We start from the raw sequence: 54435 nt of genomic DNA on the forward strand, positions 1-54435 counted from the left end.
CGCCGGGCGCGGCGGGCCGGGCATGACCCCCGCCCTTGCGGTCGCGCTGATGCTTGTGGTGGGCTGGGTGCTGCCGCTCTTCGGCGGCCGCCTGCTGGGCGGGCGCAGGGGCGTGTGGCTCGGCGGCGCGCTGGCGCTGGCCGCCACCGTCGGCGTCGCCTGGGTCGTGGGCGAGGGCGTGGCCGCCCTGCGCGACGGCGACCCGCGGGCCGAGTTCGACAAGGCGTTCAACGCCTGGAAGCTGATGATCCTCTACATCCCCGCCGTCTGCCTGCACCTGGGCCGCGCCTCGGGCGGGCGCGACGCCTCGGGCGACGGGACCGGGCTGGGCGATCCGGCCTCGCGCAGCTTTCGCCGCCACGGCGGAGACGGCGGCGACGGGGGCGGCGACTGATGCGCGCGCGGCCGCCTGCACGCCCCGAGCGGGGCGACGGTCGCCGGGGCGCGGGCGCGCCCCGGCGGGCGGCTTCACTCGGGCAGCGGCAGCGGGGGCAGGGTGCGCAGGTAGGCGACGATCGCCTGCGCGTCCTCGTCCGTCATCTTGGCGTAGTAGGGATAGCCCATCGGCGGCAGCATCGGCTTGCCGTCGCGGATCCCCAGCCGGATCATGTCGATCAGCTCCTCGTCGCTGCGCCCGGCGATGCCGTCCGCATGCGGCGTCAGGTTCGCGGTGATCGAGATGCCCCAGGGCCCGTGGAACTCGTTCCCGCCCGAACCGAGATGGGTCGAGAGCATCGGGCCGGCGGGGCCGAACTTGCTGTGGCACTCCATGCAGTGAGCCACGGGACCGGCGAGGTATTCGCCGTATTCCGCGGTCGGCCCGCGCGCGGGCGCGGTCACGCTCTCCACCGGCGGCCCGTAGTCGGGGGGCAGGGGGAAGTTGTAGACCGAGGCCGGGGTCTCGCTCTTCACCGCCGGCAAGGTGCGCAGGAAGGCCACGATCGCGTCGAGGTCCGCGTCGCCCAGGTCGCGGTAGAAGACGAAGGGCATCGGCGGGCCGATCAGCGAGCCGTCGGGGCGGATCCCCTCGCGGATCGCGCGCTTCAGCTCGGCGTCGGACCAGGCGCCGACGCCGGTCTCCGGGTCCGGGGTGATGTTGGGGGCCCAGGCCTCGAAGGCCGGGTTCTTCTCGACCAGCCGTCCCGCGAGCTCCTGGCTCATGTCCGGGCCGGTCGGTCCGAAGGGCGTGTGGCAGTTGCCGCAGGCGGCCACCACGCGCACCAGGTATTCGCCGCGCTCCAGCTGGGTCTCGGCCTGCGCCGCCCCTCCGACGGCGGCCGCGCCGACGAGCAGCAGCGCCGCGCGCGCCGATGCCTTGCGAAGAATCACGATGGCGTCCTCTCTCCCTCTGCGGCGCGCCCCACGCGCGCCGGCGCGCAGACGGTAGCGCCACGTAAACCGGGCGGTCCAGCGCCATCGCGCGTCCTCCGACCGCCGTTCCCATCCCCCCGGGCCGCCGCCCGGGCCCCCTCTCGCAGACCGGAGGCCTGACCATGCCCGCCCGCATTTCCCGCGCCGCCTACGCCGGCATGTTCGGTCCGACCACCGGCGACCGCCTGCGGCTCGCCGACACCGAGCTGGTGATCGAGGTCGAGCGCGACCTGACCGTCTATGGCGAGGAGGTGAAGTTCGGCGGCGGCAAGGTGATCCGCGACGGCATGGGCCAGAGCCAGGTCACCCGCGCCGAGGGCGCCGTGGACACGGTGATCACCAATGCGCTGATCGTGGACCACACCGGCATCTACAAGGCCGACGTCGGCCTGAAGGACGGTCGGATCTGCGCCATCGGCAAGGCCGGCAACCCCGACGTGCAGCCGGGCGTCGACATCATCGTCGGCCCCGGCACCGAGGTCATCGCCGGCGAGGGCCGGATCCTGACCGCCGGCGGCTTCGACAGCCACATCCACTTCATCTGCCCCCAGCAGGTCGAGGATGCGCTGCACTCGGGCGTCACCACCCTGCTGGGCGGCGGCACCGGGCCCTCGCACGGCACCATGGCCACCACCTGCACGCCGGGGCCCTGGCACATCGGGCGGATGCTTCAGGCCCTCGACGGGCTGCCGATCAATTTCGGGCTGTCGGGGAAGGGCAACGCCTCCCGCCCCGCGGCGCTGGAGGAGATGGTCAAGGCCGGCGCCTGCGCGCTGAAGCTGCATGAGGACTGGGGCACCACGCCGGCCGCCATCGACTGCTGCCTGTCGGTCGCCGACGCCATGGACGTGCAGGTGATGATCCACACCGACACGCTCAACGAAAGCGGCTTCGTCGAGAACACGCTCGCCGCCATCAAGGGCCGCACCATCCACGCCTTCCACACCGAGGGCGCGGGCGGCGGCCACGCCCCCGACATCATCAAGGTCTGCGGGGAGGCGCATGTCATCCCCTCCTCGACCAACCCCACGCGGCCGTTCACGCGCAACACCATCGACGAGCATCTCGACATGCTGATGGTGTGCCACCACCTCGACGCCGACATCCCCGAGGACGTGGCCTTCGCCGAAAGCCGGATCCGGCGCGAGACCATCGCCGCCGAGGACATCCTCCACGACATCGGCGCCTTCTCGATCATCGCCTCGGACAGCCAGGCGATGGGGCGGGTGGGCGAGGTGATCATCCGCACCTGGCAGACCGCGCACAAGATGAAGGTCCAGCGCGGCCGGCTCTCGGACGAGACCGGCGCCAACGACAACGTCCGCGTGAAGCGCTACATCGCCAAGTACACGATCAACCCCGCCATCGCCCACGGAATCAGCCGCGAGATCGGCTCGATCGAGGTCGGCAAGCGCGCCGACCTCGCGCTCTGGTCCCCCGCCTTCTTCGGCGTGAAGCCCGAGCTGGTGGTGGTCGGCGGAACCATCGCCATGGCCCAGATGGGCGATCCCAACGCCTCGATCCCCACGCCGCAGCCGGTCTATTCGCGCCCGATGTTCGGGGCGCTGGGGCGCAGCCAGGAGATGGGCTCGGTCACCTTCGTCTCGGAGGCCGCGATCGCCGAGGGGATCGGCGCCCAGCTGGGCCTGCGCAAGGGGCTGGTGGCGGTGAAGGGCACCCGCGACATCGGCAAGGCCGACATGCGCCTGAACGCCCACACCCCCCACATCGAGGTGCACCCGGAGACCTACGAGGTGCGAGCAGACGGCGAGCTTCTGACCTGCGAGCCCGCGACCGAGCTGCCGATGGCCCAGCGCTATTTCATGTTCTGAGCGCCGCCCCGCCCCGGGCCGCGCCCGCGCGGCGCGGGGTCGGCGGCCCGGTCAGGATCGTCGAGACCGCGGCGCCGAGCCCCGGATCAGGACCGCAGCGCCGGAGCGCGGGCCTGCAGACGGGCGCAGAGGCGCCGCCAGCCGTCGCGGGACTCGGGCGAGGAGGCCGCGGCGAGGCCGGTGCGGTGGCTGCGCACCACCAGGTCGATGAAGTCGTCCGGGGCGGTCATCCGCCGCTCGTCGTGGTCGTAGGCCGCGTGGAAGGTCACGTCGGCGATCTCGCCCACGCCGCAATCGTAGACATAGGTCAGATGCAGCGCCCACACGCCCACGCCGCGGGGGGCGGGCGCGACCTCGGCGTCGAGCTCGGGCAGGGTGTCCAGCCGCGCGTCGAAGTCGCCCTGCACCCGGGTCGAGACCAGCACATGGCGGCCGTCGTCGTCCAGATAGGCCTGGTCGAGCGCCACGAGGATCTCGAGACCGCGCAGACGGCCGACGTTGGTCCACGTCTCCAACCCCGACCCGCCGACCACGGGAACGGTCGTCGCGAGCACCGCGGCCGTCGCGCAGCGCAACAGGATCGTCATGGTCAGCTTATCCTCGGAGGGCCCTACGAACTCGTTCTAGGGCGGCGCGGGTTGGCGCCAAGGGCGCGGATCCTTCATGCATGCATCGTCGCATGTCGGGCGGGGTCTTCGGGGTCGTCGGGGCCGGAGCGACGCTCCGGCGCGGGCCGCGCGCGCCCTCAGGCGCTGCGCATCGCTCCGCGGTCGCGGCACGCCTGCCGGATGGCGTCGCGCACGGCGGGCGTGGAGACCGCGCGCGCGTCGGCCCGGGCGCTCTGCGCCACCAGGGCCGCGAGACCGGGGCGCACCGCGACCCGTCTCCCCTCGCCGTCGTAACCGGCGTGCACCTGGACCTCCTCCACCGTGCCGAGACGGCAGTCGTGGACGAAGGCCAGCTCCATCCGGCGGATGCCCGCGGAATGGAGATGCGGCGGCTCGGCCTCGGCCCCGGGAACGCTCGACAGCATCAGGTCGAAGTCCCCGTCGAGGCGCGTCGCCACCGACAGTCTTTCAGCCGCCTCGTCGAAGACGTAGCGGTCGGGCGCGACCCAGACGTTCAAAGCGCCGATCCGCCCGACTTCGGTCCACTCGGCGTCGTCGCTCGCGACCCACAGCGGCACCGTTGCAGAGATAAGCGAAACGGAGGTCAGCAGCAATGCTCTCGCCATTTTTCAGCCACCAGAGCCCGGAGTTCTGAAATCGTTTTTAGAGTGGGATCCGGTCCTGCCAAGATCGTTAACTCTGATATTTTATCGTGCAACCGCAGGGGGTTGGTTCGGTCGATCCGAGGCGACCTGGACCCGACGCAAGGGTCAAGTGCTTGCGCGCGGCCGATTTTTCGCCCAAAAGCCGGCCGATTTCTTAACAAGACCCTCATATGCGTCGAACGCTTTTTCACTGCGTGGGTTCGAGCGCCGGACGGCGACATCCTTGAGGGTTGCGCGCGCAGGTCGGATCGGGCGGGATGGCGGGGCCGAAACCGGAAGGATTCCATGAGCCAGCCCCCCGCTCCGCGAGCCCTGACGCTCGATCCGCTGACCGGCCCCGCCGCCGACAGCCTGTCGCTGCCCTACGAGGGGCGCTGGCGCCGCCGGGGGCTGCTGACCACCGACGCGGGCGAGGAGATCCTGCTCGACCTGCCCGAAGCCGCAGAACTGGCCGAGGGCCTGGCCCTGACGCTCGCCGACGGCCGCCGCGTGGCCCTGCGCGCCGCCCCCGAGCCGCTGGCCGAGGCGCGCGCCCCCGACGCCGCCGGCCTCGCCCGGCTCGCCTGGCACGTCGGCAACCGCCACACCCCCTGCGAGGTGCAGGCGGACCGCCTGCTGATCCGCCGCGACCACGTGCTCGAGCACATGCTCGAGCATCTCGGCGCCCGGGTCGCCCATGTCGAGGAACCCTTCCGCCCCGAGGGGGGCGCCTACGGCCACGGCCGCACCCACGGCCACTCGCACGGGCACGACCCCCACCACGACCCCGACGCGCATATGAGAGACCCCGCATGATGCTGTTCGATCCCGGCGCCAAGCACCGCTCCGACCGCACGGGCCGGCTCTTCGCGATCTACGAGATCGTCTACACCTGCGTGGATTTCGGCGCGGCGCTGACCTTCGTCGTCGGCTCGGTGATGTTCTTCTCCGAGGCGTGGATGGAGGCGGGCACCTGGATGTTCCTGGTCGGCTCGATCCTGTTCGCGGTGAAGCCCACCATCCGCCTGGTGCGCGAGGTGCACATGTATCGCCAGGGCGACTCCCAGAAGGTCGCCGCCCGCCTGCGGGGCGAGGCATGAGCCAGGCTTCGGAGGGTGTCAGCCGGGCCTTGGAGGGCGAGGCATGAGCCAGGTTCCGGAGGGCGAGGCATGAGCCTCGACGCACGCGGCGCCCTGCTGCTGGCGAGCTGGCTCTCGCCCGCCTATCCCGTCGGCGCCTTCGCCTATTCCCACGGGCTGGAGCAGGCGGCCGAGGCGGGCCTGCTGCCCGACGCCGCCGCCCTGCAGGCCTGGCTGGAGGCGATCCTGCGCCACGGGGCCGGGCGCTCGGACGCGGTGCTGCTCGCCGCCGCCTGGCGCGATCCCGACGACCCCGCGCCGGCCGAGCTCGCCGCCGCCCTCCAGCCCTCCGCCGAGCGCGCGCTGGAAGCGACGGCGCAGGGGGAGGCCTTCGCGCGCACCACCCTCGCCGTGCGCGGCCATTCCGGCGCGCCCGCGCCCCTGCCGGTGGCGCTCGGCCGCGCCGCCCGGCGCGAGGATCTGCCGCTGGCCGAGACCGCGGCGGCCTACCTGCACGCCTTCGCCTCGAACCTCGTCTCCGCCGCGATCCGCCTCTCGGTGCTGGGCCAGACCGAGGCGCAGGCGGTGATCGCCGCCCTCGCGCCCGTGTGCGAGGCCGTGGCGGCCGAGGCGCTGGCGGCGGATCCGGAGGACGTCGGCGGGGCCTGCCTCGCCGTCGACCTCTCCAGCATCTTCCACGAAACCCAGACCACGAGGCTGTTCCGATCGTGACCTTGCAGAAGTCTCCCCACGGGCCCCTCCGGGTCGGCATCGGCGGCCCGGTCGGGGCGGGCAAGACCTCGCTCACCGCGGCGCTGTGCCGGGCGCTGGCGCATCGGCTGTCGATGGCGGTGATCACCAACGACATCTACACGCGCGAGGACGCCGACGCCCTGACCCGGATGCAGGTGCTGAGCGCCGAGCGCATCCGCGGCGTCGAGACCGGCGGCTGCCCCCATACCGCGATCCGCGAGGACGCCTCGATCAACCTCGCCGCGGTGGCGGAGCTGCGGGGCGCCTTCCCCGACCTCGACCTGGTGGTGATCGAGAGCGGGGGCGACAACCTCGCCGCCACCTTCTCGCCGGAGCTCGCGGACCTGACGATCTACGTCATCGACACCTGCGCGGGCGAGGAGATCCCCCGCAAGGGCGGACCCGCCATCACCCGCTCGGACCTGCTGGTGATCAACAAGGTGGAGCTCGCGCCCTACGTGGGCGTGAACCTCGAGGTGATGCGCGCCGACGCCGAGCGGATGCGCCGCGGGCTGCCCTTCGTGATGGGCAACGTCGCCAAGGGCGACGGGGTGGACGAGATCGTGGCCTTCCTCGCCCGCCAGGGCGGCCTGAGCCTGGCCGCGGCATGACCGTCGCGCCGGCCTGGCAGGGCGAGCTGCTGCACATCCACGTCTCCCCCGCCGCCTCCCAGCCGATGGTCGAACTGGCGGAGGCGCGCCTGATCGCGGGGCAGGGGATCGAGGGCGATCGGTACTTCCTCGGGACGGGGACCTACCCCTCCAAGCCCCACGCGCGCGAGGCGACGCTGATCGAGATGGAGGTGCTCGAGGCGATCGCGATCGGCGAGCCGCGCGTGCCCGGCCTGAAGGCCGAGATCGCGCCGGGCGACCACCGCCGCAACCTCACGGTGCGGGGCGTGCCGGTCAATCACCTCGTCGGCCGCCGGTTCCGCATCGGCGAGACGGTTCTGTTCGGGGCGCGGTTCAACTTCCCCTGCGCCTACCTGGAGAAGCTTCTGGGCATCAAGGGGCTGCGGGAGGGGCTGCTGAACCGCTCCGGCCTCAACTGCACCATCGAGCGCGGCGGGCCGATCCGCCCGGGCGACCCGATCACGCCGCTGGACTGAGCCCCGCAGACGCGAAAGGGCGGCCCCGGGGGGCCGCCCTTCGCAAAGGCGATGGAGGAGGGCTCAGAGCCGGTCCGCCACCACTTCCTCGCCGCGGAGCAGTTCCTTCACCCGGACGTCGCCGGCCGAGAAGGCCTCGCGCAGGACGTCGACCGCCTTCCAGGGCTGCGCGTCGCCGCACATGAAGACGTCGAAGGCGCCGTAGCCGATCTCGGGCCAGGTGTGGACAGAGATGTGGCTCTCGGCCAGCACCGCGACCCCGCTCACGCCCTGGGGCGAGAACTTGTGCGTGTGGATGTGCAGCAGCGTGGCGCCGCAGGTGTCCACGCAGTCGCGGAACGCCTTTTCGATCCGGGCCTGGTCGTCCAGCCCCTCGCCGTCCACGACCTCGATGATGAGGTGCGTGCCGGCGAAGACCTTCCCGTCCCGGCGGATGAAATGATCGTCGCGCGTCTCGTCGAAAACGTCCCGAACGGGAACGTCGGCGTAAACGTCGGCCTCGCGGCCGCTCATGTCGTGAGCTTCCTCATGGGTGGCGCCTGTCTCCAGGTCGATCCCCAGTCGGAAGAGGCTGCCGTCATGCATGACGTAGTCTCCCCTACCAGCAGGTCTAACCCAGCGGCCCCTTAGCGCCCCCCCTGTGACTCGGCGCCGGTCTGTCTCCGGCGGCGGCCCTGGTCGAGGTTGGGATCGGCGACCCTGTTGGCGGGGGACATACTGATTCATGCCCCCCCGATCAAGGACGGATTTAAGGATTCGGACATCCTGGGGCGGTTCCGTGCGCGGCGCCTTTGTCATTGGCGCCCTTGCGCAATTTCCAGCCAGTGCAGAGGGCTTGCGCGCAACTTCCTACAGACGTGCCGCGGCGCCGCAGGGGCGCGGGGCGTTCAGTCAGCTCTCGTCGCGGATCGCGGCCACGGCCCGACGCTCGCGCGCCACCGCCCGCTCGCGATAGGCGATGTAGAGGGTCGAGGCGATGATCACCCCGCCCCCCAGCAGGGTGGGGCCGTCGGGCACCTCGTCGAAGATCGCCCAGGCGGCGGCGGCGATCAGCACCAGCCGCCCGTAGGTGATCACCCCCATCACCGAGGCGTCCCCGTGCCGGTAGGCCTGCAGGTCGCCCACGTTGCGCGCGGCCGAGGTCGCGACCAGCAGGGCCAGCAGGCTCCAGCCGCCGACGCCCGTGGGCAGCTCCCACACCGGCAGGGCGATGGGCAGGGCGAGGATCAGCATCATCGCGTTGGCCGAGACGAACGCGGCCGCGGGGCCGTCCGCCGCCGCCACCCCGCGCGACAGCGCCAGCGCCAGCGCGAAAAGCACCGCGGCGAGCAGCGCCGAGAGCATCGCCCAGTCCAGCCCCTCGGGCGTCGGACGCAGGATGATCAGGCAGCCCGCGAATCCAACCGCCACCGCCGCCCAGCGGCGGGGGCCCACCCGCTCGCCGTTCAGGGGGACGGCCAGCAGGGTGGCGAAGATCGGGGCGGTGAAGCTGAGCACCGTCGCGGTCGAGAGGTTGAGGGTCGAGATCGCGTAGAACCCGAACTGGGTCGAGACCGCGATCAGCCCGCCGCGCACCAGGTGCAGCCTGGGGTTCGAGAATCGCAGGCTGGCCCGGAACCGGGGCGAGAGCATCATCACCGCCACGCAGGCCATGATCCCGGCCGAGCGCAGCAGCACGGTCATGCGGCTGTCCACGCCCTCGGCCATGCCGCGCACGGCCAGCACCATCGCCGAGGCGGTGACCACCGACATCGCCATCCAGGCCGCGCCCAGCGCGTTGTCCGGGCGCTCGGGCGCGGGTCCTCCGCCCTTGGGGGTGGCGGAGCCGACGGGGGGCGCGGCGGCGATCTCGCGGGAGTCGAAAGGGGCCTGGGGCACTCAGGAAAGGATCCGGGACGGGAAAGGGAGGGGGCAGGCGATGCGCCCGTATCGACAGCCTGACGGCCGACAGGCTGCGGATCAACCCTTCGCGAGGTCGCAAGGCGCGCGGCCCGGGCTCGCGGAGGGGGGCGCGGAGGGCCCCCGCTCGGCCATTTTTGCGCCTTGGTGCTCGGGCATCGTCGCCGCATGATGAAGATGCGTTCCATTCCCGACGCGGGCCGCGCCCGCGCCGGTTCGTCTGGCCGACGCCCCGGCCCGCGCGTCCCGCGCGGGACCGCCGGCGGGGCGCGGCTCGTGGTCCTGATGGCGCTGGCCGGCGTGCTGGCGGCGCCGGGGGCTGCGCGGGCCAACCCGTTCCTCGACAAGTGCCTGAAGGCGGACGCGGAGTCGGCCGAGCTGGCGGGCGCCTGCCAGACCGCGCTGAACCAGGGCGGGATCAGCGGGCGCACCGCGGCCGCGGCCTGGACGAACTACGGCGTGGCGCTCTCGGAGATGGGGCGCGACGGCGACGCCATCGGCGCCTACGACCGCGCCCAGCAGGCCGACGCCTCGCTGCCGGCGATCTACGTGAACCGGGCGCTGGCCTATTCCCGGCGCGGGCGCACGCCCGAGGCGCTGGCCGACTGGGGCCGGGCGATCCAGCTCGAGCCGACCTCGGCCGAGCCGCTGGTGGGGCGCGCCACGCTGCAGCTCCAGCGGGGCGACGCCTCCGGCGCGCTGACCGACCTCGACCGGGCGGCGCAGATCGCGCCTTCCGACCCGGACGTGCACTACAACCGCGGCGTGGCGCTGGCGGCGCTGGGGCGGCTGAGCGAGGCGGCCTCGGCTTTCGGGCGGGTGCTGCATTTCGATCCCTCCGACGCCGCCGCCCACCTGCAGCGCGGCGTGGCGCTGGCGCGGGCGGGGGATGCGGCGGCGGGGATCGCGGATCTCGACGCGGCGGTCAGGCTCTCGCCCGGCTGGGCCGCGGCCTGGGCCACCCGCGGCCAGATCCGCGAAAGCGCGGGCCAGACCGAGCAGGCCGCCCAGGACTACCGCCGCGCCTTCGAGCTCGGCTACCAGGCCCCCTGGCTGAACCAGAAGATCGAGGCGCTGGGAGGCTGACGCCCCTCCGCCCGCCGCAGGCCCAGGCCCGCCGCAGGGCGCCTCCGGGCCGGAGCGCCTTCCCCTGGCCGGAGCGCGCCGGCTCCCGGGCCCGGAGGCGCCCTGCGGGCGGGCCTGGGCGCGCCGCGGACGGATCGCCCTGACGGGTTGTGCATGGAAAAGGGGCCCGGGCGTCGCCGCCCGGGCCCCGTTCGCTCTGCGGGCGGGTCGGCTCAGCTCGGCAGCTCGCCGTCCACGCCCTCGACGTAGAAGTTCATGCCCAGCAGGGTGCCGTCGTCGGCGGTCTCGCCCGCGGCGAGCCAGTCGGAGCCGTCCTGCTTCTTGATCGGGCCGGTGAACGGGTGGTGCGTGCCGGCGACGATGCCGTCCTTGATCGCGTCGGCCTGCGCGGCCACGTCCTCGGGCACGTTGTTGTAGTCGCCGATCTTCACCATGCCCGAGGCGATGCCCTTCCAGGTGTCGGTCGCCTCCCAGGTCCCGTCCATCACCATGCCCACGCGCTCGATGTAGTAGGGCGCCCAGTCGTCGATGATCGAGCTCAGCCGCGCGGTCGGGGCGTATTCCTTCATGTCCGCGGCCTGGCCGAACGCGTAGATGCCCTTCTCCTCGGCGATGGTCAGGGGGGCGGGGCTGTCGGTGTGCTGCATGATCACGTCGCAGCCCTGCTCGATCAGGGCGTTGGCGGCGTCGGCCTCCTTGCCCGGGTCGATCCAGGTGTTCACCCAGACGATCTTGATCTTCACGTCGGGGTTCACGGCCCTGGCGGCCAGGAACGCCGAGTTGATGCCGCGCACGACCTCGGGGATCGGGAACGAGGCGATGTAGCCGATGGTGTTGGTCTTGGTCATCCGCCCGGCGATGGTGCCGATCACCGCCCGCCCCTCGTAGAAGCGCGAGCCGTAGGTGGCGACGTTCGCATCGCGCTTGTAGCCGGTGGCGTGCTCGAACTTCACCTGCGGGAACTGCTTGGCGACCTTCAGCGTCGGGTTCATGTAGCCGAAGGAGGTGGTGAAGATCAGGCTGTGCCCCGACTGCGCCATCTGGCGCAGCGCGCGCTCGGCGTCCGGCCCCTCGGGCACCGACTCGAGGTAGGAGGTCTGGACCTTGTCGCCATATTCCTCCTCGACCGCGAGCCGGCCCTGGTCATGCTGGTAGGACCAGCCGAAGTCGCCGATCGGGCCCACGTAGATGAACCCGACCTTCACCGGATCCTGCGCGCGGGCCCGCCCGAGGCCGAGCGTCGTGGCCGCGGTGGTCGCGCCGAGGCCGGCGAGAAACGTTCTTCTTTCCATGGTGCTGCAACTCCCTGGGGGTTGGTCGGTCATTCCCTGAGCGCGACGATAGCGGGGCTTTCCGGGCGCGTCACGGGTTCATCTTGCGGCGCCGCAGCGTACGCAGCCGGTCAAGACTGCGCCGCGTTCCAGGCCGTCAGAGCGCGCAGCGAGTCGGCGCCGGGCCGCTCGTCCTCGAGCAGGCGGACAGTGAATCGCCTGAAGGCGGCGCAGACCTGTGCGTCGGAGCCCTCGTTCTTCAACGCGGCCATCTCGGCGGTGGAGAAGTCGGCGAAGATCGCCTTTGCCGCCGCCGCGACGCCGGCGTCCTCTTCCATGCGGCGACCGACCGGCGCGCGTTCGCCCTGGGCCATCGCGGAGGTCTGGGCTCGCAGCGTCTCCGCATAGAGGGGATCCACACGCTCTTTCGCCTCCGGAGTCAGAGCGCCGAATCCTCCGAACAGATACCGGCGGCAGGTGGCGGGATCATCGGCGAGCGCCTCAATGACCGCCTGTTGAGAGGTCAGGTAGGCCCGCAGGCTCTCGTCGTTCGCCTGCAGCAAGCCATCGGCATGGCGCAGGCGATACTCGCGTCCAAGTTCTGCCGCAACGGCGCGTTTCTCGGCGTCGGTGCGATCCGAGCGTTCGATCGCGATCATATCGCGGGTCAGGGCCTCCGCTTCGGCGGGATACTCCTCACGCATTACGCGCATCATCGCGCCCGTGGAATTGGGAGCGAGAAGCAGTTGACCCAGGACATTGCGCTCTGCTGTCGTCAGGGGGGTGGGGGTGGGGGTGGGAGCTGGGGCCGTGCAGGCGACGAGCGCAAGGGCGAGCAGCAGGGCCGAAGCCATGCGGGCGGATCTGAACAAGGCGAGGCCTCCTGGAATTCTCTTCTGAAATACGGTCGCGGCGGTCTGCAACGTCGAGCGCTCACCCCGCCGCGAAGAACGGCCGCCCGAGGCACGCCGGCGCGTTCATCCGCGCCCGCCGCTTGTCGGCCGAGATGATCACCAGCACCACGATGGTCACCAGGTAGGGGGTCATCGAGAGATACTGGCTCTCGATCGCCACCCCCAGCGCCTGCAGGTTCAGCTGCGCGATGGTCACGCCGCCGAAGATGTAGGCCCCCAGCACCGCCCGCCACGGCTTCCACGAGGCGAAGACCACGATGGCGAGCGCGATCCACCCCCGCCCGGCCGTCATCCCCTCGACCCAGAGCGGCGAGGCGACCAGGCTGAGATAAGCGCCGCCTACCCCCGCGCAGGCGCCCCCGAACAGGATCGCCCCGGTGCGGATGAGGACGACCTTGTAGCCGATGGCATGGGCCGCGTCGTGGTTCTCCCCCACCGCCCGCAGCACCAGGCCCGCGCGGGTGCGCGTCAGCACCCAGGCCGTCGTCCCGGCCAGCAGCAGCGAGACGTAGACCAGCCAGTCATGGGAGAACAGCAGCCGCCCGACGACCGGGAGATCGGACAGGACGGGCAGCCACACCCGCGGGAAGTCCGGCGCGGGGATGCCGGAGTAGGGCTGCCCCAGCATCGCCGCCAGCCCCAGCCCGAACAGCGTCAGCGCAAGGCCCGTCGCCACCTGGTTGGACATCAGCACCTGCGTCATGAAGGCGAAGACCCCCGACAGGGCCGCCCCCGCCAGCAGCGCGCAGAGCACGCCGAAGGTGGTCGAGCCCGTCACGTTCGCGCCGGCGAAGCCCGCTATGGCGCCGACGATCATCATGCCCTCGACGCCCAGGTTCAGGACGCCGGACTTCTCGACCACCAGTTCTCCGATGGCCGCGAACACGAGGGGCGTGGCGGCCACGATCAGCGACACCGCGATGGCCACCGGATTGAGCGCGGAAAGATCCATCACGCCGCCCCCTTGCGCAGGCCCCGCGTCGGCACGAGCCGATAGCGCGAGAACACGTCCATCCCCAGCAGGAAGAACAGCAGCATCCCCTGGAACACCGAGATCGCCGCCGCCGGCAGCTGCATGGCCAGCTGCGCGCCCTCGCCCCCGATGTAGGTCAGCGCCATCAGCAGCCCCGCGAGCAGGATCCCCGCCGGATGCAGCCGGCCCAGGAAGGCCACGATGATCGCCGTGAACCCGTAGCCCGCCGGCAGGCCGGGCACGAGCTGGCCGACGGGGCCCGCGGCCTCGAAAGTCCCCGCAAGGCCCGCGAGACCGCCCGAGACCGCCATCGCCAGGAGGACGGTGCGCGGCTGCGAAAATCCTGCGAAACGCGCCGCCCGCGGCGCCTGGCCGAAGAGCTTGAGCGAGAAGCCGTATTCGTGCCGCTCCATCAGCGCCCAGCCGATCAGCACCGCGGCCAGCGCGGCCAGCGCGCCGACATGGGCGCGCGTGCCCTCCAGCAGGATGGGCAGGGTGGCGGAGTCGTGGAACAGCCGGCTCTCGGGGAAATTGAACCCGTCGGGATCGCGCAGCGGCCCGGTGACCAGCGCCGACAGCCACAGGCCCGCGACATAGACCAGCATCAGCGAGACCAGGATCTCGTTGGCGTTGAACTTCACCTTCAGGATCGCCGGGATCAGCGCCCAGGCCGCCCCCGCCGCTGCGCCGGCCAGGCACATCAGCGGCAGCACCCAGACCCCCTGCACGTCGTAGAAGGCGAGGCCCATGGCCCCCCCGGCGATGGCGCCGACGATGAACTGGCCCTCGGCTCCGATGTTCCAGATCCCCGCCCGGAAGCCCATCGCGAGGCCCACCGCGATCAGCACCAGCGGCGTGCCCTTCACCAGCAGCTCGGAGCGCGAGAAGTCGTTCGTGAGGGGTTCCCAAAAGATAGTGACGATGGCGCGCACCGGATCCTTGCCCAGCAGGGCGAAGAGGATCATGCCGAAGATCATGGTCAGGGCGACGGCGATCAGCGGCGCGGCCAGCGCCATGGCGCGGCTGCGCTCCTTTCGCGGTTCAAGCCGCAGCATGGGCCCCTCCTCCCATCAGCAGTCCGATCTCCTCGATCGAGGTCTCGCCCGCCGGCCGGGGCGCCGAGAGCCGCCCTCCGGCGATGACGGCGAAGCGGTTGGAGATCTCCATCAGCTCGTCGAGGTCCTGCGAGATCACCAGCACCGCGCAGCCTTCCTGCGCCAGGTCCCGGATCGCCTGCCGGATCGCCTGCGCCGCGCCCGCATCCACGCCCCAGGTGGGCTGCGAGATCACCAGCACCTCGGGGCGCTGAAGCATCTCCCGCCCGATCACGTATTTCTGGAGGTTCCCGCCGGAGAGCGAGCCCGCCGCGGCCCCCACCCCGGGGGTGCGGACGTCGAAATCCTCGACGATCCTGCGCGCGTAGCCCCGCGCGGCGCCGAGCTTCAAGAGCCCCTTCAGCGACAGCTTCAGCCGGGTGCGGGCGGAGACGAAGGTGTTGTCGGTCAACGACATCTCCGGCGCGGCGGCGTGGCCCAGCCGCTCCTCCGGCGCCACGTTCAGCCCCAGACGGCGGCGCCGCGTGGGGCCGAGGTGGCCGATGGGCTGGCCCTCCAGCCGGATCATGCCGGGGGCGACGCGGGTCTCTCCCGAGAGGGCCGCGGTCAGCTCGTCCTGGCCGTTGCCCGCGACGCCGGCGATGCCCAGCACCTCGCCGGCCTTGAGCTCCAGCGAGATCGAGCGCAGCGAGACGCCGAACTGCGCCTCGGAGATCACGGTCAGGTCGTCGAGCTCCAGCCGCGTCTCTCCGCCCGTGCCCGCGGGGGCGCCGGGGGCGGCGAGCTCGCGCCCGATCATCATCTCGGCGAGGCCGCGGGCCGTCTCCTGGCGCGGGTCGCAGGCGCCCACGACCTTGCCGCCGCGCAGGACCGTGGCCGCGGTGCACAGCGCCCGGATCTCCTCGAGCTTGTGGGAGATGTAGAGGATCGCCACCCCCTCGTCGCGCAGCTTGCGCAGGGTGAGGAACAGCGTCTCCACCTCCTGCGGGGTCAGGACCGAGGTCGGCTCGTCCATGATCAGCAGGCGAGGGGACTGCAGCAGGCAGCGCACGATCTCGACGCGCTGGCGCTCTCCAACGGATAGCTCGCCGACCTGGCGGTCCGGGTCCAGCGGCAGGCCGTATTCGGCCGATACCTTTCGGATACGGTCCGGCAGATCGCGCCCCGCCTGCTCCGCCGGCAGGCCCAGGGCCACGTTCTCGCCCACCGTCAGCGCCTCGAACAGGGAGAAGTGCTGGAAGACCAGGCCCACGCCCGTGTCGCGCGCCTCGCCCGGGGCGTGGGGGGCGTAGGGGCGGCCCTGCCACAGCATCTCGCCCTCGTCGGGGCGCATCACGCCGTAGATCATCTTCACCAGCGTCGACTTGCCGGCGCCGTTCTCGCCCAGCAGGGCGTGGATCTCGCCCGGCTGGATGTCGAAGCTGACGTCGGCGTTGGCGATCACGCCCGGGAACCGCTTCCACAGACCCCGGATCGACAGAAGCGCTGTCATTCGGCCCCCCCTCCCGCGCGAAGCGCCACCCCGCGCGAGGCCCGCCAGCGCAGGTGATCGGCGGCGACCGAGACCGCGATCTCCGCCGGCGCCTTGCCCCCCTTCAACCCCTCCGGCCCTGCGAGGCCGATGGGACAGTCCATGCGCGCGATCGCCTGCCGGTCGTGTCCGAGCGCCGCGAGCCGCCCGCCGAACCGCGCCGCCTTCGAGGCCGAGCCGATCACCCCCAGCCGCGCGAACGCCCCGCGCGCGAGCAGCGCGTGCACGATCTCGAGGTCCATGGCGTGGCTGTAGGTCATCACCAGATGCGCCGCGTCCGCGGGCGCCAGCGCGGCAGCCGCAGCCATGTCGGGCGCGGGCAGGACGCGGACATGGGGGGCGATATCTGCCGGATAGCGCCCCGGCGCGTCGTCGATCCAGGTGACCGCGAAGGGCAACCCCTCGAACACCCGCACCACCGCGCGGCCGACATGCCCCGCGCCCCAGACCCATAGCGGAGTGAGGGCGGGGGTCAGCGGCTCCGCCAGCCAGGGCGGGTCGCCGGGCAGGAACAGGAACTCCGCCCCCTTCCCGGACCGCGCGGCCTTCTGCAGCGCGCGCATGGCGAGCGGTATCTGGGAGGTAGCGCCCAGCGGGCGGGCATGAAGCGGGGTCGCCTGCGGATCGGGCAGCGCGGCGAGCGTCGCCGCGTCCCACCGCTCGAACGCCAGCGTCGCCGCGCCCCCGCAGCACTGCGCCAGCGCGGGGCCGAGCGGGTAGCGCGCCACGCCGTCCGGCGCGCCGGACGCCAGCCGGCGGCGGGCCTCGGCCAGCGCCTCGAACTCCAGCGCGCCGCCGCCGATGGTGCCCTCGAACGTATCGGGGTGGACCAGCATCGCCGCCCCCGGCTCGCGGGGCGCCGAGCCCTGGGCGGCCGCGACGACGACGCGGACCAGCGGGCCATGACGCGCGACCGCGTCGCGAAGGCCGGCGAGGTCGAGGCTCACCGCCCGCTCTCCCGCGTCGTCTCCCAGGCGCGGCCGCGCACCCGGTCGACCGCGCGCAGCACGCGCTCGGGCGTGGCGGGGGCGTCGAGGTCGGGGTAGACCGTGCCGTCGCCGCAGGCGGCCACCGCGTCGGACAGCGCCATCAGCGCGGAAATGCCAAGCATCAGAGGCGGTTCGCCGACGGCCTTCGAGCGGAAGATCGTCTCCTCCCGGTTCTCGTTGTCGAAGAGCGCGATCGACATCTCCGGCCGGTCGGAGGCGGTGGGGATCTTGTAGGTCGAGGGCGCATGGGTGCGCAGGCGGCCCGCGTCGTCCCAGAACAGCTCCTCCATCGTCAGCCAGCCGAGGCCCTGGATGTAGCCGCCCTCGATCTGGCCGAGGTCGATGGCGGGGTTCAGGGAGCGGCCGACGTCGTGGAGGATGTCCGCGCGGTCGAAGCGGTATTCGCCGGTCAGCGTGTCGATGGTCGCCTCGGTGACCGCCGCCCCGTAGGCGAAGTAGTAGAAGGGCCGGCCGCGGGCGGCGGCGCGGTCCCAGTGGATCTTCGGCGTGGCGTAGTGCCCGGCGGCCGAGAGCGACACGCGCGCCATGAAGGCCTGGGAGACGAGCTCCTCGAAGGCGATCTGGGCCTCTCCGACCTGCACGCGGCCGGGCAGGAAGCGGACCTGATCGGGCGTGGTCTGGAAGCGCTCGGCGGCGAAGGCCGTGAGCCGGTCCTTGATCTGCTCGCAGGCGTTCTTGACCGCCATGCCGTTGATGTCGCTGCCGGAACTGGCGGCGGTGGGGGCGGTGTTGGCGCTCTTGCCGGTGTTGGTCGCGGTGATCTTCACGCGGTCGAAGTCGATCTGGAAGACCTCCGCCGCGACCTGGGCGACCTTCACGAACAGGCCCTGGCCCATCTCGGTGCCGCCGTGGTTCAGGTGCACCGAGCCGTCGGTGTAGACATGCACCAGCGCCGAGGCCTGGTTCATCCAGGTCAGCGTGAAGGAAATGCCGAACTTCACCGGCGTGAACGCGATCCCCTTCTTAAGAACCGGGCTTTGCGCGTTGAAATCCTTGATCTTCGCGCGACGGTCGGCGTAGTCGGACGAGGCGAGGAGCTGCTCGCTCAGCGCGTGGATGACGTTGTCCTCGACCTCCATGTGGTAGGGGGTCATGACGCGCTCGCCGCCGGGGCGGTCGTAGTAGTTCAGGGCCCGGATCTCGGCCGGCTCGCGACCCAGCTCGAAGGCGATTTGGTCGAGCACGCGCTCGATCCCGACCATGCCCTGCGGCCCGCCGAATCCGCGGAAAGCGGTGTTGGAGCAGGTGTTTGTCCGGCAACGATAAGACCGGATATAAGCATGGGGCAGATAATAGGCGTTATCGGCGTGGAACATCGCACGGTCGGCGACGGGCATCGAGAGGTCCAGCGACCAGCCGCAATGGGCCATCTGCTCGAACTGGACGCCGAGGATGCGGCCGTCCTCGTCGATCCCGACGCGATAGTCGATGCGGAACCCGTGGCGCTTGCCGGTGATCTGCATGTCGTCGTCGCGGTCGTAGCGCATTTTGACCGGGCGGTTCAGGCGCTTGGCGGCGACGGCGCAGATCGCGGCGAGGGCGTTGCCCTGGCTCTCCTTGCCGCCGAAGCCGCCGCCCATGCGGCGGACCTCGACGGTGACGGCGTTGAAGGGGACGGCGAGGTTCTCGGCGACCTTGTGCTGGATCTCGGTCGGGTGCTGGGAGGAGCAGTGAACCGTGACGTCCGCATCCTCTCCGGGAACGGCCAGAGCGGCCTGGGATTCCAGGTAGAAATGCTCCTGGCCCCCAATGCCGATCGAGCCTTCGATGACCTTCGGGGCGGCGGCGATGGCGGCCAGCGCGTCGCCGCGCTGCATGACGTAGGGCGCCTCGAAGAGGCTGTCGGCGGCGACGGCCTCCTCGACCGTGAGGATGGCGGGCAGCTCCTCCCACTCGATCTGGGCGAGGCGGGCGGCCTTGCGGGCGGCGAGGTGGCTGGTCGCGACGACCGCGAAGATCGGCTGGCCGACGAAGAAGACCTCGCCGTCCTCGGCCAGCAGGGGCTCGTGCACCGCGTTGGGGGAGACGTCGTTGGCGCCGGGGATGTCGGCCGCGGTCAGCACGTCGACCACGCCGGGGGCGGCGCGGACGGGGCCGAGGTCGATCGAGAGGATGCGCGCGCGGGCCTTGGGCGACAGGCCGAAGGCGACCGAAAGGCAGTCCGCCGGCGTGGGGATGTCGTCGACATAGGTCGCCGTGCCGGAGACGTGCTTGTGCCCGGAGTCGTGGCGCTGCGGCGCGCGGACCCCACCTTCGATCTCGGTCTTCTGCGACAGCGGCCGGGAGGGGGCGTTCATGCCAGCGCCTCCGCGCCGACGAGGCGGGTTTTCGAAGGCGCGCCAGAGGTTTCGTGGAAGGTCTTCAGAAGCAGGTTCTGCGCGGCGCGCAGGCGGTATTCGGCGGAGGCGCGCATGTCGGACATCGGCTGGAAGTCCTCGGCATAGGCCGGCAGGGCGGCCTCGACCGTCTCCAGCGTCCAGGGGCGGCCGAGCAGCGCCGCCTCGACGGCGCGGGCGCGCTTCGGGATGCCGGCCATGCCGCCGTAGACGATGGAGGCGGAGGCGACGGCGCCGTCCGCGATCTCGATCAGGAAGGCGCCGAGGGTGGCGGTGATGTCCTGGTCGAAGCGCTTGGAGATCTTGTAGACCTTCAACGAATCCGGGGACTTCGGCCGCGGAATTCGCACGGCGGAGACGTATTCGCCGGGCGCGCGGTCCTGCTTGCCGTAGTCGAGGAAGAAGTCCTCCAGCGGGATGGTGCGGGCGGCGTCGCCCTTGCGCAGCACCAGCTCCGCTCCCAGCGCGATCAGGGGCGGGGGGCCGTCGCCGATGGGCGAGCCGTTGGCGATGTTCGCGCCCACGCAGCCGGAGTTGCGGACCTGCACGGAGCCGAGGCGGCGGACCATCTCGCCGAGGTCGGGCGAGAGGCTCGCCAGCGCCGCGGCGGCGCGGGCGTAGGTCGCGCCGGCCCCGAGCTCGACATGGGTCGGCGTCTCCACGACGCGGTCGAAGCCCTTGACCCGGTTCACGAAGATCAGGGCGGCGGGCTCCATCAGCCGCTTGGTGATCCACAGGCCGACGTCGGTGGCGCCGGCGACGATCACCGCCTCGGGGTGGGCGGCGACGAGGGTCGCCAGTTCGTCCTCGGTGGCCGGCACGTAGGCGGTGCAGCCGGCGGCGGTCAGGGCCAGGCTCTCGGCGGAGGCGACGGCCTCCAGCGCCGGCAGGGGATCGGTCTCCCAGTCCGGGGCCGGCAGGGCGTGCATCTTCTCGCCCGACTCGAGGATCGGGCCGTAGCCGGTGCAGCGGCAGAGGTTTCCCGCGATCGCGTCCTCCACCGCCCGGCGCGGCTGGGGGCCGTCGGGATAGGCGCTCCACAGGCTCATCACGAAGCCGGGGGTGCAGAAGCCGCATTGCGAGCCGTGCAGGTCGACCATCGCCTGCTGGGCAGGGTGCAGCCGCTCGGGACCCGCGATGGCCTCGACCGTGGTGACCGAGGCGCCGTCGAGCATCGGCAGGAGCTGGATGCAGGCGTTCACCGCCCGGCGGCGGGGGACGCCGTCCTCGAGCCGGGTCACGCCCACGGTGCAGGCGCCGCAGTCGCCCTCGTTGCAGCCCTCCTTGGTCCCGGTCAGGCGGCGGCGCTCGCGCAGCCAGTCGAGCAGCGTGGTGCGGGGGTCGACGTCCGAGAGCGAGACCGCCTCGCCGTTCAGAACGAAGCGCAGCGTGTCGCGCATCTCAGGAGCCCCGGTAGGTGGAATAGCCGTAGGGCGAGAGCAGCAGGGGCACGTGGTAGTGCCCGTCCTCGGCGATGCCGAAGCGGATCGGGATGTCGGAGAGGAACGGGGGCGAGGGCAGGTCGCTGCCGCGCTCCTCGAGATAGGCGCCGCAGTGGAAGACCAGCTCGTAAGTGCCTGCGCGGAAGGCGGTTCCCTCCAGCATCGGCGCATCGGTGCGGCCGTCGGCATTGGTCACTGCCTCGGCCAGCAGGTCGCGGCTGTCGGCGGCGAGCCGGTAGAGGTCGATGCGGATCCCCGCGGCCGGGCGTCCGGAGGCGGTGTCCAGCACATGCGTCGTCAGTCGTCCCATCGGTCCCCCTGATGCGGGCAGGCGCGGTTGCTCCACGCGCTGCTGCGACGCATCAAAGACCGCTTGGACGGCCTGCGCAAGGGGCCGCGGTCAGGCGGTGGGCGGCGGGGGCGGGGTGACCTCGGCGCCGCGCCGCTCGGCGCGGATCAGCCACAGGTTCCGGGCGTAGATGAAGAAGCCGAGGCTCTGGCCGAGGATGAACACCGGGTCGCCGCGGTGGATGGCGTAGGCCAGCAGAACCGCGGCCCCGCCGATCGAGAACCACCAGAAGGCCAGCGGGATCACCGAGCGCTTGGCCTTCTCGGACGCCAGCCACTGGATCAGGAAGCGGCCCATGAACAGGGCCTGGCCGGCGAGGCCGATCAGGATCCAGACGAACTCGGCCGTGGAATCGGCGCCCAGGAACTCGGCCAGCGCCTGCATCACGCGTCCTCGTCCAGGCCCGGGTCGACCGAGGCCACCGTCTGCAGCTTGCGTCGGCGGATCAGCCACCAGACGCCGATCAGGTCCAGCGCCCCGACCAGGGCGCGCCCGAAGTTGGTGTAATTGGAGTTCCCCGCCCCTCGCGCCCGGTGGGAGACGTCGACCAGGGCGATCCGGTAGCCCTCGCGCTTCACCAGCGCGGGCAGGTAGCGGTGGATGTGGTCGAAGAACGGCAGCGACAGGAACACGGCCCGCGGGAAGGCCTTCAGCCCGCAGCCGGTGTCGCGGGTGTCGTCGTGCAGCATCCGCCGCCGCAGCCCGTTCGCCGCGCGCGAGGCCCATTTCTTCGACGCCGTGTCCTGCCGGTCCACCCGCTGGCCCGCCACCAGGCCCAGGGTCCCGGTCGCGTCGTCCAGCAGCGGCTGCACCAGCTTCGGGATCTCGGCGGGCGGGTTCTGCCCGTCGCCATCGAGCGTGCAGCAGATCGGCGCACGCGCCGCCCGCACGCCCGACAACACCGCCGCCGACTGGCCGCAGGAGGCGGCGTGGCGCAGCTCGCGCAGCCAGGGGTGGCGGGCGCGGGCGGCGGCGATGGCGGCGGAGGTGTCGTCGTCGGATCCGTCGTTGACGAAGATCGCCTCGAACGGCGCGAGAGGGGCGCAGGCGGCCGCGATCTCGTCCGCCAGGGCGGCGACGTTCTCCGCCTCGTTCTTCATCGGGGCGATGACGGTGATGCGCGGGCTGGTCATGCGGGGTCCCTCGGCTCCGGGGGCGCGGTATAGCGCGCGCGGCGGGCGGGGCCAAGCGCAGGGTTGGCGCGCAGGCCGGGGCGTGGCGCCCCGGCCGCGACGCTCACGGGCAGGCGGCGAGCGGCTCGACGCCCTCGCGGGTCAGCAGGCGCAGGGTGGTGACGCCGCCCCGGTTGGGGTTGAAGGCGGTGACCGAGGTCAGCTCGCGCAGCGCGGGGGGCTGCGCCTCGCCGGTCAGGTTCAGCGCCTCGTCGAGCTGGTCGCGGCGGCGGTCCTCGATCCAGACCAGGGGCGCGGGATCCTCGCGCAGGGACCGGGCGGCCTCGGCCGGCTGCAGGAGGCGGGTGCCGGTGCCCTGCAGGAACACCAGGCTGGGCTCGCGGTAGCTCTGGGTGTCGGCGGGGCGGCCGACGCAGGCCTCGTAGGGGGCGGCGGCGCTGGCCATCAGGGCGCTGGGGAAGCCCCAGGTCAGCGAGGGCAGGGCGAACTGAAGCACGGCGGGGTAGAGGGCGAGGGCGGCGGCGAACATCGTCGCCACCGCGGCCCGGCGCTGCGCGTTCCACAGCGCGACCGCGCCCAGCGCCACGAAGGCGAGCCCCACCACCGCCAGGATCGCGCCCCAGACCGAGACGGTCCCGTTGACGTAGAGCGGCAGGACGATGGTCGCGAGGCCCAGCGCGGCCCCCACCAGCGCGAAGAGGATCGCGGCGGCGATGGACTGCCAGCGCCGCGGCGCCGCCACGGGAGAGGTCAGCCACAGCGCGACCAGCCCCGCGGCGGCGGGGGCCGCGGGGAGCAGGTAGTGGGGCAGCTTGGTGGGCGTCGCCTCGACGATCAGCCACCAGGCGAGCGCGATGGCGAGCAGCGGCGCGGTCGCCCGCGCGCCGCGGGTGCGCCAGGCGAAGGGCGCGGCCAGCAGGATCAGCGGCGCCCAGGGCCAGAGCACCGCCCAGACCACGCCGAAGTAGGTCCCCGGAGGCGCCCCGTGCTTCTCCTGCCCCGAGGCGAGCTTGTCGAGGAAGTCGCCGCCCACCGACTCGATCCAGAACATCCCGTCGGAGGCGAGGTGGATGGCGACCAGCCACGGGATCACCAGCACGGCGAACAGCACCGGCCCCCAGCTCGCGAAGCCCAGCGCGCGGAACGGGGCGAGGCTGCGCTCGGCGATCCACAGGCCCAGGACGGCCAGCGCCAGGATCGCCGGCGCGATGGGGCCCTTGACCAGCACCGCGAGGCCCAGCGCCCCCCACAGGATCAGCCGCAGGGCCAGCGCGTCTGGGCGCGGCCGGCGGGCGTCCTCGGCCGGGGGCAGGGCCCCGGCGCGGACGGCATGGGGGTGGTAGGGGTCGACCTTCCAGCCCTTGCCCGCGGGGGCGGCGGGCGCGTCGGGGTCGGGCACGTCCAGCGCGCGGCCCGCCGCGATCTCGATCGGCGGCGGGGCGGAGGCGAGGCCGGAACGGGTCAGCAGCCGCACCCAGGCCCCCAGCGCCACCATGGTCAAGCCCAGCAGCATGGCGTCGGTCTTGGCGATGTTCGCCTCGCCCGCCAGCACCAGCGAGATCGCGGTCAGCCCGGCCGCGAGGAACGCCGCCTGCGCCCCCATCAGCGGGCGGAAGGCCCAGGCGGTGGCGAAGACCGCCAGGATCGCGCCCAGCACCGAGGGGATGCGCCAGGCCCAGATGCCGGTCCCCTCCGGCCCGCCGACGGCGGCGACCGAGGCGGCTTGCATCCAGTAGATGCCCACCGGCTTCTTCCAGCGCGGCTCGTCCTGGAAGCGGATGTCGACGTAGTCGCCCGTCTCCAGCATCTGCTTGGTGGCCTGGGCGAAGCGGGCCTCGTCGCGGTCGGTGACGGGCAGGTCGGCGATGCCGGGCAGGAACAGCGCGAGGCACAGCGCCAGCAGCGCCAGCCCCCGGGTCCAGCCGCGTTCTGCGACCCTGCGGGCGGCGTCCTGCGCGAGGGCGCCGAAGCGCTCGGCCAGTCGCAGGGGCAGGGAGGGTCGCGCGCTCATCTCGGTCATCCGGTCGCTTGGAAACGAACGGCCGGCGGGGGCGCCGCCGGCCGGGGGTGAACGTCGACCCGGGGCAGGGCCGAAATGCGGCGAACCGTGGCGCGGAAGTTGGCTCCGCTGCGTGGAGCGGGGGCGGCCCGCTCCGTCCGGGTCCGGTCAGTCGGCCGAGGGCGGCGCCAGCGGCGCGTTCGGCGAAGGGGCCGCGCCGGTTCCGCCGTCGGCGGGCGGCGGGGTCAGCAGGCGCTGCAGGTCGGGGGCGAGCTCGTCGTCGGCGTTGGTCGCGGGCGCCTCGTCGCCGGCGGAGGGCGTGCCGATGCGATCGAGCACCGAGCGCTCGCTCGAGCTCTGCGCCGCGATCACGGTCAGGACCAGCGAGGTGACGATGAAGGCGCCGGCCACCGCCCAGGTCGCCTTGGCGACGCCGGTGGTCGCGCCGCGGGACGAGACCATGCCGCCGCCGCCGCCGCCCCCGATGCCCAGCGCGCCGCCTTCGGAGCGCTGCAGCAGAACCAGGCCGATCAGCACGGCGGCGAGGATCAGGTGGATGATGAGCAGGACGTTTTCCATGGGCCGGGCGCTCTTTCCTTCCGGGCCGCGCGGCTCGCGCGGAGACGGAGCGCGCGCGGGCGCCCCTTTCGAACTTGGCCGGTCATCTAACGCGGCCGGGAGGCGATGTCGAGACGCCCCGCCTGACGCGAGGGGGCGCTTGATCGCCGCGCCGCATCGGCGCACCTGTTGGGGCGGCAACGGGAGGACCTGCGATGACCGTCGAGATCCGAGAGATCGCCCGCCACGAGGGCGGGCCGATCCACGAGGCCGCGCTGCAAAGCGAGGCCGCCCGCGTGCGGCTGCTGAGCTGGGGCGGCGTGCTGCGCGACTGGCGCGCCGCGGTGGGGGGCGGCTGGCGGCCCTGCACGCTGGGCCTCGCGCGGTTCGAGGATTATCCCGCCCACTCGCCCGCCTTCGGAGCGATCTGCGGCCGGGTCGCGAACCGCATCGGCGGCGCGCGCTTCGCGCTGGAGGGGCGCGAGGTGCGCCTGACCCCCAACGAGGGGCGCAACCTGCTGCACGGCGGGCGGGGCCTGTCGCGCCGCACCTGGCGGATGGAGGCGGCCGCGGGCGGCCTGCGCCTGAGCTACGACAGTCCCGACGGCGAGGACGGCTTCCCCGGCGCGGTGGCCTTCGAGGTCTTCGTGCGGCTCGAAGGCGCGCGGCTGATCTACGAGATGCACGCCCGCCCCGACCGCCCGACGCCGATCAACCTGGCGCAGCACGCCTACTGGAACCTCGACGGGGGCGGCGACGTGCTCGACCAGCGCCTGACGCTCGACGCGCAGGCCTGGGCCGAGATCGACGCCGAGAAGATCCCCACCGGCCGGCTGATCCCGGCGGGCGAGGGCCTGCCGGACTTCCGGATGGGGCGCACGCTGCGCGGCGCGGACGGGCAGGGGATCGCGATCGACCACGCCTACGCGCTGACCGGGGGCCGCGACCCCGCGCGCCCCGCGGCGGAGCTGGAGAGCTCGGCCGGCGATCTTCGCATGCGGCTGTGGACCGATCAGCCCAGCGTGCAGGTCTATGACGCGCCCGCCCTGTCGCTCAGCGCGCCCGGCCTCGACGGCCCGCCGGCGGGACCCTTCGGGGGGCTGTGCCTCGAGGCGCAGAACTTCCCCGACGCGCCGAACCGGCCGGAGTTCCCCAGCCCGATCGCCACGCCCGAGGCGCCCTATTTCCAGAAGCTGGAGATCGAGATCGCGCCCACGTAGGGCGCATTTCAATGCGCCATGACCGGCGCCCATGGGGGGCGGACCGGGGCGCGTGGAGCGGCGCATTGAAATGCGCCCTACGCGGCGGTGAACGGGGACGGACGCCGGGGGCGCTCCCGCGCCCCGGGCCTCAGCCGTTCATCAGCCGCGCGACCTGGTCGGCGATGGGGTCGGTGGGCAGCGAGGGGGCGTCGGCGCTGACCCGCTCGGGCGCGTCGACCCGCCGCCAGGTCTCGCCCTGGTAGATCTCGAAGGGCGTGAACTTGGCCTTGTAGTCCATCTTCGGCGAGCCGGGGACCCAGTAGCCGAGGTAGACGTAGGGCAGGCCCGCGGCCCGCGCGATCTCGAGATGGTCGAGGATCATGTAGGTGCCGAGCGAGCGGCGATCCTCCTCCGGCTCGAAGAACGAGTAGACCATCGACAGCCCGTCGGCGAGCACGTCGGTCAGGCAGGCGCCGACGAGCACGTCGGGCCCGCGCTCGCCCTTGGCGCGGTCGGGGGCGCGGCGATACTCGACGACGCGGGTGCGCACCGGCGTCTCCTCGATCATCGCGGCGAACTCGAAGGCGTCCATCTCCGCCATGCCGCCGTCGGCATGGCGACGGTCGAGATAGCGGCGGAACAGGTCGTACTGGTCCTCGGTCGCCTGGGCCTCGGCCGCGTGGCGGGCGAGGTCGGCGTTGCGCGCCCGGATCCGGCGCAGCGTGCGTCCGGGGCGGAAGCCCTCGACCGGGATGCGGGTCGACAGGCACGCGTTGCAGCCCGCGCAGGACGGCCGGTAGACCACGCCCTGGCTGCGGCGGAACCCGCGCAGCGACAGGAAGTCGTTGACCGCGGCGGCGTCGGGGTTGCGCAGGGTGGTGAACAGCTTCCGTTCCGACCGCCCGTCCAGGTAGGGGCAGGGCTGCGGGGCCGTCACGAAGAACTGCGGCGCGATCTTTCCCTGATGGTGGCTCATGGACCTCTGGGGAGACCTCCGGGGACCTCTGAAACGAGTCGCAACTTAGCAGCCGGTCATCAACCCGTCATCATTCCCGCCGCGCAAACGCGTTCAGGATCCTGCGACCATGGCGCCGGCGCCATGATTTTCCGCCGGTTCGTTCGTTGGGAAAATCAACCGCCGCGCCGGAGGCCCCGCGTCCCGTTCCGGAACGGCGCGCCGCCCCAGAACGGGGAACGCCCGGAGACCTCGCGGTCTCCGGGCGCGTCAGGCCCCGACGTCGGGGGAGAGGGGGAAGACCCCGCCGCCGGGGCCTCGGTCCCCCCGAAGGGCGACCGGTCCGCGTGGGCGCCTGCGCGCGATCGCGCGGCGCCCGGGTCTTCGGGCCCGGGACCCGCGTCAGGTCCCGGGCGAGGCGCCCGCCGGGCCGTGGCCCGTCAGGCGGTGGCGGCGTCGGCCGTCGGCCGGCGGCGGTCGTCCATGAACTGGTCGAACTCGGCCTGGTCCTTGGCCTTGCGCAGCCGCTCGAGGAACGCCTGGAAGGCCTCCTGCTCCTCCTCGAGGCGACGCAGGGTCTCCTCCTTGTAGCTGTCGAAGGCGGTGTTGCCGCTCGACTGGTAGACGCCGCCCGCGCGACGTTTCCAACGGGAGTTGCAGCCCTTGCCCATGCGTCCGCTCCAGATCATGTAGAAGAGAAAGGCGAGCCCCAGCGGCCACGCCACGATGAAGAGGAAGACCATCGCTCCGATCCAGCCGGGCTTGCCCCAGTGGTCCAGCGTGGCTTCCCCGCGTTTCAGCAGGTCCTTGATCCTGTCCATCTCCGTCTCGGTCCTCTCAGATGTCGATGTGAATGTAATTCACATTTACATAGATGGGCGACCCCGGCCGCTTCGCAAGAGGGGTCCCGCGGAATTCCGCACGGGATTTTCACGCAGGGCGGCGCGCGATCCGTCGGGGGGGCTGAGCAGGGGCTCAGCGCGCCTCGGCAGGCGCCGCGGCGGCGGCGACATGGTCGTCGAGGTCGGGGATCAGCCGGCGCAGGTGGTCGAGGTCGGGGGGCGGCGTCTCGCCGTCGTCGTCCAGGATCGCGTCGAGCGGATCCTCACGCCCCTCGGGGTCCCGCTCGGGCCAGGCGGGGTCGCCGTAGATCATCGCCCGCTCGAAACGGGTCGCGCAGACGCCCCCGCCCAGCACGGCCGAGGCGAAGGCGGGCGGGCGACGGATCGCGGCGTGGGCGGCGCGGTTGAAGCGGCGGCAGGCGGCCTCGGCCTCCGGGTCCGGGGCCGCCGAGGGCCGCAGCAGGCCGCCGGCGAGCAGCACCACCAGCGTCTGGCGCACCCGGTGCGGATCGTGGCCGCCGGCGGCCACGTGGGCGATCGCCTCGGCCATCGTGCACGGCCCGCGCGCGGCGAAGGCGAGGGCGGGGACCGCGATCCCGGGCTTCGGCTCCACCCGGCCGCGGGCGGCGAGGATCGAGGGCGCCGCCGACAGGGGGGCGGCGGCGATCACCGACAGGCGGTCGAGCTCGGCCTCGGCCTGCGCGGGGGCCAGCGCCTCCTGGCCGCGGGCGAAGACGTCCATGCGGAAGGTGCGGCCGGCGGCGATGTCGCGCAGCATCTCGGCGTCGCCCCGGCCCAGCCGCTCGGCCTCGGCCAGGCGCTCGCGCACGGGGGCGGAGAAGGCGAGGCGGTCGAAATTGTCGGTCAGCCGCGCGGACCCGAGGTAGGACAGGCGCGCCGGCGCCAGCGCCTCGGCGACCTCGTGGGGCCAGCAGGCGCCGGCGCCGGCGGGCAGGTATTCGTGGGCGAGATACTCCATCGGGAACCGCGACAGCCGCCGGGTGAAGCGCGACAGCGCCGGCGAGGCGCGCAGCAGGCCCGCCTGCGCCTCGTCCAGCACGGCGAAGAAGCCCTGCGCCTCGCGGATCGCGCGTTCGGCCGCGGGGCCGCGGCGGCCGGCGGCGAAGCTCGCGACGAGCGCGCGGAACGGCTCGATCGCGGCCCATCCCGCGGCGGCGTTGTAGCCCAGGTAGACCAGCGCGCCCGGCGCCGTCGCCTCGCGCAGCAGGCGGGCGAGGTCGGCGCGCGCGGCGGCGTCGAGCCAGGTCCAGACCCCGTGCGCCATCGCCACGTCGAAGCGGCCGAGCGCGGCGGGATCGGCGAGCAGCTCCTCGAACGAGGCCTCCAGGAAGGCGACGTTGCCCAGCTCCGCGGCGTCGGCCAGCGCCCGCGCGCGCAGCACGTGGTCGGGGTCCGCGTCGACGCCCACGAAGCGGTGGCGCGGGTTGGCGGCGGCCAGCAGCGACAGGCCGAAGCCCGCGCCGCACCCGAGGTCGAGCACCCGCAGCGGCCGGTCGAGCGCGATGGGCCGCCGCCCGCGCAGCGCCTGCAGGGCGTGGAGCATCAGGGGCGCGGCCTCGGGCTGGAAGCTCGCGACATAGTTGCGGTCGACCCGGTATCCCCCCGTGGCGCTCATCGCCCTGGCCCTGTCGTTTCGGGGCCCGGCGCGCGGGTCGGGCGCGGTCGCCCCCGGACCCCCGCGCCCGTTCCGGAGCCTGGCGAGGGCGGAACGGACGCGGGGAACTCCCCGCGGGGGCGGGCGGGGAGAGGGGCGTCAGAAATCGGAAGTGTCCCCCCCGCCGAAGTCGTAGTCGGCCAGCGGATCCCAGGCCGAGCGGCCGTCGCCGCCGTCGTCGTCCGCCTCGCCGATCTTGAACATCAGCACCGGGGTGGACTTGTCGACGGACCGGCCCAGGCCCTTGATCTCGTGGACCAGGATCTCGAGCCCCTCGAGCTCCTCGGCCGCGTCCTTGAGATAGGCGAGCGCGCGCGCGTCGGCCGCCGAGACCCCGTCGAGCTTGAGGAAGAAGTCCGCCGCGGCCGTCGAGGCAGCCTCGCGCACCTTCTGCACGGCGGGCAGGAGCAGGCTCGCGACATGCACGCTGGCGGAGCCGTCCACCAGCAGGTCGTCGAACCGGTCGAAGAGCGCGATGGCCTCGCGTTCCGTTTCGTCGAGCCGCTTGAGGAGATCGCGGTCGTCCGCGATCTCGTCGAGCTCGACCCAGTTGCCGCTCAGGTCATGGACGTTCGCCTTGCCGGCGCCGCCGCCGCCTCCGCTGCTTGCAGGCATGTCGGATCCTCCCCAGGGTCGTCCGGCCCGGTCCCCGCCGGGCGCATGACGTAGGGGAATATGGCGCATCGAGATTGAACTGCGGGTGAGCCGGCCGGACGGGCGCCGTTCATCTGGCCCGCCCGGGCGGGGGCCGGCGTCTGCGGCTCAGAACCGCCGCCACAGGCCCAGGCGCACCTGCACGCCGTCGGCGACCGCGCGGCTCCACGGCGTCGCCTCGACCTGGAGCGAGAGGCTGTCGCCCGCCCCGATCTCGCGCACCGCGATCAGCGAGACGCGCGTGGCCTGCCAGGCGCGCGCGCCGCGGAAGCCGCGGACCGCGGCCTCGCCGTCGAGATCCGCCTCGATCTGGGCCATGGCGAGCCAGCCCGGCGCCGGGCGCAGGCCGAGCACGGCGGCCCCCAGCGCGCGGTCGGCCTCGTCTCCCGCCGTCTCGACCCGCCAGCCGACCGAGGCCTCGGTCCAGGCGTCGCCCAGGGCGGTGGCGAAGCCCTTGCCCCACATCAGCCGGGCGGCCATGTCGGCGCCGTCGTCGGCCTTGAGCACCCCGCCCCCCGCCTCGGCCTGAAGGGAGACGACGTGCCCCGTTTCGCTCTGCAGGAGGCGGGCGCGCACGAAGCCCTCCACCCGGCCCTCGAACCGTCCGGGCTGGCCGGGGTCGATCACCTGGTTGCTGTTGAAGCCGACCGTGAGGCCGTCGAGCAGCCCGTGCTCCATATAGCGGTCGCGGCGCAGGCCGGTGGGCCCGTCGGGATCGGGAGCGGCGGCGGTCGAGAGGAAGCTCGTCCCCGGCTCCGCCGTCCAGGCGCCGGCGAGCGCGGGCGGCGGGCCGAGGGCGAGGCCAAGCAGCAGCGCGGCCGCCGGCCATGGCGCGCAACGGCGGATCGGGCGGCGCAGTCCGGGAAGGGGCATGGCGGGCTCCGTCCATCAGGGGATGACGGGGCCGATGGTGACGCTTGTAGGTAAACGAAGGCTTAGCGCCGCTGCACAGGTCTGGCCGCGGGGCGCGGCGCAGGCGAAACGGGCCGGCGCGGCGGCCGGCCCGTCGTGCAAGGGGGATGGGGCCTCAGGCGCGGGCCTGGGCGAACCTGCGGTCGACCAGCGCGAACAGAGCCATGCCCGCGACCATCGCGGCGAGGAACACCGCCACCGGCGCGCCGCCGATGGCCAGCGCCGCCAGCCCGCCGCCCGGGCAGATCCCCGAGAGGCCCCAGCCGATCCCGAAGAGCGCCGAGCCGCCGACCAGCCGCGCGTCGATCTGCGGGCGGGCGGGGCCGGGCATGGCGCCGCCGAAGACGGCGGCGCGCCGCGGGCGGGCCAGGAGCCAGGCCGCCGCGCTGACCGACATGGCGCCCGCCATCACGAACATCAGCGTGGGGTCCCAGGTCCCCGCGGGGATCGCCAGCACGTCGAGGAAGGCCAGCACCCGCGCCGGGTTGGCCATGTCCGAGACCAGCAGGCCGAGCCCGAAGGCCAGCCCCACGACGAAAGCGAGAACTCTGCGCATCGTCTCCTCCCCTCAGAGCAGCCGGCCGAGCGCCACGGTGGCGATCGCGGCCCCCATGAACACGCCCATCGCCGTCAACGAGCGCCGCGACAGCCGCGCCGCCCCGCAGACCCCGTGGCCCGACGTGCAGCCGGAACCCAGCCGGGCCCCGAAGCCCACCAGCAGGCCCGCCACGATCAGGGTCGGGGCGTCCGCCTCGACCACGATCTCCTTCACCCCGCCGAGGCCGAGGTAGAGCGCCGGCGCCAGGATCATCCCCAGCAGGAACAGCGCGTTTTCCGCCGTCAGCAGCCGCCCGGCGCGCCCGCCGGGAAGACCGCGCATCAGGTCCTCGATCAGCCCGCCGGCGATCCCGGAAATTCCCGCGATCCGCCCCGAGCCCAGCAGCAGCAGCCCCGAGGCCGCGCCGATCAGCGCGCCGCCCAGGAGGCCCAGGATCCAGTCAGGGTTCATGTGCTCATTCCGTCAAGAATTCGATTACGCGAATATATATTGCACGTAAAATCGCTGTGCAAGAGGCGTGACGAAACCGAACGCCGCCGCGCTGCGTAAACCCTGGCAGAGGACCGACAGAGATCGAGGAGCGCGAGATGCCCGCCACCCGGCCGACCCGACCCGCCCGCCGCCGGCGCGATCGCCTGCGCCCGGGCCTGCGCCTCGCCGCCGCCCTGGCGCTCGCGCTCGCGCCCGCGGCGCCGTTTCCCGCCGCGCAGGCGCAGGAGGCGGGGCAGGGGGCCGACCTGCGCGCGGCGATCGAGGGGCAGCTCGAAGCCTTCCTCGCCGGCGACGTCGAGGCGGCCTGGGGCTTCGCCTCGCCCGACATCCAGGGCCTGTTCGGCTCGCCGGAGAATTTCGGGCGGATGGTGCGGCAGGGCTATCCGATGGTCTGGGCGCCCGCGGAGTGGCGCTTCGGCGAGCTCGCCCCCGAGACCACCCCCGGCGGCCCGCGCCTGCGCCAGTCGGTGATCCTGCGCGACGCCTCCGGCGCGCTGTGGATCGCCGACTATTGCATGATGCCGATGGAGGGGGGCTGGCGGATCGACGGCGTGACTTTGCGCAAGCCCGAGTCGACCGGCGTCTGAGGCCCCGCCGCGCCCTCAGAGCCCCAGCGAGTCCTCGCCCGCGTCGAGCATGATCGGGATCACGATCTCCTCCTCGTCGAAGAGGTGACGGTCCATCAGCCGGTCCATGCGCCGCAGCTCCTCGAGCACCTCGGCCATCGGGCGCTTGGGGTCGGAGGGCCCCGCCTGCAGCGCGTTCAGCGCCCCCACCGCGCCGGCCTGGAAGCGGTCGAGCGCGTCGTGGATGGCGTGGTGGTCGCGGTCGAGGATGTCGAACCCCCGCTGCAGCCTGGGCTGCAGCTTCAGGAGCGCGGGAAAGTAGTGCATGTCCTCGATCTGGTGATGACCGTGGAGCTGCTGGAGGAAGAAGCCGGCGATCCGGCCGAACTCGTTGCTCCAGCGTCCGACGGGCTTTGCGCCGTCGAGCGCCTCGTCGGTCAGCCGGGTCATCACGGTCATCGCCTCGCGGAACATGGCGTGGCGGTCGAGGTAGAAGCGCGTCGTCGGCCCGAAGTTGGGGTGGTCGCCCCAGATCAGGCGCGGGTAGTCGCCCAGCAGGAAGCGCAGGTCCTCGGGCAGTCCGGGACGCTGGTCGAGGGCGAGCTCTGGGGGCAGGTTCGGACTCTGGGGGGCGGTCATCGGCGGCTCCGGCGCTGGTCGGCCAGACGGTAGGCCGGGCGGCGGCGGAGGCCAAGGGACACGGATCGTTTCCGCATCGCGAACAGGCGCCGGGAGGGGGAGGCGCCCGCCTCCCCCTCCCGGCGGCGGATCAGAGATAGGCCGCCAGCAGCAGGGCGGTCAGCGGCCCGGCGAGGTCGCCGAAGAGGCTGCTCGACCCGAAGGAGCCGTAGCCGACGTCGAAGGCGCTCGGCTGCCAGGCCTGGTAGCCGCCGGCGTAGGGCGAGGAATATCCCGTGCGGTAGACCCGCGTGGGATAACCGTCGATCACCCGCACCACGCGCGGCGCGGGGCGCGCGTCCCAGCCGTAGGGATAGGCGTGCGCGGCCGAGCCCAGCCCGAAGAGCGAGCTCACCGGATCCGGCCGCCAGCCGAAGACCGGCGCGACCAGCGAGGCGTGGGAGACCTGGCGCGGGCGGACCCAGCGCGGCTCGGCCGCGCGGATCACGCGCACCTGTCGCGGCTGGCTCCAGCCGGAGGACCAGCGGGCGTCGCGGGTCGGGGCGAACAGCAGGAACCCCCGGTCGCGGCGATAGTCCCGGTCGTCGTAGCGGTCCCAGTAGGAAGCCTCGCGCCAGCCGTAGCGCTCGCTGCGGTCGTGGTCGTGGTCGCGATGCCAGCCCGCCCAGCGCCGGCGCTCGTCCTCCCAGCGGTCGCGCCGGTCGGCGTCGCGCCAACGGCGGTCGTCGTCGCGCCAGCGGCGGTCGTCGTCCTGCCAGCGCCGGTCGTCGCCGCGCCAGCGGCGGTCGTCGTCCGCCCAGCGGGGGTCGCGCCGGCGGGGATCGTCGTCGCGCCAGTCGCGGCGCGCGAACCGGTCGCGGTCGTCGTCGCGCCACGCGGGCCGCGCGGGGCGCGGATCGTCGCGGGTCCCGTGGCGGTAGAGCAGGCGCGGATCGTCCCGGCGCAGGTCCTCGCGGCGCGCCTCGCGGCGGTCGTCGCGCCGGTCCTCGCGGCGCGCCTCCCGGCGCTCGTCGCGGCGGTCCTCGCGCCACTCGCGCACGGCCTGGCGCTTGGCGCCGCCGCGCTCGGCCGGCCGGTCGCGGTCGTCGGCCTTGCGGGCGGTCTTGCGCTCGTCGCGCCGGGCGGGCCCGCCCGACTTGCCGCCGCCCTTGCGGCCTTCGGCGGCCTGGCGCTTGCCGCCCTGCCGCTTCGCCCCGCCCGCGGCCTGGCGCTTCTTCTTGGCCTGGGCCTTGCGCTTGGCCTGGGCGCGGTCGGCCTTTCCGGCGACCGTGAGCACCTCGGCTCCGGCCGGGCCGGAGGCGGGGATCTGGATCGACGGGACCGCCGGCGCCGCGACGGGCGCCAGCAGCGCTCCAGCCGCGACCCCGGCGACGATGAGCGAGCGGATCTTCATGGTCCTGGCTCCTTCTCGGGGTTCGGGGTCTTCTTCATGAGTGTCGCCGATCAAGGCGATCCGGCGCCGAAAGCGGCGCGCTCGCGCGGCCCGGGCCCGCCTATTCCGCCCGGCGGCGCCGCGCGCCGCCCTGTGGCCGCCCCGTGCAGGCGGAGTTCATCCGCCAGCCCCCGCGGCGGGGCGGGGAAGGGGGCGCGGCGCGCAGGCGCGCGCCGCGCCCCGGCCGGCAGGCCGCCGCCGGCCGCCCCCGCCCGGCGCCGCGGAGGGATCGCGCGGCGCCCGGGGGCGGAGGAGGGCGTCTCGGCGGGGGGCGTCTTGGCTTCTCGCCCGCCGGACGCCCCTTGCACGCGGCCGGGCTCCGGCTCCGGCGGGCGGAGGGCTCGCGCGCGGGCACGAGCGCGTGAGGCGGCGGCACGAGAAGGGGCGCCGCGGTCTCCCGCGGCGCCCCTGGATGCGGCGTCGATCCGATCCGGCGGAGCCGGGATCAGTTCTTCGACTTGTCGACCATCTTGTTCTGCGCGATCCAGGGCATCATGGCGCGCAGCTTCTCGCCGACTTCCTCGATCTGGTGGGCGTCGTTGTTGCGGCGGATCGCCTTGAACATCGGCGCGCCGGCCTTGTACTCGCGCATCCACTCGGACACGAACGCGCCCTGCTGGATGTCGGTCAGGACCTTCTTCATCCGGGCCTTGGTCTCCTCGCGCGGGAGGATCTGCGGGCCCGAGTGATACTCGCCGAACTCCGCGGTGTTGGAGATCGAGTAGTTCATGTTGGCGATGCCGCCCTCGTAGATCAGGTCCACGATCAGCTTCACCTCATGGAGGCACTCGAAATAGGCCATCTCGGGGGCGTAGCCGGCCTCGACCAGGGTCTCGAAGCCCATCCGGATCAGCTCGACGAGGCCGCCGCACAGGACGGCCTGCTCGCCGAACAGGTCGGTCTCGCACTCTTCCTTGAAGTCGGTCTCGATGATGCCCGACCGGCCGCCGCCGATGCCCGAGCAGTAGCTCAGCCCGATCTCCAGCGCGCGGCCCGAGGCGTTCTGGTGCACGGCGACCAGGCAGGGCACGCCGCCGCCCTTCACGAACTCGCCGCGCACGGTGTGGCCGGGGCCCTTGGGGGCCATCATGATCACGTCCACGCCGGACTTCGGCTCGATCAGGCCGAAGTGCACGTTCAGACCGTGGGCGAAGGCGATCGCGGCGCCGTCCTTCAGGTTGTCGTGGATGTACTTGTAGTAGGTCTCGGCCTGCAGCTCGTCGGGCATCGCCATCATGATGACGTCGGCCCACTTGGCGGCCTCGTCGATGGACTTGACGGCGAGGCCGGCGGCCTCGGCCTTGGCGGCCGACGCGGAGCCGGGGCGCAGGGCGACGGCGAGGTTCTTCGCGCCCGAGTCCTTCAGGTTGAGGATATGCGCGTGACCCTGCGAGCCGTAGCCCACCACGGCCACGTTCAGGTCCTTGATCAGGTTGATGTCGCAGTCGCGATCGTAATAGACGCGCATGGGTCTCCCCTTCGGTTCGGGCGCTTCGCGTTTCGTTGCATTGCGGCGAAGGGGCCTCCACCGCAATTTCCGTGCGCGGGGTAGACGAGGGGCGACGCTTTGTCCAGCGGCGCCGCGAGCGCGCGCGCCCCTTGCGCCACGCCTGACGCAGGGGCGGCGCGGGCGTCGCGCAGGCGAAGGCCCGCCCCGGGGGTCGGGGCGGACCGGCGGACGCGCCTTGCGCGCGCCCGGTCGTCTGGGGATCGCCGGAGCGCGGTCAGCCCCGGATCGAGACTTCCTCGTCCTCCGTGAGCAGCATGTGCTCTTCGGGATCGTCCTCGCGCATCCGGTCGAGGTCGCCCTCGGTCAGATAGTCGAGGCGCACCTCTTCGTCGGCCATCGAGACGGCCGAGAGGGGCACGAAGTAATAGGTCTCGTCGAGGCCGAGGAAGTCGCCGCTCTCGATCAGGAGGCGGGCGTCCTCGCCGTCGCGGGTCACGCCCGCGACCTCGCCCAGGTCCTCGCCGCCGGCGCCCACGACGCTGCGGCCCTCGAGGTCGGCGACGCGCATGAAGCGCTCGGGCATCTCCTCGCCCATCTCGTCGGCGGCGACGGCGCCGCGCATCTTCTCGGAGAGATCCTCGCGAAGCTGGGCCTCGTCCTCGGAGTCGCGGGCGTCGTACATCTCGCCGCGCTCGCGGTCGAGCACCTCGCGGCTCTTCAGCTCGCCGGCGGCGGGGGTGGAGTCGGTCGCCGAGGCGGCCGGCTCGTCGCGCCCGGCCTGCTTGCCGTCGTTGATCGGGTCGGAGGACTGCGCGAAGGCCGGACCGGCGAGGGGCAGGGCGACGGCTGCGGCGCCGGCGAGCAGGGCGAAGCGGGTGGTCGGTTTCATCAAGCGAACCTTTCGAGGGTCGGACGCCGCCCTCGGGGGGCGACGGGCCGGAGCCGTGGAAATGCGGCCCGGCTATTTCCGCGGCGCCCTGATCCTCTTCGCCGGGCGCCGGTCGGGGGACGACGTCGCGCCTCCGTCCGACTGCGCACCACCTCGGTCCCGAGATGGCGCTCGGACGGCGGCGAGGCGCCGGGTTCTGGGAGACTTCTGGCCCATTTCGCGACACGCCCCCGCGACGGGCGGCGGGCGCGGCGGCGGAGGCGCTCCGCCCCCCGTCCGCCCCCGCGCCGCCGCGTCGCCTTGCGCGCGGGGCCGGGCGCGGCTACCTCCTCGCGGAACGGGAGAGAGACGGAGACCAACGCCCATGATCGGACGCCTGAACCACGTGGCCATCGCCGTGCCGGACCTCGAGGCCGCCTGCGCCCAGTATCGCACCGCGCTCGGCGCGAACGTGGGCGCGCCGCAGGACGAGCCCGATCACGGCGTCACCGTGGTCTTCATCGAGCTGCCCAACACCAAGATCGAGCTGCTCTATCCGCTCGGCGAGAACTCGCCGATCAAGGGCTTTCTCGACAAGAACCCCTCGGGCGGCATCCACCATGTCTGCTACGAGGTCGACGACATCATCGCCGCGCGCGATCATCTCAAGGCGTCGGGCGCCCGGGTGCTGGGCGACGGAGAGCCGAAGATCGGCGCGCATGGGAAGCCCGTGCTGTTCCTGCACCCCAAGGACTTCAACGGCACGCTGACGGAGCTCGAACAGGTTTGACCATCACCGCCGCCATCGTCCTGCTCGCCGTCATCTGGTTCATGACCCTCTACATCTCGCTTCCGATCGGGATGAAGAGCCAGGGGGACGTGGGCGAGGTGGCGCCGGGCACCCCCGCCTCGGCCCCGTCGGACTTCGCGCTGAAGCGCAAGCTGATGTGGGTGACGATCATCGCGACGCCGATCTGGATCGCCGTGTGCCTGGTGATCTGGTTCGTGCCCTGGTCGATGGGCGACCTCGACTTCTACTCTGGCATCGAGCCGGGCTGGAAGGTCGAGCGCGAGGCGGCCGCCGCCGCCGGGGCGGCCGCCCAGGCCGACTGAGCCCTGGGGCCGTCGAGAGATGAAAGGGGCGGACGCCGCAGCGTCCGCCCCTTTTTCATGCCCGCCCGCGCGATGCCTGCCGTTCGAGCGCATGCCGTGCCGCGTCGCGACGCGCCCCGGGCCTGACCCGGGGCGTCCTGCGGCCGGCCGGTGGGCGCGCGCCCCGCGTCGGCTCCGGCGGCACGGTCCGGCCGAGGCCCCGGGTCAAGCCCGGGGCGCCCGTGGGGCCGGGGTCGCGCCTCCGCCCCCGCCGACGGTTCGTGCGGCGAGCGGCGGGGCGGGCCTCAGCCCACCCGGAACCGCGTGCCGGGGGCGGGGGGATCGTTGGGGGGGCCGGCGAAGCACTGGGCCTTGGCCATCCACTCGGCAGCGACCGGGCCGGTCACCGAGAGGTCCACGTCGGCGATGTTGCGGGTCTGGGCGACCACCTGGCAGAAGGCGACGGCCGGGCCCTCGACCCGCTCGGCGTCCGAGGGCTCGTTCCACTCCCAGATCTCGCCGGAGGGGGCGGTGAGGCGGATGTAGGGCTTGGTCTCCGGCACGGGCTCCTTGCGGTTCACGAAGGTCCAGCCGAAGGTGTTCACGCCCAGCATGGCGATGTTGCGGATGTAGTCGTGTTCGGTCCGCTCGGCGCCCAGGATGTCGTAGACCTCCTGGCCGTGGGCCCAGGTCTCCATCAGGCGGGCGGTGATGAAGCTGCGCGCGCTCATGTCCGGGCCCGCCCACTTCAGCCGCGCCTTGGGATCGGCGGGGGCGAAGAGGTCGGCCACCTTCTCGCAGGTCTCGATCCACGCTTTCAGCAGCGCCTGGCCCTTCAGGCCCTCCAGATAACGATCGGTGTAGGCGATGGTGGTCTCGCCCGACTCGCGCGCGGCCTTCAGGTCGGCGAAGAGCGCCAGCAGCGCCGGCTCGTCGACCAGCGCCATCTCGGCGGCGAGGTTGAAGAAATGCAGGTGCTGGACGACCGTGTCGATGGTCCAGCCCTTGAACTGCGTCTCCTGCGCCATCTGCGCGTCGGTGGCGTCGGCCAGCAGGGCGTGCAGCCCCCGGCTCTCGGCGCGGAAATCCTCGGCCTGCTCCAGCATCTCGTTCCTCCCTCGGACATACTCCGCGGTACGTCCACCTTGCGGCGGCGTCCGTTTCGGGGGAGGTTCTCGCATGTCGCGAACCGGCGCGGAAGTCGTCGGGGGAGACGAGGGGGCCGCGGGCCCCCGGGCCTGGAGACGCCGGAGGAGACGCAGATGGACGGAGCGGCAAGGACCGCGCCTGCGGGAATCGATCCCGCCGTGGCCGCGGGGGCGGCGGGGCTGACGGTGGCGGATCTCTTCGCCCAGCGCGCGAAGCTCGACGCCGGGCGCATCGCGCTGGAGGAGGGCGAGCGCACCTGGACCTACGCCCAGCTCGACGCCCGCGCCTCGCGGCTGGCGAACGCGCTGGCCGCGCGCGGCGTGGGCCGGGGCGACCGGGTGGCGATCCTGTCGGAGAACCGGGCGGAATACATCGAGCTGCTGCTCGCCTGCGCCCGCCTCGCCTGCATCGCCGCCTGCCAGAACTGGCGCATGGCCGACGGCGAGCTGCGCCACTGCCTCGGGCTGGTCGAGCCCGCGCTGATCGTCGCCTCGCCCCGCTTCGCGCAGACCGCCGCCGGCCTCGCCGCGGAACTGCCCGGCGCGCCGGAGGTGCTGGAGCTGGGCGCGCCTTACGAGGCCGCGCTGGCCGCGGAATCCGAGCAGCCCCCCGCCGCGCGGCCGCATCCCGAGGACGGGCTGGTGATCCTTTACACCTCCGGCACCACGGGCCTGCCGAAGGGGGCGCTGATCTCCCAGCGCGCCGAGGTGGCGCGTGCGATGGTGGCGGCCTCGGACCTGCCGACCACGCCCGAGGACGGCTTCGTCGCCTGGGCGCCGCTGTTCCACATGGCCTCGACCGACACCTCCCTCGCGACGCTGATGAACGGCGGCAAGGTGATCGTGATGGACGGCTACGAGCCTGACGCGCTCGCCGAGGTGGTCGCGAAGGAGCGGATCGGCCGCCTGACCCTGATGCCCGGCATGATCGGCGGCTTCATCGAGGCGATGAAGCGCCAGGGCAAGCCCGCCGCGGGCGTCAAATACTGCGGGGTCATGGCCGACCTGGTGCCGCGCGAGCAGCTGGTGGAGATCACCACGCTGCTCGACGCCCCCTATCTCAACACCTTCGGCGCGACCGAGACCGGCTCCACCCCCGCCTCCCGCGGCCGCATCCCCGTCGGCCAGGCGCCGGCGCGCCTCGACAAATCCCAGAACTCCTGGTGCCTCGTGAAACTGGTGGACGAGGAGGACCGCGAGGTCCCCGACGGCGAGCCGGGCGAGATGTGCGTGCGCGGCCCCACCCTGTTCTCCGGCTACTGGAACAACCCCGAGACCAACGCCAAGGACTTCCGCGGCGGCTGGTTCCACATGGGCGACGTCTTCACCCGCAACCCCGACGGCACGCTCAGCTTCGTCGACCGCCGCAAGTACCTCATCAAGTCGGGGGGCGAGAACATCTACCCCGCCGAGATCGAGCGCGTGCTCCTCGCCTTCCCCGGCGTGGTCGACGCCATCGTGGTCCGGCGCGAGGACGCCAAGTGGGGCGAGGTCCCCGTCGCCTTCGTCGTGCGCCGCGACGAGAGCGTCACGGAAGAAGCCCTGGTCGAGGCCTGCCGGGGCGAGATCGCCCGCTACAAGATCCCCAAGGCCGTGCGCTTCGTCGAGGACGCGGAGCTGCCCCGCTCGGTCACCGGCAAGATCAAGCGCCAGGACCTGGAAGCGCGACTGAAACAGGAGCGGGCCTGAAAGCCCGCCGCAAAGGAGGAACCATGTCCAAGCTGCTCAAGGAAATGCGGGGCCACGTGATGGTCCTGACCCTCAACCGCCCGGAGAAGAAGAACGCCTTCGACCCCGAACTGCTGTGCAACCTCGCCGACGCCTTCGCCGAAGCTCGTGACGACGACGGCGTGCGCGCGGTGGTGGTCACCGGCGCCGGCGACACGTTCTGCGCGGGCGCGGATCTCGGCCGGCTGATCCCGCTGATCTCCAAGGCCCGCGGGGCCGAGGACGAATACGACGAGCGCTACCTCAAGGACCGCGAGCTGGGGGCCAAGGGCCTGCTGCGCGGCTTCGATGTGGAAAAACCGGTGATCGCGGCGATCAACGGCCACGCCATCGCCGGCGGCATGGAGCTGGTGCAGGGCACCGACCTGCGCGTCGCCGCCGACACGGCGAAGTTCGGCGTGCAGGAGGTCAAGTGGGCGCTGTTCCCCGCCGGCGGCTCCTCGGTCCGCCTGCCCGAGCAGCTTCCCTTCGCCCGCGCCATGGAGCTCTTGCTGACCGGCGACCTGATCGACGCGAAGACCGCGATGGACTGGGGGTTCCTCAACCGCGTGGTCCCGCAGGACCAGGTGCTGGAGACCGCGATCGAGCTCGCCGAGAAGATCGCCGCCAACGGCCCGCTGGCGGTGAAGATGATCCGCCGCTCGGCCCGCGCCTGCCTGGGACGCACCGAGCCGGAGGCGCTGGCGCTGGAGCAGGAGTTCGCGGGCCCCGTCTTCGCCTCGGAGGACGCGCGCGAGGGGCCGAAGGCCTTCCTCGAGAAGCGCAAGCCGCAGTTCAAGGGACGCTGAGTCCGGCGGGCGGGGGGCGGTCGCCGCCCTCCGACGCTGCGGCGCCGGCCGCCCCGCTCCGGGCCTCAGGGCGCCAGCAGGTTCGTCCCGCCGAGCAGCAGCGCCGAGAGCAGCGCGGTCGCCGGCGCGGTGACCACCCAGGCCGCCACGATGGTCAGGAAATGCGAGCGGCGCACCAGCATCCGGCGGCTGCGCTCCTCGGGCGGATGCTCGGGCGCGCCGGCGCGGCGGGCGTCGCGGGCGCGGCGCGCCTCCTGCCACTCGCGCAGGAAGCCCACGCCGAAGACGCCGCCCACGGCCACGTGGGTCGAGCTGACCGGCAGCCCCAGCCAGGAGGCGAGGATCACCGTCGTCGCCGCCGACATCGCCACGCACCAGGCGCGCGGCGGGCTGAGCTTGGTGATCTCGTCGCCGACCATGCGCACCAGCCGCGGGCCGAACAGCAGCAGGCCCAGGCTGATCCCCAGCGCCCCGATGGCCATCACCCAGGGCGGCGCGACGATCGTGGCGCCGGGTTCGGCGTGCTGGGCGGCCTGGGCGATGGCGGCCAGCGGGCCCACCACGTTGGCCACGTCGTTGGCCCCGTGGGCGAAGGAGAGCAGCGCCGCCGCGATCGCCAGCGGCAGCCGGAACAGGATCTTCAGCGAGCGGGGCCGCGCCTCCATCTCGGCGCTGGCGCGCGCGATCAGCGGGCGCAGGGTCAGCCAGGTGACGAGGCCCGTCGCCGTCCCCACCGCCACCGCCTGCCAGACCTTCACCGGCGTCAGGTGCGACAGGCCCTTCAGCGCCAGGTAGGCGGTGAAGACGCCGGTCATCGCGGCGATCAGCGTCGGGGTCCAGCGGCGGCCGGCCTCCAGCGGGTCGGGCGCGCGGGCGATGCGCGACTGCAGGAAGGCCAGCAGCCCCGCCGCCACCGCGCCCCCCATCAGGGGCGAGGCGACCCAGCCCGCCGCGATGGCGCCCACCGCAGGCCAGTTCACCGCCCACAGGCCCCCGCCCGCGAGCCCCGCGCCCAGCACGCCGCCCACGATCGAGTGCGTGGTCGAGACCGGCGCCCCCAGCCAGGTCGAGAGGTTCACCCAGACCGCCGCGGCGATCATCGCGCAGATCATCGCGCGGATGAATCCCTCGGGCGTCTCGAAACCCTCGGGCGCCACGATGCCGCCGGCGATGGTGGCGACCACGTCGCCGCCCGCGATCACGGCGCCCAGGCTCTCGAACACCGCCGCGATGACGAGGGCGCCGCCCATGGTCAGCACCCGCGCGCCCACCGCCGGGCCCACGTTGTTGGCCACGTCGTTGGCGCCGATGTTGAGCGCCATGTAGGCCCCGACCCCCGCCGCCAGCACCACCGCCCAGCCCGAGCCGCCCGGCGCCAGCACCAGCGCCGCCGCCCCGCAGGCAAGCAGGATGAAGACCAGCGCCGCCCCGGGCGCGACCAGCGGACGCGAGATCGACTGGCCGCTCAGCTCCAGCCGACCGATCCGCTTGAGGTCCTTGTCCAGCTGCCGCCAGCGGTTGCTGTCCTGCCCGTCGTCCAATCCGCGCCTTTCGGTCTCCGGCGGGGCCGCGCGCGCGGGGACCTCCCCGCGGGCGGCTGGCCGCGCGGCCTCCCTCCTGCGGCAGGCGGGGCGGCATGTCCACACCCCCGACCGATTGCGTGCGGATCGGCCTCAGAGGGGCAGGGGGGCCGCGCGGGGCGGTCCGGTCCGGCGGCAGGGGCGGCGCGGCGCGCGCGCGGCGCGACCGGGAGGTCAGCGGGCAGGGCGGGCGCGGCCGCGCCCGAAGGCGCGGATCAGCTCGGCGAGGCCGGCCTCCTCCACCAGGCCCGCCGCCTCGTCGGGCGCGGCCCAGCGGCGGCGGCGCTGACCCTGCTCGGGGAAGTCGTCGGCGAGCTCGCGCACCTCGGCGGCGAAGACCATCACCTCGCTGGGCTCGGGCAGGCCGCTGTCGGAGACCTTGAGGCTGGCGAAACGGCCGACCGGGACCGCGGGCGTCTCGACGAAGCGGGCGCCGGCCTCCTCCCACGCCTCCTGCAGGGCGGCGCCGGCGAGGTCCTTGCCCCGCATCGGCCAGCCCTTGGGCAGGATCCAGCGCCCGGTGCCGCGGCTGGAGATCAGCAGAACCTCCACCCCCCGCTCGCCCTCGCGCCAGCACAGCGCCGCCACCTGCCGACGCGGCGGGCGGCGCAGCATCGGCTGCAGCACCTGGGACCAGAGGCCGGAGATGAATCTGCGCATGTCGGTCGCCCTCCGCCGGCCGTTCTTCACCCCGCCGGAGGCGGACGCAAGCCCCCGAGGCGCCCCGCCCCCGAAATGCCGGCCGCCCGAAAGGCCGGCCGCCCGAAAGGCCCGGCCCGGCGCCGCAGGGTGGAACGGGACCGCCGCGCGCAGGCCCGGGCAGGGCCGCACGGCCGGCGCCGGGCGACGCCTGTTTGTCTGGACAACTGTCGCATCTTGCGCCATGCATCCCCGACCTCGCCGCGCCTGCGGCGGGTCGGAGACAGGCGACGAAGGGAACGGACGATGGCTCAGGGATCGGGACTGCTGGCGGCGGAAGCCTACCTGCGCGCGATGAAGCGCTACGGGGTGGACGCGCTCTACTCGGTGTCGGGCACCGACTTCCCCTCGATCGTCGAGGCCTACGGGCGCGCCGGCGCCCAGTCTCCCGACCTGCCGCGGCCGCTGATCTGCCCGCACGAGAACCTCGCGGTCGCCATGGCCCACGGCCACGCGCTGATCACCGGCACGCCCCAGGCGGCGATGGTGCATGTCTCGGTCGGCACGGCGAACATGGTCTGCGGGGCGATGAACGCCGCGCGCGACAACGTGCCGATGCTGCTGTCGGCGGGGCGCACGCCGGTGACGGACTCGGACGGGCCGGCGACGCCCCACGGCACCCGCACCCGCTTCATCCACTGGGCGCAGGAGATGTTCGACCAGGCCTCGACCCTGCGCGAGGCGGTGAAGTGGGATTACGAGATCCGCCGCGGCGAGCAGGTCGAGGACGGCCTCGCCCGCGCGCTGGAGGTGGCCTCCGCCCCCCCGCCGGGGCCGGTCTACCTGTCGCTCCCGCGCGAGATGCTGGCCGAGGAGGTGAACCCCGACCGGCCGGCGCGCGCGCCCACCGTCTCGGCCCGTCTCGCCCCGGACCTCGAGGCGATCGACCGGCTCGCCTCGGCGCTCCGCGCGGCCGAGAGCCCGATGATCGTGACCGCCAACCTCGGCCGCAGCGCCACGGCGGCGGCGCTGCTCGAGACGCTGGCGGACCTGTGGGCGATCCCGGTGGTGGAGTTCAACCCGCGCACGGTGAACCTCGCCCACGACCACCCGATGCACCTGGGCTTCGACACCGGCCGGGCGATGGGCGGGGTGGACCTGGCGCTCAACATCGCCTGCGACGTGCCCTGGGTGCCCGCCGTGACCCGGCCCGCCTTCGCCGGCGCGCTGTGGGAGATCGGGCTCGACCCGGTCCACGCCCGCTATCCGATGCGCAGCTTCCAGGCCGAGGGCGCCATCGCCGCCGAGCCGGCGCTGGCCCTCGCCGCCCTGCTCGAGGCGCTGGGCCCGGTGGGCGACGCGGCGCCCCGCGTCGACGCCCGCCGCCGCCGCGCCGTCGAGGCGCACGGGCGGATGCGCGCGGCCCTCGACGCCGAGGCCGCCGGCGAGCGGATGACCGCGGCCTCGGCCAGCAAGGCGCTGGCGGCGCTGCTGCCCCACGACGCGACGGTGGTCAACGAGTACTCGTTCCGGGTGAACCAGGCCCGCTTCTCCCGCCCCGGGCAGTTCTTCGGGGCGAGCCCGGCGGGGGGCCTCGGCTGGGGCTTCGGCGCGGCGCTGGGGATGCGCAACGCGGGCGTGCCCGGGCCGGTGGTCTGCATGATGGGCGACGGGGCCTACATGTTCAACAACCCCTCCGCCTGCCACTGGGCCTCGGAGGCGCACGGGCTGCCGATCCTGTCGGTGATCTTCAACAACCGACGCTGGGGGGCGGTGCGCAACTCGACGCTGGCCATGTACGGACAAGGCGCCTCGGCGGCGGACGACGGGATGTTCATGGCCGACCTCTCGCCCTCGATCGACCACGTGATGCTGGCGAAGGCCCATGGCGCGCATGCCGAGGGCTGCGGCGAGCTCGCGGCCCTGCCGGGCGTGGTCGATCGGGCGCTCGACGCGCTGGCGCAGGGGCGACAGGCGCTGATCGCGCTGGATCTGCCGGAGTAGGCGAGCGGTCTGCAGGCGCCCTGCGGGCGGGCTTGGCTGCGGCGCGCCCGGGGGAGCGGTTCGAGGGATCGGGGAGGGAGGCAGCCTCCGGCGGGCTCCTGACTCACCCAAGAACAAGCCCGCGCCTGTCCTCCGGATCCGTCTCTCGCTTGCGATGCCTGAGCGACTCGGCCCCCGGGGTCAAGGACAAGCCGCGCTTCGCGCGGTCGCTGCGCGATCCTTGACCCCGGGGGCCGAGTCGCTCCGGGCGGCATCCGCGAGAGACGGCTCCGGAGAACAGGCGCTTTGCGGGGCGTGGCGGGCGTCGCGCCATGGCGCTTGGGGCGGGCGCGAGGCTGGACCGCGGGGGCGGGGGCGACTATCTCGGCGGGGGCAGGGCGCGGCCGCCCGTCCCCGGGGCGGGGCGGGGGCGCGCCGCGGTCCGTTCGTCGCCGGAGGCGCCCTTGTCCGAACCCGTCGCATGAGCCGAGCGCGCGCGCCGGCCTGGCTCGCCTGGGCCAATCTCTCGCTGCTGGTCCTGTTCCCGCTCGCCTGGGCGGCGCCGCTGGTCTCGGCGGGGCTGATCCCGTTCCTCGACGGCGAGACGATCTCGATCCTCTCGGGCGTGGCGGCGCTGTGGGAGGACGAGCCGGGGCTCGCGGCGCTGGTGGCGCTGTTCGGGGTGGTCATGCCCTATGCCAAGACGCTGGCGCTGGCGGGGGTGCATTCCGGGCGGATCGGGGCGCGCTGGACGCCGGTTCTGGCGGTGCTCGGGAAGCTGTCGATGGCCGACGTGTTCCTAGTGGCGCTGGGGGTGATCGTGGCCAAGGGCGTGGGCTGGGGCACGGTCGAGACCGCCTGGGGGCTGCCGCTCTTCGCGGGCTGCGTGCTGGCCTCGCTGGCGATCTCCCTGGCGACTCCGGGAGCGGGGCGATGATCGCCGCGCGGGGAGCGGGCGGGCGCCCGGCGGCCGGCTGACGGCAGGGCTTTCCTTGGGCCGCCGAACGTCGCACAACCCCGGCATGGCCAAGAACGCCCCGATCTTCGTCTGCGCCGAGTGCGGCGCGATCCATGCCCGCTGGTCGGGCCGCTGCGATTCCTGCGGCGCCTGGAACTCGGTGCAGGAGGAGACCGGAGTCGCCGCCTCCCTGCCCAAGTCCGTCGGCGTCGCCCGCGCCGGCAAGACCCGCGCCGCCGCGCTCGTGTCGCTGGAGGGGGAGGAGGCCGCGCCGCCCCGCCTCTCGGCCGCGGTCGAGGAGCTGGACCGGGTGCTGGGGGGCGGGCTGGTGCCGGCCTCCGCCGTGCTGGTCGGCGGCGATCCGGGGATCGGCAAGTCCACGCTGCTGCTGCAGGCCGCCGCGGCCTTCGCACGCCAGGGCGCCAAGTGCGTCTACGTCTCGGGCGAGGAGGCCACCGCCCAGATCCGCATGCGCGCCGCGCGGCTGGGGCTCGAGAAGGCGCCGGTGGCGCTGTCGGCGGAGACCGACCTGAATTCCATCCTCGCCATGCTCGAGGCGGAGAAGCCGCAGGTGGCGATCGTCGATTCGATCCAGACCATGTGGCTCGATTCGGTGGAGAGCGCGCCGGGCTCGGTCAGCCAGGTGCGCGCCGCCTCCCACGCCCTGACCGCCTTCGCCAAGCGCCGCGGCTCGGCGGTGATCCTGGTCGGCCACGTCACCAAGGAGGGCCAGATCGCCGGCCCCCGGGTGGTCGAGCACATGGTCGACACGGTGCTTTATTTCGAGGGCGAGCGGGGCCATCCGTTCCGCATCCTGCGCGCGGTGAAGAACCGCTTCGGCCCGGCCGACGAGATCGGCGTCTTCGAGATGACCGGCAAGGGGCTCGCGCAGGTCGGCAACCCCTCGGCCCTGTTCCTGTCCGAGCGGGGGCGCGAGGTGCCCGGCGCCGCGGTCTTCGCGGGCGTCGAGGGCACCCGGCCGGTGCTGGTGGAGATCCAGGCGCTGGTCGCGCCCTCGCCCCCCGGATCGCCGCGCAGGGCGGTGGTGGGCTGGGACAGCTCGCGGCTGGCGATGATCCTCGCGGTGCTGGAGGCGCGCTGCGGCGTGGCGCTCTCGGGCAACGACATCTATCTCAACGTGGCGGGCGGGCTGCGGGTGACCGAGCCGGCCGCCGACCTCGCCGTCGCCGCCGCGCTGCTCTCGGCCGCGGGCGGCGAGCCGCTGCCCGCCGAGGCCGTTTATTTCGGCGAAATCAGCCTTTCCGGCGCCGTGCGCCCCGCCCCCCAGTCGGACACCCGTCTGCGCGAGGCCGCACGTCTCGGCTTCAACGTCGCGTTCGCGCCTTCGCAGGTGAAGCCGGGGGCGAATTCTGGCATGACGGTCCGACGAATCGAGCATCTCTCGACCCTTGCGGGCGAAGTGCTCGGCGAGAACGGCCCCGGGGTGGGGTCCGGAAAACAGCGACCCGGAACCGGACGAGGGGACCAGCAGGAATGAGCTTCACGATCGTCGACGGCGTGGTCCTGGCGGTGCTGGCGCTGTCGGGCATCCTGGCGTGGTCGCGCGGGCTGACCCGCGAGGCGCTGGCCATCGCCGGCTGGATCGTGGCGGCGATCGTCGCCCTCTACGCCGCCCCCTTCCTCGAGCCCCTGCTGCAGGAGATCCCCGTGGCGGGCGAGATCCTGGCCGGGGCCTGCACGCTCTCCAAGCTCGCGGGCTTCGCGGTGTCCTTCGCCATCGTGCTGATCCTTCTGTCGATCTTCACGCCGCTGTTCTCCTCGGCGGTGCAGGAGAGCATCCTGGGCCCGGTCGACAAGGCGCTCGGCTTCGTCTTCGGCGTGGTGCGCGGGCTGCTGCTCGCGGCGGTGGCGTTCATGATCTACGACCTGGTGGTGCCGCCGGGGGACCGGCTGGCGATCGTCGACGAGTCGCGCTCGGTCGCGATGATCTCCGAGGCCGCCGCCGTGATCTCCGAGCGTCTGCCCACCACGCTGCCCGAGTGGGCGCTGAGCCCGATCAACGGCCTGATGGCCGAGTGCGGCGGCGTCCCGGCGCTGACCGGCGCCGGCGCGCAGGACGCCTGACGAACCGCCGCGCCCGCGATCCCGCGGGCGTGACCCCTCGCCCCCTCGCATCCGCGTGCGGCATGCGTTACATGACGGCGCGATGACACGCGGCGCGATGACAACGCTCGCCGGGCCGCGTATACAGACGTCAGCGACCCCCCTGGACCATGGGAGCCATCGCCAGATGCCCGAGACCCGTCTCGCGCCGCTCGCCAGCCCTTTCGAAGACCGCGACGGCGACAAGCTGCGCGAGGAGTGCGGCCTGTTCGGCGTCTTCGGCCTGTCCGACGCGGCCAACTTCGTCGCCCTCGGCCTGCACGCCCTGCAGCATCGCGGGCAGGAGGCGGGCGGCATCGTCACCCATGACGCCGGCTCCGGCTTCCACTCCTCGAAGAAGCTCGGCTACGTCCGCGACAACTTCACCACCGCCGAGAGCATGGCCGAACTGCCGGGCCGCATCGGACTGGGCCATGTCCGCTACTCGACCGCGGGCGGCAAGGGCGCGACGGCGATGCGCGACGTGCAGCCGTTCCTCGCCGACCTCGCCATGGGCTCGATGGCGCTGGCGCACAACGGGAACCTGACCAACGCCCTCTCGATCCGGCGCGAGCTGATCGAGCGCGGCTCGGTCTTCAACTCCTCCTCCGACACCGAAGCGGTCGTGCACCTGATGGCCCGCGGCTTCCACCGCACCATCGCCGACCGGATGAAGGAGGCGCTGCGCCGGGTGGAGGGCGCCTTCTCGATCCTGTGCATCACCGAGAACCAGCTGATCGGCTGCCGCGACCCGCTGGGCGTGCGCCCGCTGGTGCTGGGCCGGCTCGGCAAGGGCTGGATGCTGGCCTCCGAGACCTGCGCGCTCGACATCGTCGGCGCCGAGTTCGTGCGCGAGATCCTGCCGGGCGAGATGGTGATCATCGACGACCGCGGCGTGCATTCCTCCGCCCCCTTCGAGACGCAGCGCCCCCGGTTCTGCATCTTCGAGCACGTCTATTTCTCGCGCCCCGACAGCGTCATCGGCGGCCGCTCGGTCTACGAGAGCCGCCGCCAGATCGGGGTGGAGCTGGCGCGCGAGGCGCCGGTCGAGGCCGACCTGGTCTGCGCGGTGCCCGACTCCGGCACGCCGGCCGCCATCGGCTACTCCCAGGAATCGGGCATCCCCTTCGCCATGGGGATCATCCGCAATCAGTACGTCGGGCGCACCTTCATCGAGCCGACCGAGCAGATCCGCAACATGGGCGTCCGGCTGAAGCTGAACGTCAACCGCGCCCTGGTGCGCGGCAAGCGGGTGGTGCTGGTCGACGACTCGGTGGTCCGCGGCACGACCTCGTTGAAGATCAAGGAGATGATCCTCGACGCCGGCGCCAAGGAGGTGCATTTCCGCATCGCCTCGCCGCCGACCGCCTGGCCCTGCTTCTACGGCGTCGACACGCCCGACAAGGAGAAGCTGCTGGCCTCCCACATGACCGAGGACGAGATGCGCGTGCATCTCGGCGTCGACAGCCTGCGCTTCATCTCGCTCGACGGCCTCTACCGCGCCGTGGGCGAGGGCGAGGGCCGCGATCCGTCGAAGCCGCAGTATTGCGACGCCTGCTTCTCGGGCGAATACCCCATCCAGCCCTCGGACATGATCGAGAGCGGACGCATCTCGCTGAAGGCGGCGGAGTAGGCTTCATGCAGGACCTGAAAGGGCAGGCGGCGCTGGTCACCGGCGCCAGCCGCGGGCTTGGCCGCGCCTTCGCCGAGGCGCTCGGCGCCCGGGGCGCGGAGGTCATCGCCATCGCCCGCACCGTCGGCGCGCTGGAGGAGCTGGACGACGCGATCCGCGCCGCCGGCGGGCCGCAGGCGACGCTGGTGCCCCTCGACATCACCGACGATCCGGCGATCGAACGTCTGGGCGCCGCGATCCACGGCCGCTGGGGCAAGCTGGACCTGTGGATCCACGCCGCCGTCAACGACCCGCCCCTGTCGCCGGCCGAGCACGCGGCCGACAAGGACTGGGACAAGGCGATGGCGGTGAACGCGCGCGCCACCCAGCGCCTGGTCCGCAGCCTCGACCCGCTGCTGCGCCTCGCACCCGGCGGCGGGCGGGCGGTGTTCTTCGACGACGCGCACAACACCGGGCCCTTCCACGGGACCTATGCGGCCTCGAAGGCCGCGGCCCGGGCGATCACGACGGCCTGGGAGGTCGAGACGGCGCGCTTCCCGCTGAACGTGCTGCACCTGTCGCCGCCGCCGATGCCCACCGGCCTGCGCGCCCGCTTCCGACCGGGCGAGGACCGGGCGGGGCTGGCGTCTCCGCGCGACGTCGCGGCGACGATGCTGCCGACGGTGCTGGCGGCGGCCGAAGCGCGCGCCTGACGGCGCGCGGGCGGTCTACAGGCGCCCTGCGGGCGGGCCTGGCTGCGCCGCACTTGCGAGGAGGTCGGGGAGAGACTGCGGAGGGAGGGAGCCTCCGGCGGGCTCCTGACTCACCCAAGAACAAGCCGCGCCTGGTCTCCGGATCCGTCCATCGCTGAAGATGCCTGAGCGGCTCGCCCGGGGCGGTCAAGGACAGGCCCCGCTGCGCGGGGTCGCGTGCCGCGATCCTTGACCGCCCCGGGCGAGCCGCTCTTACGGCATCAGCGATGGACGGCTCCGGAGAACAGGCGCTCACCGAGCGGGGCGTGGGGCCGGGGGCGACTGTGGCGAGCGTCGGGGAAAGAGATCCCGAGGGGCTTCAGCGGATCGCGGCGATGGGGCCCTCGGCCTTGCCGTGGATGAACTGGTCGACGTAGGGGTCGTCGGTGCGGTCCATCTCCTCGACGTCGCCCTGCCAGCGGATCTTGCCCTCGTGGATCATCGCCACCCGGTCGGCGATGGCGCGCACCGAGGTCATGTCGTGGGTGATGGTCATCGCGGTTGCGCCCATCTCGGTCACCAGCTCGCGGATCAGGTCGTTGATCACGCCCGCCATGATCGGGTCGAGGCCCGTCGTCGGCTCGTCGAAGAAGATGATCTCGGGGTTGGTGGCGATGGCGCGGGCGAGGCCCACGCGCTTCTGCATGCCGCCCGAGAGCTCGGCGGGGAACAGGTCCGCGGTCTCCGGCGTCAGGCCCACGCGGCGCAGCTTCTCGATCGCGATCTCGCGGGCCTGGGCCCTGGGCAGCCGGCCGTGGCCGTGGCGCATGCGGAAGGCGACGTTCTCCCACACGGTCATGGAATCGAACAGCGCGCCGCCCTGGAACAGCATGCCGAAGCGGCTCAGCAGCGCCTCGCGGTTGCGCCGCGTGGCGGGGGCGCCGCCGATCTCGATCTCGCCCGCGTCGGGGTGGATGATCCCCAGCACGCATTTCAGCGTCACCGACTTGCCGGTGCCCGAGCCGCCGATGATCACCAGGCTCTCGCCCTTGGCGACCTCGAGGTCGACGCCGCGCAGCACGGTCTTGGAGCCGAAGGCCTTCTCGACCCCCGACATGCGGATCATCGGGGTCTGCGTCATGCGGGAAACAGCGCCTCGGTCAGGATGTAGTTGGCGGCGAGGATCAGGATCGAGGCCGAGACCACCGCGTTGGTCGTGGCCTTGCCCACCCCCTGCGCGCCGCGCCCGGAGTTGTAGCCCTGCCAGCAGCCCATCAGCGCGATGATGAAGCCGAAGACGGCCGCCTTGATCAGGCCCGAGCCGACGTCGTCGTTGGTCAGGTAGGTCCAGGTGGTGTTGATGTAGGTCGAGGGGTTGAAGCCCAGCCGCGTCACCCCGACCGCGAAGCCGCCCATGATCCCGATCACGTCGCCGATGAAGGCGAGCACCGGCATCGCCAGCGTCGCCGCCAGCAGGCGCGGCGCGACGAGGTATTTCAGCGGGTTGGTCGAGAGGGTGGTCAGCGCGTCGATCTGCTCGGTGACCCGCATCGTGCCCAGCTCGGCCGCGATCGAGGCCGAGACGCGCCCCGCCACCATCAGCCCGCCCAGCACCGGGCCGAGCTCGCGCACCATGCCGATGGCGACGATCGAGGGGACCACGGATTCGGCGTTGAAGCGGCCGCCGCCGGTGTAGATCTGCAGCGCCAGCGCGCCGCCGGTGAAGAGCGCGGTGAGCCCCACCACCGGCAGCGAGAACCAGCCGATGCGCATCAGCTGGCGGCCGAACTCCAGCGGGTACCAGGGCGGGCGGAACACGTGGCTGACCGAGCGCAGGGCGAAGAGCACCAGCGCCCCCGTCCCCCCGCACAGCGTCAGCACGGCCCGGCCGATGGCGGCCAGGAAGATCTGGATCGGGGCCAGAATCGTCATGTCGCGACCTTTCCTGCGGCGCGGCGCCGAGCGCCCGCCCGGCGGGCGCCGACCTTGCCAGCCCCCGCCTTGCCTTCACCGACCCTGCCGGGCCCGACCTTGCCGGGACCCGCCTTGCCCGGGCCGACCCGGTTCGCGCCGGCGTTGCCGGGCCCCGCGCGGCCCGGACCCGCCTTGCCGGCGCCCGCCTTGCCCGCGCCGCCCTGGCCTTCGCCGCCCCGGCGCCGCCGGGGGCCCGCGCCCGCGGCGCGCTTGCGGCCGGGGCCGCCGGGCCGGCCGGCGCCCTCGCCCTTGCCCTGACCCTTGCGCCTGCGCTTGCCCGCGCCGGCCTTGCCGCCGGCGGGCGTCTCGCCGGGCGCGGCCGTGCCGTCGGCGGGTTGCGTCGAGGGGAAGGGCGCGAAGCCGAGCTGGCGGCCCAGCCAGGCCACGTCCCGGCGCGAGCGGCGCGTGACCTCGGCCTTCAGCCCCTTCGTCAGTGCGAAGCGCGGGCCGGGCACGCGGGCGATGGAGGGCATGATCCACGGCGGATGCCGGCGCGCGAAGGTCGGCGAGATCCGCTTGAACAGGCGGTTGCGCAGGTCCAGCAGCCGCGCCGCCCGCCCGCTCATCGAACTGTTGGAGGCGAGCGAGGCCGGCGCGTCCAGCGCCAGGTCCGGCTCGTCGATCGCGTCGAGGAAATCGGCCAGCACGTCGCCGTCCTTCAGGCGCTGGCGGTCGTAGACGCGGATCTCGACGGTCTCGCGGCCGAAGAACTCGAAGTATTTCTGCAGGCGGCGCTTGTAGTCGGGGGTCGGCGGCTCGGCGCGCAGCTCGTCCAGCGTGAGGCCCGCCTTCAGCCGCTGCTGGGTCATCGAGGCGGCGTAGCCCAGCGGCTCGCGCGCGTAGAAGATCACCTTGATCTCGGTCCCCTCGCGCCGAAGCGCCTCGCCCATGGCGCGGACCTCGTTCCAGCGCAGCATGTCGCAGAGCTGCTCGCCCGAGAT

Annotated in this window: 55 protein-coding genes (1 of these 55 cut by a window edge); 20 read left to right on the plus strand and 35 right to left on the minus strand. The window is 73.0% G+C overall.

From position 1 onward, the window contains the following. Positions 1 to 22: 22 nt before the first annotated feature. Positions 23 to 394, plus strand: coding sequence for a hypothetical protein (locus tag BM064_RS12655; protein ID WP_092860138.1), 372 nt, complete (start codon positions 23 to 25; stop codon positions 392 to 394). A 74-nt stretch (positions 395 to 468) separates the two neighbouring features. Here BM064_RS12655 and BM064_RS12660 read toward each other — a convergent pair whose 3' ends face one another. Beyond that, on the minus strand, positions 469 to 1329 hold the full coding sequence (locus BM064_RS12660) for a cytochrome c (protein WP_245779140.1): 861 nt from the start codon (positions 1327 to 1329) through the stop codon (positions 469 to 471). A 164-nt stretch (positions 1330 to 1493) separates the two neighbouring features. Here BM064_RS12660 and ureC point away from each other — a divergent pair, with 164 nt between their 5' ends. After that, a complete protein-coding gene (ureC, locus tag BM064_RS12665) occupies positions 1494 to 3203 on the plus strand; it encodes an urease subunit alpha (RefSeq protein WP_092860139.1) in 1710 nt (569 codons plus the stop codon). Between the two features lie 86 nt (positions 3204 to 3289). Here ureC and BM064_RS12670 read toward each other — a convergent pair whose 3' ends face one another. Beyond that, positions 3290 to 3790 (minus strand): hypothetical protein, encoded by a 501-nt coding sequence (locus BM064_RS12670; protein ID WP_092860140.1) that lies wholly within the window; start codon positions 3788 to 3790, stop codon positions 3290 to 3292. Positions 3791 to 3948: 158 nt separating this feature from the next. Further along, positions 3949 to 4437, minus strand: coding sequence for a hypothetical protein (locus tag BM064_RS12675; protein WP_143103318.1), 489 nt, complete (start codon positions 4435 to 4437; stop codon positions 3949 to 3951). A 324-nt stretch (positions 4438 to 4761) separates the two neighbouring features. On the opposite strand from BM064_RS12675, the gene BM064_RS12680 reads away from it, so the two are divergent. The 5 genes from BM064_RS12680 (at position 4762) to BM064_RS12700 (ending at position 7395) form a co-directional block, all read left to right on the plus strand. Then, positions 4762 to 5271: an urease accessory protein UreE gene (locus BM064_RS12680; protein WP_092860142.1), complete on the plus strand. Its 510-nt coding sequence runs from the start codon at positions 4762 to 4764 to the stop codon at positions 5269 to 5271. Beyond that, a complete protein-coding gene (locus BM064_RS12685; RefSeq protein WP_092860143.1) occupies positions 5268 to 5555 on the plus strand; it encodes a YrhK family protein in 288 nt (95 codons plus the stop codon). Before BM064_RS12680 ends, BM064_RS12685 begins: the two co-directional genes overlap by 4 nt. Positions 5556 to 5624: 69 nt before the next feature. Beyond that, positions 5625 to 6266, plus strand: a complete 642-nt coding sequence (locus BM064_RS12690) for an urease accessory protein UreF (protein ID WP_092860144.1) — start codon at positions 5625 to 5627, stop codon at positions 6264 to 6266. Between the two features lie 2 nt (positions 6267 to 6268). Then, positions 6269 to 6898 (plus strand): urease accessory protein UreG, encoded by a 630-nt coding sequence (ureG, locus tag BM064_RS12695; RefSeq protein ID WP_092860145.1) that lies wholly within the window; start codon positions 6269 to 6271, stop codon positions 6896 to 6898. Beyond that, positions 6895 to 7395, plus strand: coding sequence for an MOSC domain-containing protein (locus BM064_RS12700; protein WP_092860146.1), 501 nt, complete (start codon positions 6895 to 6897; stop codon positions 7393 to 7395). The genes ureG and BM064_RS12700 overlap by 4 nt, the downstream gene beginning before the upstream one ends. 63 nt (positions 7396 to 7458) lie before the next feature. On the opposite strand, the gene speD is transcribed toward BM064_RS12700, so the two are convergent. Next, positions 7459 to 7980 (minus strand): adenosylmethionine decarboxylase, encoded by a 522-nt coding sequence (gene speD, locus BM064_RS12705; RefSeq protein WP_092860147.1) that lies wholly within the window; start codon positions 7978 to 7980, stop codon positions 7459 to 7461. 306 nt (positions 7981 to 8286) lie between these two features. After that, positions 8287 to 9273 carry a DMT family transporter gene (locus BM064_RS12710; RefSeq protein WP_092860148.1) on the minus strand — a complete coding sequence of 329 codons (987 nt, stop codon included), beginning with the start codon at positions 9271 to 9273 and terminating at the stop codon, positions 8287 to 8289. A gap of 306 nt (positions 9274 to 9579) precedes the next feature. On the opposite strand from BM064_RS12710, the gene BM064_RS12715 reads away from it, so the two are divergent. Beyond that, positions 9580 to 10380 carry a tetratricopeptide repeat protein gene (locus tag BM064_RS12715; RefSeq protein ID WP_245779160.1) on the plus strand — a complete coding sequence of 267 codons (801 nt, stop codon included), beginning with the start codon at positions 9580 to 9582 and terminating at the stop codon, positions 10378 to 10380. 212 nt (positions 10381 to 10592) lie between these two features. On the opposite strand, the gene BM064_RS12720 is transcribed toward BM064_RS12715, so the two are convergent. From BM064_RS12720 to secG, 13 genes are all read right to left on the minus strand, one after another. Continuing rightward, on the minus strand, positions 10593 to 11672 hold the full coding sequence (locus BM064_RS12720) for a BMP family ABC transporter substrate-binding protein (protein WP_092860150.1): 1080 nt from the start codon (positions 11670 to 11672) through the stop codon (positions 10593 to 10595). Positions 11673 to 11782: 110 nt separating this feature from the next. Then, a complete protein-coding gene (locus BM064_RS12725; protein ID WP_143103320.1) occupies positions 11783 to 12523 on the minus strand; it encodes a hypothetical protein in 741 nt (246 codons plus the stop codon). A gap of 61 nt (positions 12524 to 12584) precedes the next feature. After that, positions 12585 to 13517: an ABC transporter permease gene (locus tag BM064_RS12730; protein WP_092860152.1), complete on the minus strand. Its 933-nt coding sequence runs from the start codon at positions 13515 to 13517 to the stop codon at positions 12585 to 12587. After that, positions 13517 to 14593, minus strand: coding sequence for an ABC transporter permease (locus tag BM064_RS12735; protein ID WP_092860153.1), 1077 nt, complete (start codon positions 14591 to 14593; stop codon positions 13517 to 13519). Before BM064_RS12735 ends, BM064_RS12730 begins: the two co-directional genes overlap by 1 nt. Then, the gene (locus tag BM064_RS12740; protein ID WP_092860154.1) at positions 14580 to 16085 is read right to left on the minus strand and encodes an ABC transporter ATP-binding protein; all 1506 of its coding nucleotides are present in this window, start codon (positions 16083 to 16085) and stop codon (positions 14580 to 14582) included. The genes BM064_RS12735 and BM064_RS12740 overlap by 14 nt, the downstream gene beginning before the upstream one ends. Further along, positions 16082 to 17071, minus strand: coding sequence for a xanthine dehydrogenase accessory protein XdhC (gene xdhC, locus BM064_RS12745; RefSeq protein ID WP_092860155.1), 990 nt, complete (start codon positions 17069 to 17071; stop codon positions 16082 to 16084). The genes BM064_RS12740 and xdhC overlap by 4 nt, the downstream gene beginning before the upstream one ends. Further along, the gene (xdhB, locus tag BM064_RS12750) at positions 17068 to 19431 is read right to left on the minus strand and encodes a xanthine dehydrogenase molybdopterin binding subunit (RefSeq protein WP_092860156.1); all 2364 of its coding nucleotides are present in this window, start codon (positions 19429 to 19431) and stop codon (positions 17068 to 17070) included. The genes xdhC and xdhB overlap by 4 nt, the downstream gene beginning before the upstream one ends. Further along, positions 19428 to 20870, minus strand: a complete 1443-nt coding sequence (gene xdhA, locus BM064_RS12755; protein ID WP_092860157.1) for a xanthine dehydrogenase small subunit — start codon at positions 20868 to 20870, stop codon at positions 19428 to 19430. Before xdhA ends, xdhB begins: the two co-directional genes overlap by 4 nt. A 1-nt stretch (position 20871) precedes the next feature. After that, complete coding sequence (gene uraH / locus BM064_RS12760) at positions 20872 to 21222, minus strand: hydroxyisourate hydrolase (RefSeq protein WP_092860158.1); 351 nt, start codon at positions 21220 to 21222, stop codon at positions 20872 to 20874. Between the two features lie 90 nt (positions 21223 to 21312). Next, the gene (locus tag BM064_RS12765) at positions 21313 to 21645 is read right to left on the minus strand and encodes a lipid-A-disaccharide synthase N-terminal domain-containing protein (RefSeq protein WP_092860159.1); all 333 of its coding nucleotides are present in this window, start codon (positions 21643 to 21645) and stop codon (positions 21313 to 21315) included. Next, on the minus strand, positions 21645 to 22394 hold the full coding sequence (locus BM064_RS12770) for a glycosyltransferase family 2 protein (protein WP_092860160.1): 750 nt from the start codon (positions 22392 to 22394) through the stop codon (positions 21645 to 21647). Before BM064_RS12770 ends, BM064_RS12765 begins: the two co-directional genes overlap by 1 nt. A gap of 103 nt (positions 22395 to 22497) precedes the next feature. Beyond that, positions 22498 to 24405: a glycosyltransferase family 39 protein gene (locus tag BM064_RS28350; protein ID WP_218161027.1), complete on the minus strand. Its 1908-nt coding sequence runs from the start codon at positions 24403 to 24405 to the stop codon at positions 22498 to 22500. 156 nt (positions 24406 to 24561) lie between these two features. Next, positions 24562 to 24972: a preprotein translocase subunit SecG gene (secG, locus tag BM064_RS12780; protein WP_092860161.1), complete on the minus strand. Its 411-nt coding sequence runs from the start codon at positions 24970 to 24972 to the stop codon at positions 24562 to 24564. 194 nt (positions 24973 to 25166) lie between these two features. Between secG and BM064_RS12785 the strand changes: the two genes are divergently transcribed. Further along, the gene (locus tag BM064_RS12785; protein WP_092860162.1) at positions 25167 to 26171 is read left to right on the plus strand and encodes an aldose epimerase family protein; all 1005 of its coding nucleotides are present in this window, start codon (positions 25167 to 25169) and stop codon (positions 26169 to 26171) included. Between the two features lie 130 nt (positions 26172 to 26301). On the opposite strand, the gene BM064_RS12790 is transcribed toward BM064_RS12785, so the two are convergent. The 7 genes from BM064_RS12790 to BM064_RS12820 all read right to left on the minus strand — a co-directional run bounded on the left by BM064_RS12790 (position 26302) and on the right by BM064_RS12820 (position 32200). Further along, a complete protein-coding gene (locus tag BM064_RS12790; RefSeq protein ID WP_092860163.1) occupies positions 26302 to 27129 on the minus strand; it encodes an arginyltransferase in 828 nt (275 codons plus the stop codon). 419 nt (positions 27130 to 27548) lie between these two features. Next, positions 27549 to 27929, minus strand: a complete 381-nt coding sequence (locus BM064_RS12795) for a DUF2852 domain-containing protein (RefSeq protein ID WP_092860164.1) — start codon at positions 27927 to 27929, stop codon at positions 27549 to 27551. A 154-nt stretch (positions 27930 to 28083) separates the two neighbouring features. Beyond that, positions 28084 to 29586: a class I SAM-dependent methyltransferase gene (locus BM064_RS12800; RefSeq protein ID WP_092860165.1), complete on the minus strand. Its 1503-nt coding sequence runs from the start codon at positions 29584 to 29586 to the stop codon at positions 28084 to 28086. 138 nt (positions 29587 to 29724) lie between these two features. After that, the gene (locus BM064_RS12805; RefSeq protein ID WP_092860166.1) at positions 29725 to 30240 is read right to left on the minus strand and encodes a hypothetical protein; all 516 of its coding nucleotides are present in this window, start codon (positions 30238 to 30240) and stop codon (positions 29725 to 29727) included. Positions 30241 to 30387: 147 nt separating this feature from the next. Beyond that, a complete protein-coding gene (locus tag BM064_RS12810) occupies positions 30388 to 31152 on the minus strand; it encodes a hypothetical protein (protein ID WP_092860167.1) in 765 nt (254 codons plus the stop codon). 154 nt (positions 31153 to 31306) lie between these two features. Then, positions 31307 to 31747, minus strand: a complete 441-nt coding sequence (locus tag BM064_RS12815) for a DUF6691 family protein (RefSeq protein ID WP_092860168.1) — start codon at positions 31745 to 31747, stop codon at positions 31307 to 31309. Positions 31748 to 31759: 12 nt separating this feature from the next. Then, the gene (locus BM064_RS12820) at positions 31760 to 32200 is read right to left on the minus strand and encodes a YeeE/YedE family protein (protein ID WP_092860169.1); all 441 of its coding nucleotides are present in this window, start codon (positions 32198 to 32200) and stop codon (positions 31760 to 31762) included. Between the two features lie 137 nt (positions 32201 to 32337). Between BM064_RS12820 and BM064_RS12825 the strand changes: the two genes are divergently transcribed. Then, positions 32338 to 32829, plus strand: a complete 492-nt coding sequence (locus tag BM064_RS12825) for a DUF4864 domain-containing protein (protein ID WP_092860170.1) — start codon at positions 32338 to 32340, stop codon at positions 32827 to 32829. 15 nt (positions 32830 to 32844) lie between these two features. Here BM064_RS12825 and BM064_RS12830 read toward each other — a convergent pair whose 3' ends face one another. The 4 genes from BM064_RS12830 to BM064_RS12845 all read right to left on the minus strand — a co-directional run bounded on the left by BM064_RS12830 (position 32845) and on the right by BM064_RS12845 (position 37218). After that, positions 32845 to 33447 (minus strand): hemerythrin domain-containing protein, encoded by a 603-nt coding sequence (locus BM064_RS12830; protein ID WP_092860171.1) that lies wholly within the window; start codon positions 33445 to 33447, stop codon positions 32845 to 32847. 130 nt (positions 33448 to 33577) lie between these two features. Continuing rightward, positions 33578 to 34840, minus strand: coding sequence for a hypothetical protein (locus BM064_RS12835; RefSeq protein WP_092860172.1), 1263 nt, complete (start codon positions 34838 to 34840; stop codon positions 33578 to 33580). Positions 34841 to 35324: 484 nt separating this feature from the next. Further along, entirely contained in the window at positions 35325 to 36347 is a 1023-nt protein-coding gene (gene ilvC, locus BM064_RS12840; RefSeq protein ID WP_092860173.1) for a ketol-acid reductoisomerase, read from the minus strand. Between the two features lie 256 nt (positions 36348 to 36603). Then, on the minus strand, positions 36604 to 37218 hold the full coding sequence (locus tag BM064_RS12845) for a PRC-barrel domain-containing protein (RefSeq protein WP_092860174.1): 615 nt from the start codon (positions 37216 to 37218) through the stop codon (positions 36604 to 36606). Between the two features lie 364 nt (positions 37219 to 37582). Here BM064_RS12845 and mce point away from each other — a divergent pair, with 364 nt between their 5' ends. Both mce and BM064_RS12855 read left to right on the plus strand, forming a co-directional pair. After that, on the plus strand, positions 37583 to 37987 hold the full coding sequence (mce, locus tag BM064_RS12850; protein ID WP_092860175.1) for a methylmalonyl-CoA epimerase: 405 nt from the start codon (positions 37583 to 37585) through the stop codon (positions 37985 to 37987). Further along, entirely contained in the window at positions 37984 to 38310 is a 327-nt protein-coding gene (locus BM064_RS12855; RefSeq protein WP_092860176.1) for a DUF1467 family protein, read from the plus strand. Before mce ends, BM064_RS12855 begins: the two co-directional genes overlap by 4 nt. Before the next feature lie 284 nt (positions 38311 to 38594). Here BM064_RS12855 and BM064_RS12860 read toward each other — a convergent pair whose 3' ends face one another. Beyond that, complete coding sequence (locus BM064_RS12860) at positions 38595 to 39395, minus strand: TIGR03084 family metal-binding protein (RefSeq protein WP_342741368.1); 801 nt, start codon at positions 39393 to 39395, stop codon at positions 38595 to 38597. Positions 39396 to 39551: 156 nt separating this feature from the next. On the opposite strand from BM064_RS12860, the gene BM064_RS12865 reads away from it, so the two are divergent. Next, complete coding sequence (locus tag BM064_RS12865; RefSeq protein WP_092860177.1) at positions 39552 to 41126, plus strand: class I adenylate-forming enzyme family protein; 1575 nt, start codon at positions 39552 to 39554, stop codon at positions 41124 to 41126. 23 nt (positions 41127 to 41149) lie between these two features. Then, positions 41150 to 41953: an enoyl-CoA hydratase-related protein gene (locus BM064_RS12870; protein ID WP_092860178.1), complete on the plus strand. Its 804-nt coding sequence runs from the start codon at positions 41150 to 41152 to the stop codon at positions 41951 to 41953. A gap of 65 nt (positions 41954 to 42018) precedes the next feature. Here the strand turns inward: BM064_RS12870 and BM064_RS12875 are convergent, their stop codons facing one another. Beyond that, positions 42019 to 43494, minus strand: a complete 1476-nt coding sequence (locus BM064_RS12875; protein ID WP_092860179.1) for an inorganic phosphate transporter — start codon at positions 43492 to 43494, stop codon at positions 42019 to 42021. A 213-nt stretch (positions 43495 to 43707) separates the two neighbouring features. Continuing rightward, positions 43708 to 44193 carry an NUDIX hydrolase gene (locus BM064_RS12880; RefSeq protein WP_092860180.1) on the minus strand — a complete coding sequence of 162 codons (486 nt, stop codon included), beginning with the start codon at positions 44191 to 44193 and terminating at the stop codon, positions 43708 to 43710. 285 nt (positions 44194 to 44478) lie between these two features. Here BM064_RS12880 and BM064_RS12885 point away from each other — a divergent pair, with 285 nt between their 5' ends. The 6 genes from BM064_RS12885 to BM064_RS12910 all read left to right on the plus strand — a co-directional run bounded on the left by BM064_RS12885 (position 44479) and on the right by BM064_RS12910 (position 51541). Next, positions 44479 to 46176, plus strand: coding sequence for a thiamine pyrophosphate-requiring protein (locus BM064_RS12885; RefSeq protein ID WP_177236239.1), 1698 nt, complete (start codon positions 44479 to 44481; stop codon positions 46174 to 46176). 460 nt (positions 46177 to 46636) lie between these two features. Next, positions 46637 to 47092, plus strand: a complete 456-nt coding sequence (locus BM064_RS12890) for a paraquat-inducible protein A (protein WP_092860182.1) — start codon at positions 46637 to 46639, stop codon at positions 47090 to 47092. Positions 47093 to 47177: 85 nt separating this feature from the next. Next, positions 47178 to 48611 carry a DNA repair protein RadA gene (gene radA / locus BM064_RS12895; RefSeq protein ID WP_092860183.1) on the plus strand — a complete coding sequence of 478 codons (1434 nt, stop codon included), beginning with the start codon at positions 47178 to 47180 and terminating at the stop codon, positions 48609 to 48611. Further along, a complete protein-coding gene (locus BM064_RS12900) occupies positions 48608 to 49198 on the plus strand; it encodes a CvpA family protein (RefSeq protein ID WP_092860184.1) in 591 nt (196 codons plus the stop codon). Before radA ends, BM064_RS12900 begins: the two co-directional genes overlap by 4 nt. A gap of 166 nt (positions 49199 to 49364) precedes the next feature. Further along, a complete protein-coding gene (purF, locus tag BM064_RS12905; RefSeq protein ID WP_092860185.1) occupies positions 49365 to 50849 on the plus strand; it encodes an amidophosphoribosyltransferase in 1485 nt (494 codons plus the stop codon). A gap of 5 nt (positions 50850 to 50854) precedes the next feature. Then, complete coding sequence (locus tag BM064_RS12910) at positions 50855 to 51541, plus strand: SDR family NAD(P)-dependent oxidoreductase (RefSeq protein ID WP_425426164.1); 687 nt, start codon at positions 50855 to 50857, stop codon at positions 51539 to 51541. A 358-nt stretch (positions 51542 to 51899) separates the two neighbouring features. On the opposite strand, the gene BM064_RS12915 is transcribed toward BM064_RS12910, so the two are convergent. The 3 genes in view from BM064_RS12915 to BM064_RS12925 are tightly spaced (at most 11 nt apart) and all read right to left on the minus strand, a layout consistent with a single transcriptional unit that may run on beyond the window. Beyond that, complete coding sequence (locus BM064_RS12915) at positions 51900 to 52646, minus strand: ABC transporter ATP-binding protein (protein ID WP_177236251.1); 747 nt, start codon at positions 52644 to 52646, stop codon at positions 51900 to 51902. A gap of 11 nt (positions 52647 to 52657) precedes the next feature. Further along, on the minus strand, positions 52658 to 53452 hold the full coding sequence (locus BM064_RS12920) for an MlaE family ABC transporter permease (RefSeq protein ID WP_092860187.1): 795 nt from the start codon (positions 53450 to 53452) through the stop codon (positions 52658 to 52660). Next, positions 53449 to 54435: the 3' portion of a hypothetical protein gene (locus tag BM064_RS12925; protein ID WP_092860188.1), read on the minus strand. 303 nt of this gene lie beyond the right edge of the window; 987 of the gene's 1290 nt are visible here — the last part of the coding sequence; its start codon lies off the right edge, out of view; its stop codon occupies positions 53449 to 53451. Before BM064_RS12925 ends, BM064_RS12920 begins: the two co-directional genes overlap by 4 nt.

Source organism: Albimonas pacifica (assembly GCF_900113695.1).
Taxonomy (GTDB): Bacteria; Pseudomonadota; Alphaproteobacteria; order Rhodobacterales; family Rhodobacteraceae; genus Albimonas; species Albimonas pacifica.

Bases quoted from the DNA above. Each gene is read 5' to 3' on its own strand.
- BM064_RS12835 (WP_092860172.1), bottom strand. From the start codon at position 34,840: ATGAAGATCCGCTCGCTCATCGTCGCCGGGGTCGCGGCTGGAGCGCTG.
- BM064_RS12800 (WP_092860165.1), bottom strand. From the start codon at position 29,586: ATGAGCGCCACGGGGGGATACCGGGTCGACCGCAACTATGTCGCGAGC.
- radA (WP_092860183.1), top strand. From the start codon at position 47,178: ATGGCCAAGAACGCCCCGATCTTCGTCTGCGCCGAGTGCGGCGCGATC.
- ureC (WP_092860139.1), top strand. From the start codon at position 1,494: ATGCCCGCCCGCATTTCCCGCGCCGCCTACGCCGGCATGTTCGGTCCG.
- speD (WP_092860147.1), bottom strand. From the start codon at position 7,980: ATGCATGACGGCAGCCTCTTCCGACTGGGGATCGACCTGGAGACAGGC.
- BM064_RS12860 (WP_342741368.1), bottom strand. From the start codon at position 39,395: ATGCTGGAGCAGGCCGAGGATTTCCGCGCCGAGAGCCGGGGGCTGCAC.
- BM064_RS12670 (WP_092860140.1), bottom strand. From the start codon at position 3,790: ATGACGATCCTGTTGCGCTGCGCGACGGCCGCGGTGCTCGCGACGACC.
- BM064_RS12795 (WP_092860164.1), bottom strand. From the start codon at position 27,929: ATGGACAGGATCAAGGACCTGCTGAAACGCGGGGAAGCCACGCTGGAC.
- purF (WP_092860185.1), top strand. From the start codon at position 49,365: ATGCCCGAGACCCGTCTCGCGCCGCTCGCCAGCCCTTTCGAAGACCGC.
- BM064_RS12885 (WP_177236239.1), top strand. From the start codon at position 44,479: ATGGCTCAGGGATCGGGACTGCTGGCGGCGGAAGCCTACCTGCGCGCG.
- BM064_RS12830 (WP_092860171.1), bottom strand. From the start codon at position 33,447: ATGACCGCCCCCCAGAGTCCGAACCTGCCCCCAGAGCTCGCCCTCGAC.
- xdhB (WP_092860156.1), bottom strand. From the start codon at position 19,431: ATGAACGCCCCCTCCCGGCCGCTGTCGCAGAAGACCGAGATCGAAGGT.
- BM064_RS12735 (WP_092860153.1), bottom strand. From the start codon at position 14,593: ATGCTGCGGCTTGAACCGCGAAAGGAGCGCAGCCGCGCCATGGCGCTG.
- BM064_RS12740 (WP_092860154.1), bottom strand. From the start codon at position 16,085: ATGACAGCGCTTCTGTCGATCCGGGGTCTGTGGAAGCGGTTCCCGGGC.
- BM064_RS12805 (WP_092860166.1), bottom strand. From the start codon at position 30,240: ATGCCTGCAAGCAGCGGAGGCGGCGGCGGCGCCGGCAAGGCGAACGTC.
- BM064_RS12870 (WP_092860178.1), top strand. From the start codon at position 41,150: ATGTCCAAGCTGCTCAAGGAAATGCGGGGCCACGTGATGGTCCTGACC.
- BM064_RS12890 (WP_092860182.1), top strand. From the start codon at position 46,637: ATGAGCCGAGCGCGCGCGCCGGCCTGGCTCGCCTGGGCCAATCTCTCG.
- BM064_RS12820 (WP_092860169.1), bottom strand. From the start codon at position 32,200: ATGAACCCTGACTGGATCCTGGGCCTCCTGGGCGGCGCGCTGATCGGC.
- BM064_RS12900 (WP_092860184.1), top strand. From the start codon at position 48,608: ATGAGCTTCACGATCGTCGACGGCGTGGTCCTGGCGGTGCTGGCGCTG.
- secG (WP_092860161.1), bottom strand. From the start codon at position 24,972: ATGGAAAACGTCCTGCTCATCATCCACCTGATCCTCGCCGCCGTGCTG.
- BM064_RS12845 (WP_092860174.1), bottom strand. From the start codon at position 37,218: ATGAAACCGACCACCCGCTTCGCCCTGCTCGCCGGCGCCGCAGCCGTC.
- BM064_RS28350 (WP_218161027.1), bottom strand. From the start codon at position 24,405: ATGAGCGCGCGACCCTCCCTGCCCCTGCGACTGGCCGAGCGCTTCGGC.
- BM064_RS12770 (WP_092860160.1), bottom strand. From the start codon at position 22,394: ATGACCAGCCCGCGCATCACCGTCATCGCCCCGATGAAGAACGAGGCG.
- BM064_RS12675 (WP_143103318.1), bottom strand. From the start codon at position 4,437: ATGGCGAGAGCATTGCTGCTGACCTCCGTTTCGCTTATCTCTGCAACG.
- BM064_RS12730 (WP_092860152.1), bottom strand. From the start codon at position 13,517: ATGGATCTTTCCGCGCTCAATCCGGTGGCCATCGCGGTGTCGCTGATC.
- BM064_RS12810 (WP_092860167.1), bottom strand. From the start codon at position 31,152: ATGCCCCTTCCCGGACTGCGCCGCCCGATCCGCCGTTGCGCGCCATGG.
- BM064_RS12715 (WP_245779160.1), top strand. From the start codon at position 9,580: ATGGCGCTGGCCGGCGTGCTGGCGGCGCCGGGGGCTGCGCGGGCCAAC.
- BM064_RS12765 (WP_092860159.1), bottom strand. From the start codon at position 21,645: ATGCAGGCGCTGGCCGAGTTCCTGGGCGCCGATTCCACGGCCGAGTTC.
- uraH (WP_092860158.1), bottom strand. From the start codon at position 21,222: ATGGGACGACTGACGACGCATGTGCTGGACACCGCCTCCGGACGCCCG.
- BM064_RS12720 (WP_092860150.1), bottom strand. From the start codon at position 11,672: ATGGAAAGAAGAACGTTTCTCGCCGGCCTCGGCGCGACCACCGCGGCC.
- BM064_RS12920 (WP_092860187.1), bottom strand. From the start codon at position 53,452: ATGACGATTCTGGCCCCGATCCAGATCTTCCTGGCCGCCATCGGCCGG.
- BM064_RS12825 (WP_092860170.1), top strand. From the start codon at position 32,338: ATGCCCGCCACCCGGCCGACCCGACCCGCCCGCCGCCGGCGCGATCGC.
- BM064_RS12700 (WP_092860146.1), top strand. From the start codon at position 6,895: ATGACCGTCGCGCCGGCCTGGCAGGGCGAGCTGCTGCACATCCACGTC.
- BM064_RS12880 (WP_092860180.1), bottom strand. From the start codon at position 44,193: ATGCGCAGATTCATCTCCGGCCTCTGGTCCCAGGTGCTGCAGCCGATG.
- BM064_RS12915 (WP_177236251.1), bottom strand. From the start codon at position 52,646: ATGATCCGCATGTCGGGGGTCGAGAAGGCCTTCGGCTCCAAGACCGTG.
- BM064_RS12655 (WP_092860138.1), top strand. From the start codon at position 23: ATGACCCCCGCCCTTGCGGTCGCGCTGATGCTTGTGGTGGGCTGGGTG.
- BM064_RS12790 (WP_092860163.1), bottom strand. From the start codon at position 27,129: ATGAGCCACCATCAGGGAAAGATCGCGCCGCAGTTCTTCGTGACGGCC.
- BM064_RS12910 (WP_425426164.1), top strand. From the start codon at position 50,855: ATGCAGGACCTGAAAGGGCAGGCGGCGCTGGTCACCGGCGCCAGCCGC.
- BM064_RS12865 (WP_092860177.1), top strand. From the start codon at position 39,552: ATGGACGGAGCGGCAAGGACCGCGCCTGCGGGAATCGATCCCGCCGTG.
- xdhA (WP_092860157.1), bottom strand. From the start codon at position 20,870: ATGCGCGACACGCTGCGCTTCGTTCTGAACGGCGAGGCGGTCTCGCTC.
- ilvC (WP_092860173.1), bottom strand. From the start codon at position 36,347: ATGCGCGTCTATTACGATCGCGACTGCGACATCAACCTGATCAAGGAC.
- BM064_RS12785 (WP_092860162.1), top strand. From the start codon at position 25,167: ATGACCGTCGAGATCCGAGAGATCGCCCGCCACGAGGGCGGGCCGATC.
- BM064_RS12680 (WP_092860142.1), top strand. From the start codon at position 4,762: ATGAGCCAGCCCCCCGCTCCGCGAGCCCTGACGCTCGATCCGCTGACC.
- mce (WP_092860175.1), top strand. From the start codon at position 37,583: ATGATCGGACGCCTGAACCACGTGGCCATCGCCGTGCCGGACCTCGAG.
- BM064_RS12690 (WP_092860144.1), top strand. From the start codon at position 5,625: ATGAGCCTCGACGCACGCGGCGCCCTGCTGCTGGCGAGCTGGCTCTCG.
- BM064_RS12685 (WP_092860143.1), top strand. From the start codon at position 5,268: ATGATGCTGTTCGATCCCGGCGCCAAGCACCGCTCCGACCGCACGGGC.
- BM064_RS12815 (WP_092860168.1), bottom strand. From the start codon at position 31,747: ATGCGCAGAGTTCTCGCTTTCGTCGTGGGGCTGGCCTTCGGGCTCGGC.